A 56,575-nucleotide genomic window follows, 5' to 3' on the forward strand; every position below is an offset into this window, starting at 1 on the left:
TCTTTTTCAGAACTTCCCTAGTAGATCGGGATGTACAGGTTTACTTCAGAGGCTGGGTTATCCGGCCCCTTGAAGTGCTCGTCGTATCGCTCGAAGCTGACAGCTTTCTTCGGTTCCAGGCCACGTTCAGGCAGGACACGGGCATACAGATACTCGTAGGTATCTGGGAGCGTATCTGCCGTTCCGATGTGGGTGAACTGCAGATATTTCTGCGCAGGCACCGTGTAACCGAGCATGCCTTCCGGTACGGGTGTGTTCTCGTCGACCTTTATACCGGCCAGATAGCGCAGCACACCCGGGGGCGGACTGAGTGTCAGACCGAACCACTGTTGCGGGGCGCTAGGCAATTGCAGCTCGGCTAGCCGATGCGTAACGTCATGCCAGAGCTGTGCAATGCTGCCGCCCTGGCCATCGCCCGTGTACTCCAGGCCCACGACGGTAAACGCTGGAAGCTCGGTGATACTGAGCGGCATGGTGGTCTCCTTGTAGATAGAGGCGTCGCGCCCGGACAGGCCCATGAGGAATATTTCCAGTTGAGCCTGTTTCGATTGGTCGAGTTCAACTGCCTTGATAGGTCAGGTTGCTGTATGGCCTAGCCGTAGCGCTTGAAGGCCTCGATGGCAAGACCGCTACCAATGCTGCCGAACTGATCGCCTTCTGCCTTGCGCGCCTGGGGCAGCAATTGGTCAATGCTGTGGCGCAGCGCCGGAATACCACTCGAGCCGCCGGTATAAAAGACCGTATTGATCTGCTCATGGGAAACGCCTGCCGAGGCCAGCAGTTGATTGACGCTTGCCTGAATACGCGCCAGTAGCTGAGCGATCGACTCCTCGAACAATGGGCGGGTCAGTTCAGCAGACAGGTCCTTCTCGATATGCGACAGGTCCAGGTTCAACCGATCGGCATGGGTCAGTTCTATCTTGCTGTTTTCTACCTGAATCGCGAGCCAGTGCCCGGCGCGCTGCTCGATCAGCTTGAACAGCCGATCCATCCCGGCCGTGTCCTGAGCGTCGTAGCGCATGTCCTTGAGGGCAAGCTGTGCCTTCTGACTGTATACGGTATTGATGGTGTGCCAGGTCGCCAGGTTGATGAAGTGGCTGGTAGGCATCAGTGCCTGGCTTTTCATCAGGCTGCCATAGCCGAAAAGCGGCATGACGCCCTGCAGGCTAAGCTGCTTGTCAAAGTCGGTACCACCGATGTGTACCCCGCCGGTGGCGAGAATATCCGATTGGCGATCCGCCAGCTGCCGGCGCTCGGGTGACAGACGTACCAGGGAAAAGTCGGACGTACCGCCGCCAATGTCGACGATCAGCACCAGCTCTTCCTGATTCAGTGTTCGCTCGTAGTCGAATGCTGCCGCGATAGGCTCGAATTGAAAGGAAATGTCCTTGAAGCCTAGCTTTTGCGCTACGGCAACCAAGGTGTCCTGGGCTTCGCGGTCGGCGGTTTCATCATCATCCACAAAGTAGACAGGTCGGCCCAACACTACACTGTCGAACTCACGTCCGGCCGTGGCTTCGGCGCGGCTTTTCAGCGTACCGAGAAACAGGCCAAGCAGGTCCTTGAAGGGCAGGGCGCTGCCTAGGATGCTGGTTTCGCTCTTGAGCAGCTTAGAGCCGAGCAGGCTCTTGAGCGAGCGCATGAGGCGTCCTTCATAGCCTTCCAGGTATTCATGAAGCGCCAGACGGCCGTAGACGGGACGGCGCTCTTCCACATTGAAGAAAATGACCGAGGGAAGCGTCACCTTGCCGTCTTCTAAAGGTATGAGGATATCCGAGTCGGGCCGCAGCCAGCCGACGGTGGAGTTCGACGTGCCAAAGTCGATACCACAGGCACGTGCGGGTAAAGCGATAGTCATGGTGCTGGTCCATCCAGAAGCAGCCGCACAGTTTATCGCGACTTGCCGAACCTGTCCGCTCGGTCAGGCAAAAGGCTCGGTTAGCATGCTGCACGATGTTACGTTGTCATCTTCTGTTTGGGAGTAGCCATGCCGTTTCATCTACAAATGTTGCTTCCCGGACTTTTGCTGGCGCTGGGCTATGGGCTGGGCGATATTGACGAAGCGGGGTTGTTGACCGGAGCACTTTATGTCGGCTGGGTGCTGAGCGAGGGGCGGTTGCCGTCCTGGCTATGGTGGTTTGGGGCATTGGCATCCAGTGTTGCGCTCGCCATTCATGTCGCGCCGGGATTCTCTCCTCATGTGCTCGGCGGGCCGCTGCAATACAGCCCGGACGCCGAGCCAGTGTGGCTAAGGTTAAGCTGGGATAAGGCACTGGTGGGAGTGACGCTACTGGCCTGGTGGCTTGGCAAGGCGGTTCCGTACGATACGCGGCGTATGCTGCAGGTCAGGCCATGCGTGCTGATTGCTGTCGGTACTCTTGCCGTAGTGCCTGCCCTAGCGTTAGGAATGGGATTAGTGGCCTTCCAGCCCAAATGGCCAGCACTGTTCTGGACCTGGTTTTCTCTTAATCTGGGCGTTGCGGTACTGGCGGAGGAGCTGCTGTTTCGAGCCCTGCTGCAGCGCGGGTTGATTGATCGGTTTGGGTTCTGGGCAGGTCTGTTGGTAACGGCAGTCTTGTTTGGCATGGCGCACTGGCCATTCAGTGCCGGTTTTGCCTTGGTTGCTGCCGTGGCGGCTCTGGGGTACGGCGCGATATTCGAGCGGAGTGGACGGCGACTGAGTATGGCCGTGGCCTTGCATTTGGCTGTCAATGTGCTGCATGTTCTGCTGCTCAGCTATCCGCTGCGATTGTCCTAGCTTGCATCGGTAGGCATGTTCATGGCGTCTGAATCTTCAGTCCGGCGTCCCGATGGTTAAGGCAAGGAGTAGACGTACATGGTGGTTGTCCTCGCAATCATGCCCGTATTCGGACTGATTGTGCTGGGTTATGTATTAGGGTGGCGGCAGTGGTTGACGCCAGAGTCTATGGGTGGGCTGACCCAACTGGCGTTCAAGGTGTTCATGCCGGCTGTGCTGCTCACGGGAATTGCCAAGGCAGACTTGCGCCATGGTTTGTCACCTTTACTGCTGCTCGGATATTTCGGCCCGGTCCTGCTGGTGTTTCTACTGGTCAATCTGTTTGTGCATTGGCGCCGGCGTGAGCCTACGGCGTTCGGATTGACGGCCAGTTATTCGAACAATGTCCTGATCGGTATTCCTCTGGTCGTCAATTTGATGGGGGAGGAAAATCTCGTCTATGTGTTCGCTATTCTGGCGCTGCATAGCCTGACGTTGTTTGCCATGCAGAGCTTTTATACGGCCTTTGGCGGCACGGAAAAGGTTAGCATCCCAGAGCTGCTGATGAGTCTGGCAAACCCGTTGATCGTCGGACTTTTGCTGGGGGCTGCCGTGAATGTATCGGGGCTAACTTTGCCGGGCCCGATATGGCAAATCGCGACCTGGCTGGCACAAGCCGGTCTGCCTTGCGCCTTGATTGTGCTAGGCGTGAACCTTTCACGCTACCGGCTAAGGCCGAGCCTTTCCGTTGTCGGGTTGACGGCAATAAAGCTGCTGGTCTTTCCCTTCGTGGTCTGGACGGTATGCCTGTGGCTGCCGAGCTTGAGCGGTGCAGCACGGAGTGTGCTGATGCTGATGGCCGCCTGCCCGAGCGGGGTAAACGTGTTGGCATTTGCCCGGACGCCTGAGGAAAACCGTGTCGTCAGCTCAACGGTGTTTCTTTCAACCGTTCTGGCTGTCGTAACCGTGCCGTTGTGGATGGCACTGGTCGGACTGAATCGGTGACTGGCCGTCCGGTAAGGATCGGACGGCCAGAGCGTGGGATCAGCTGGGCAGGATACGGCAGGTCAGACTCTTGATGTAGCGGGTCTCGGGGATGGCAAGGTGGACCGGATGATCAGGGCCCTGGGCACCACGCTCGATCAGCTGGATATGACGATCCAGGTGACGTGCACTGCTGAGCAGGATTTCCTGCAGGTTCTCTTCAACAAGATGCATCGAGCAGGAGGCGCTGACCAGAATGCCGTCCTTGTTCAAGAGGCGCATGGCCTGCTCGTTGAGACGACGATAGGCGGCCTCGCCGTTTTTCACGTCCTTCTTGCGCTTGATGAAGGCGGGCGGGTCGGCCACGATCACGTCGAAGCGCTCGTCAGCAGCCTTCAGCTCCTTCAGGGCCTCGAACACGTCGCCTTCTACGCAGACCATCTTTTCGGCAACGCCGTTCAAGGCCGCATTGCGCTCTACACCATCCAGGGCAAAGCCGGAGGCATCCACGCACATCACTTCGCTGGCACCGAATACAGCGGCCTGCACGCCCCAGCCACCAATGTAGCTGAACAGGTCCAGAACGCGCTTGCCTTGTACATAAGATGCCAGGCGGGCACGGTTCATGCGATGGTCATAGAACCAGCCGGTCTTCTGGCCCTCAACGATAGGCGCTTCGAATTTCACGCCGTTTTCTTCCAGGGCAGCCCATTCCGGTACGTCACCGTAGGCGGACTCGACATAGCGGGGCAGGCCCTCGGCTTCTCGAGCACTGGAGTCATTTTTCCACAATACGGCCGCTGGCTTGAGCACCTGAAGCAGTGCAGCCAGCACATCATCCTTGTGACGCTCCATGGTGGCCGATGCCAGCTGAGCCACGATGACATCGCCAAAGCGATCCACCACTAGGCCGGGCAACAGGTCCGAGTCGCCGTAGACGAGGCGATAGAACGGTTTATCGAACAGGCGCTCACGCAGGCTCAGGGCGACTTTCAGGCGATGAACAAGCAGGGATTTGTCCAGTACATGCTTGGTATCGCGGGAGATCAGACGGGCGCAGATCAGGTTGTGTGGGGACAGGGCAACGATACCGATCGGCTTGCCGCCAGCAGCTTCGAGAACGGCTTGTTCGCCGGCCTGGAAAGCGGTCAGCGGAGTGGCTGCCACGTCAATTTCGTTACTGTAGACCCAAAGGTGCCCGGCGCGCAGACGGCGCTCGGCATTGGCTTTCAGTCGCAGGCTGGGCAAGGACATTTGAGGGACTCCAAGAAAAAGGGGCGAAGTATACCTGCCCGGGCGGCACGGCGCCTTCACGCTTGAAGATCAGTCTAAAAGATAGAGAGAAACGCGACGTACGGATGAAAAATGGCCCGGCTGATACAGCGCGGGCCATAGATCAGGCAGGTTGGAGATCAGGCAGCGATCATGTTGATCAGCTCGCGATTGAACGCGGGAATGTCATCAGGCTTGCGGCTGCTGACCAGTTTTCCGTCCACGACGACTTCCTTATCCACCCACTGGGCACCGGCATTTTTCAGGTCATCGGTCAGCGAAGGCCAGCTAGTCATGGTCTTGCCATCCACCAGACCGGCGGAAATCAGCAGCCAGGCACCATGGCAGATCACGGCGATCGGCTTGCCGCTGCTGCTGGCCTCTTTGACCAAAGTCTGCGCACGCTCATCGGTGCGAATGGTGTCTGAATTGACGACGCCGCCTGGTAAAACCACCGCGTCATAGTCGCCGATGTTGGCAGCATCGAACGTCAGGTCGACATTGAATGTGTCCGCCGGGTCGGTGTGGTTCCAACCCTGGACGGTGCCAGACTTGGCAGAAATGATATGAGTCTTGGCGCCTACCTTCTCGAGGGCCTCCTTGGGACCGGTCAGCTCGGCCTGCTCGAAACCGTCAGTTACCAGGATTGCTACTTTTTTGCCTTCTAACGATGCCATCATGGAACCTCCGTAAGCTATGTGATCTAGGATTAAGTGGAGATGCGTTTCCACGGCTTCTGTATGAGTCGAACCCGGGAAAGCAGGCAAGTTCCTCCAGTGATCAGTGGTTGCTGAGCGTAGGGTGGGCTAAAATGTGAGGTCATTCACAGGTATCTGATCCATGTCGCTAGAGCTTCAACCCGAGCAGATTCGCCAGGCGCTTCAGGGAATCACCATCCCGCCTCAACCGCAGGTCATGGTTGATCTACAACTTGAGCAGCTTGCCCCGGATCCCAGTCTCAAGGTGATTGCGCAGCTGATCAGCCAGGACCCCGGCTTGGCAGGCGCGCTGCTCAAGCTCGTCAATGCACCCTGTTTCGGGCTGGCCAACCGGATTACGTCTATCCAGCGGGCCGTCAACCTGCTGGGGATCAATTCCGTCGTCAATCTCATCAACGCGCAGTCCATCAAGAGCGAGATGAGTGATGAGACGATCGTGACGCTAAACCGCTTCTGGGACACCGCCCAGGATGTGGCGGAAACCTGCCTGACACTGGCCAAGCGGACAGGCTATCAGGCTCCGGATGAGGCATACGCTCTTGGGCTCTTTCACAACTGCGGCATACCGCTGATGCTAGGGCGGTTTCCTCATTATATGGAAGTGCTGGAGGAGGCCTATGGGCGGGTTGGGCCTGAAAGGCGTGTCGTGGATACGGAAAACCATTACTTCAACACCAACCATGCGGTCGTCGGTTATTACACGGCCCGTTCATGGCGTTTGCCAGCCCATGTCGCCGAGGCCATTTCCAATCATCACAATGCCCACCGGATTTTTGTCGACGGTGACGCCAGCAGTGTGCCGATGAAAAACCTGTTGGCCATTCTGAAAATGGCCGAGCATATCTGTGGCTGTTATCGCGTGCTGGGCAATCAGGCTCAGGACGCCGAGTGGAATCTGGTCAGTAATCAGGTTTTGGATTACATCGGTCTGTCCGAGTATGACTTCGATATGCTCAAGAACAACATCCTTGAAATGGGGCTTGGGCACATCCATTTTTAAGAGCATATTGTTTCTCTGTCGAGGGCTGAATGCCTGAATTACCTGAAGTCGAAACGACCCGGCGTGGAATAGCGCCACACCTGGTAGGGCAGCGTGTATCCCGCGTCATTATTCGTGATGCCCGGCTGCGCTGGCCCATTCCGGAAGACCTGGATGTTCGCCTGTCCGGCCAGAGGATCGAGGCGGTCGAGCGGCGCGCCAAGTACCTGTTGATTCGTGCCGAGGCAGGTACGCTGATTGCTCATTTGGGCATGTCCGGCAGCCTGCGAATGGTGCCGGTCGGGACGCCGCCGGTTAAGCACGAGCATGTGGATATCGAACTCGAGTCAGGATTGTCGCTGCGCTATACCGACCCTCGCCGCTTTGGCGCCATGCTGTGGTCCCATGAGCCTCTGGAGCATGTGCTGCTCAAGTCGCTGGGGCCGGAGCCTCTGACCGAGGCGTTTGACGGGCGGCGTCTCTACGAAATGTCGCGTGGTCGCTCCATGGCGGTAAAACCCTTCATCATGGATAACGCCGTTGTGGTGGGCGTTGGCAATATTTACGCGACGGAGGCCCTGTTTGCGGCCGGTATCGATCCGCGTCGGGCGGCGGGCAGCATTTCCCGAGCGCGCTACGACCGGTTAGCCCAGGAGATCAAGCGCATTCTGGCACTGGCTATCGAGTCCGGGGGCACGACCCTTCGGGATTTTGTGGGTGGCGACGGCAAGCCGGGCTATTTCAAGCAGGAGCTGTTTGTCTATGGCCGGGCAGGTGAGTTCTGCAAGAACTGCGGCTCAGGGCTACGTGAGATACGGCTGGGGCAACGCGCCAGTGTCTATTGCGGCAAATGCCAGCGATAAGTGAACGTGCGTGAGCTATTTCTCTTTTTGTAAGTCAGCCGGTTAACGTACGGGCTGCACAGGGCGGAATCCTGGTCTAGGCTGTGGTCGCTTGCCAAACAGCAGAACTGACCCACAAGATCAAGGATAAGCCATGTCAGTCCGTCGTATCGCTCTTGCCTCCCTGTGCGCTGCGATTTCCTTCGCCAGCGCCGCCCATGCCGCTCCCAACCCTTACAGTCATCTGGTGGTCTTTGGCGATAGCCTGAGCGACTCGGGACAATTTCCCGACCTGAATGGCCCGTTGGGCTCCTCGCTGCGCTTTACCAATCGGGTAGGGCCCACGTACCAACCGGGGAGTGGTGAGCCGGTCGGGCCTACCAGCGTCATGCTGCTGGGCGGCCGGCTAGGCTTTTCCAGCCAGGAGCTTGGGCCATCCACATCGCTTATCAATTCCGTGTTGGGACTTCCCGACGGCAACAACTGGGCGGTAGGCGGTTATCGAACCGACCAGATTCTCGCGTCGATTACCGAGGAGAATGGCTCTGTTGTAGCCACCAATGGTCTGACGCTTCGCCGCCGGGATGGCTATCTGGTCGATCTGGCGGATCAGGGCCAAGGCCTTGATTCCAACGCATTGTATTACCTGACGGGAGGGGGAAATGACTTCCTGCAGGGTGTGGTCACATCGCCTGCAACCGCCCAGACAGCGGCCAATCAACTGGCTGCCAGTGCCAGCGCATTGCAGCAGGCCGGTGCCCGCTACATCATGGTCTGGCTGCTGCCTGATATCGGCCTTACGCCTGCCTTGAGCGGAACCCCGCAGCAAGCGGCTGCGTCCCAGCTCAGTGCTGTGTTCAACAATCAGCTGGTGTCACAGCTTTCCACCATTGATGCGCAAATCATTCCATTGAATGTGCCACGACTTCTGAGTGAAGTGTTGGCCGATCCTGCCCGTTACGGCCTGGCGGCCGACCAGAACCTGACGGCTACCTGTTTCGATGACTGCACGCAGCAGAACGCTGTTTACGGCCTCGACAGCACCAACCCTGATCCGACCCGGTTGCTCTACAACGACCGTGTGCATCCTACGATTACTGGTCAGCGCCTGATCGCCGACTATGCCTATTCAATTCTGGCGGCCCCCTGGGAGCTGACCTTGCTGCCGGAAATGGCCTACGGTTCGCTGACTGCCCATCAGGGACAGCTGTATTCGCAATGGCTGAGTGACCGCAATCACTGGCAGCCAGTAGGCACATGGAATTCCTTCGTATCGCCGGGCGGGTTGCGTCAGAACTTTGATGGACAGTCCAGCAGCGTGAGCGGTGATGGCGACGGCTACAGCCTGGACTTGGGAGGCAGTTTCCGCCTGAATGACTATTGGCGTGTGGGCGTGGCCGCCGGGTTTTACAAGCAGGATCTGAACGTGGGTGCTGCTGATTCTCGCTATGACCTGCGCAGTTATTTCGCTACCGCCTTCGCGCAATATCAGCAGAATCACTGGTGGGCCGACCTGGCCTTGACCGGGGGACACCTGGATTACCACGATCTCAAGCGTACCTTCGCCCTGGGGCCGACTGAGCGTAGCGAAAAAGGCGATACCAACGGTCATCTGTGGGCGGCAAGTGGGCGGCTGGGCTTTGATCTGGCCCAGCCACAAAGCGCCTGGCACCTGTCGCCGTTCATCAGTGCCGACTACGCGCGAATTACCGTGGACAGTTATTCGGAAAACAGTGATCGAGCAACGGCGCTGAACATCGACGAGCAAAAGCGCCGCTCGCGGCGCCTGGGCGCTGGTCTGCAGGGGCAGTTCGAGCTGACCACCAGAACGCAGGTTTTCGCAGAAGTAGCTCGGGAAAAGGAATTCGAGGACAGTACGCAGGACCTTACGATGTCTCAGGTTGACCTGCCAGGACTCAGCTATACGTTGCAGGGCTATACGCCATCGGATCGGTTGGACCGTGCTTCGCTAGGGGTTAGCCAGCAGCTGACCGACGATGTGGCAGTGCGTGCGAGCTATTCCTATCGCAAGAGCCGGGAAGACGATGCCCAGCAGTCTGTAGGCCTCAGCGTGTCGTGGCAGTGGTAATAAAGAGGTCTGAAATGGGAGTCGGCGCATAAAAAGTCGTCGATTCCTTGGACCTATTTGCCGTTTCGACCTACAAAGACAGGTATGCACCCTTAATCATGGGCCGGTCTATGTGTCTCCCAATACCTTCCAGACACGCTTGCCGGTCAGCCTATCAGTGTTCGTTATGCCGAGGTTGTTACTAGATGACGAGAGCCCGTTTTATCTCGCCCAACGAAGTTGCTGCTCTGCGTTCAAACATTCTTTCCAAGCTGACCTATGACGTAGGCAAGGACCCCGAGCACGCCCTGGATCATGACTGGTTCATGGCGACTGCCCTGGCGACGCGTGACTATATCGTCGATCGCTGGATGAGTCGGACGCGTGAGGCTTACCGGGCCAACCAGAAGCGCGTCTATTACCTGTCCCTGGAGTTTCTCATTGGCCGCCTGCTGATCGACAGCCTGTCCAATCTGGGCATACTGGAGGAAACCCGTCGCGCACTGGCAGACCTGGGTGTTGACCTTGAGCGTATCCGCGGACTGGAGCCGGACGCTGCCTTGGGTAATGGTGGTCTGGGCCGTCTGGCGGCATGCTTCATGGAAAGCATGGCGACGCTGGGTATTCCTTCCCATGGGTATGGTATTCGCTACGAGCACGGCCTGTTCCGCCAAGTCATCGCTGATGGCTTCCAGCACGAGCAGCCGGAGAACTGGCTTGATTTCGGTAATCCGTGGGAATTCGAGCGTGCCGAGGTCGTGTACGAGATCGGGTTCGGCGGTCATGTCACGCCCTATGAAGGCAACTCCTTGCGCCAGGTCTGGACGCCGGGTGAGAAAGTTCGTGCGGTTGCCTATGACACGCCCATCATGGGGTGGGGTGGGGAAGGGGCCAATACGCTGCGCCTGTGGCGCTCCCGCCCGCTGGAAAACATCAAGCTGGACACTTTCAACGCAGGTGACCACGTCGGGGCCGTAGCGGATCAGGCCCGGGCTGAAAGCATCTCTCGGGTGCTGTATCCGGCCGACAGCACCGAGGCGGGGCAGGAGCTGCGCCTGCGGCAGGAGTATTTCTTCGTGGCCGCCTCGCTGGCGGATCTTACCCGGCGCCATATCAAGCAGCACGGCGACATCATGAGCCTGCCCGAATACGCGGCCATCCAGCTCAATGATACTCACCCGGCCATTGCCGTAGCCGAGTTGATGCGCTTGCTGGTGGATGTGTACGGTCTGCCATGGGACGCTGCCTGGAGCACCACCGTCAATACGCTGTCCTATACCAACCACACCCTTCTGCCAGAAGCATTGGAAACCTGGTCGGTCTATCTGATGGAGCGCCTCCTGCCGCGCCACATGCAGATCATCTACATGATCAATGCCCAGTTCCTCGACTCGCTCCGTGCACGGGGCGAGACAGATGGCTCCATGCTGTCTTACGTGTCCCTGATCGATGAAAGCCACGGCCGTCGGGTACGTATGGGCAACCTGGCCTTTATTGGTTCGCACAAGGTCAACGGTGTGTCCGGATTGCATACCGAGCTGATGCGCAAGACCGTCTTCCGCTCCATGCACCGGCTCTTCCCGGATCGAATCAACAACAAGACTAACGGCATTACCTTCCGCCGCTGGCTCTATCAGGCCAACCCTGCGTTGACCGATCTTCTGGTGGATGTATTGGGCGAGGATGTCCAGCACGATCCTGAAAAATCGCTCCCCCGGCTCAAGCCCTATGCCAACGATGCCAATTTTCGAGAGCGTTTTGCCCACCAGCGGTTGCATAACAAGAACAGTTTTGCCGAGCTGGTGAAAAAGACGCTGGACGTCTCCCTCAGTACCGACGCCATCTTCGATGTGCAGATCAAGCGCATCCATGAATACAAGCGGCAGCTGATGAACCTGCTGCAGACCATTGCGCTGTATCAGGCCATCAAGGACAACCCCAACGGGCAATGGACGCCTCGTGTAAAGATTTTTGCGGGCAAGGCAGCTGCCAGCTATCACCAGGCCAAGCTCATCATCAAGCTGGCCAACGACGTGGCCAAGGTGGTTAATAATGACCCGTCCATTCGTGACCTGCTCAAGGTGGTGTTCCTGCCTAACTACAATGTGAGCCTGGCTGAAGTCATTATCCCGGCGGCCGACCTTTCCGAGCAGATTTCCACAGCGGGTCTCGAGGCGTCAGGCACCAGCAATATGAAATTTGGCCTGAACGGTGCACTTACCATTGGCACGCTCGATGGCGCCAACGTTGAAATGAGTGAGTTTGTCGGTCAGGAACATATGTTCATCTTTGGCCTCAAGGCGGCCGAGGTTGAAGAGCGCCAGCGCATGGGGGGCAACTCTTCGGACATCATCAACAGCTCGCCACGGCTGTCGGCCGTGCTTTCGGCCATTCGCAGCGGGCAGTTCTCACCGGATGATCCCTCTCGCTATAACGGGCTGCTGGACGTGCTGACCTGGCACGACCGCTTCCTGGTCTGTGCTGATTTTGATGCCTACTGGGATGCTCAGGTGGCAGTCGAGGAGCGTTGGAATCAGCCGGACGAGTGGTGGCGCTCAGCGGTACTCAACACGGCCAGTATGGGTTGGTTCTCCTCCGATCGAACCATTCGTGAATACGCCACGGATATCTGGCAAGTCTTATAAGTCTCAATAGCCGGCACCTTTCGCGTGCCGGCTTTTTTCTGCTTTACGGAGATTTTCTGTGCCCCGCCACGTGACTCATCTCGAAATCGGAAACCCTGCTGAACTGGGCGCGACACTGGTCGGCGATGGCATCAACTTTGCCGTGTGGGCGCCAGAGGCCGAGCGGGTAGAACTCTGCCTGTACGATGCCAAGGGCGAGCATGAAACCCATCGACTCGTTTTCCACGAAAAGACAGGCAGTGTCTGGCATGGGCATTTTCCGGGAGGTAAGGCGGGGCAGCGTTATGGGCTGCGGGCTTATGGCGCCTATCAGCCTTCTCAAGGACTTTACTTCAACCCTCATAAGCTACTGGTCGATCCTTACGCCAAAGCGGTAGACCGCCCGTTCGTGCTGCATCCCAGTGTCTATGGCTTCGATCCAGACCACCATGATCGCCCAGACCATCGCGACAGCGCGGCTCATGTTCCCAAAGCCATTGTTCAGGCACCGCTAACACCGCTTGAGCTGGAAGGCCCGCGTTACAGGGGTAGCCAAAGCCTCATCTATGAGCTGCATGTGCGTGGCATGACCATGCAGCATCCCAAAGTTCCTAAAACCATGCGTGGCAAACTGGCCGGGCTTCGGCAGCCTGCCGTGATCGAGTATCTGCAAAAGCTTGGCGTGACTACGCTGGAGCTGCTCCCTATTGGGGCCTGGGCGGATGATCGGCATTTGCCCAAGCTTGGGCTTGGCAATTATTGGGGCTATAACCCCGTCACCATGATGGCTGTCGACCCCCGTCTGGCAGGACGTGACGCCATTATTGAGTTACGTGAAACCGTGGCAGCGCTGCATGCGGCAGGGTTCGAAGTCATCCTTGATGTGGTGTTCAACCACACCGGTGAAGGTGACGAGCTGGGTCCGACCTTTTGTATGCGAGGACTGGATAACCGAGGCTATTACCGGCTGCATCCGGATGATCCTTCGGTTTACATCAATGATGCAGGTTGCGGTAATTGCCTGGCGCTGCAACGCGAGCCAGGGCTGAGGCTGACAATGGACTCGCTGCGCTACTGGGTGCAGGCGGCAGGTGTAGACGGTTTCCGTTTCGATCTGGCGCCCGCACTTGGACGGCTTGAGACCGGCTTTAGCGTCGACGCGCCACTCATGTTGGCCATTGCCCAAGATCCGATCCTAAAACAGGTCAAGCTGATCGCCGAGCCTTGGGATATTGGCCCGGGCGGCTATCAGGTCGGGCAGTTCCGCAGCCCTTGGGCTGAATGGAATGATGATTTTCGCGACGATGTTCGCAAGTTCTGGCGGGGCGACGACGGCATGCGTGGCGCACTGGCGACCCGATTGTCAGGAAGCGCCGATCTGTATGACCGGCACGGCCGGAACATCGACGCCAGCATCAACTTTGTGACGGCTCATGATGGGTTCACGCTGGCAGACCTTGTGACTTATGCACATAAGCATAATGAAGCCAATGGCGAAGAAAATCGCGACGGGACTCAGGACAATCACAGTTGGAACAACGGTGCCGAGGGCCCGACCGACGATCCCCACATCAATGAGCAGCGTGCAGCTGATCAGCGTGCCCTGCTGGCAACGCTGCTGCTGGCAGGTGGCACGCCGATGTTGACGGCTGGCGACGAATTCGGTCGCACTCAGCATGGCAACAACAATGCCTATGTTCAGGATAATCCGCTGTCATGGTTGGACTGGGCACTTGCCAGCAGCCCAACCGGCAAACGCCAGATCAATTTTGTCGCCCGGCTGGCTGCGCTGCGTCGTCAATACAAGGCGTTGCAAGCCGAGCACTTCATCGGGCGCCCCGCTCACGGTGACTGGGTTAGTGTGCAATGGCTCGATGCAGAGGGTGAACCCCTGGACGAGGCGGGTTGGAATAGGCCTGAATCTGCGCCATTGGCACTGGTGCTCTCGCCCATGAACGGTGCCGGGCACCTCAGGGCAGAGCGGTTATGGCTCTGTTTCCAGCCGCTTAACCATCCTCAGACGTGTCGGTTAGCGCTATCTCGTGACGGCCATCACTGGTCGCTCATTCTAGATAGCGCACGACCTGAACTGGAAGCCGGTCATGCAGTCTACTCCAGCGCCGAAAGCCTAGCGCTCGGCCGCGGTGTTAGCATAGCCGTGGAGTTGCTGCGTCCCTAGCGGCGTGCAGACCTTGTCTCTCGAACAATCAGAACGTTGGGTGGGGGCTTGTAGGCCGCTTCGCTTGAGACGGAGCTTGAGCATCCGCGCTACACTGCGCGAACCTTTTCTACCGGAGCCTCACATGTCCCGTATTACGCTGAGCCGCTATCTGATCGAACAGACCCGTAGTCATAAAACCCCAGCCGATCTGCGTTTTCTGATCGAAGTCGTAGGCCGTGCCTGCAAGCGAATCAGCTATGAGGTATCCAAGGGTGCGCTAGGTGGCGTACTGGGCAGCATGGGCACTGAAAACGTTCAGGGCGAAGTTCAGAAGAAGCTGGACGTCCTGTCCAACGAAATCCTGCTTGAAGCCAACGAGTGGGGCGGCACCCTGGCGGGCATGGCGTCCGAAGAGATGGACCAGGTTCACCAGATCCCCGGTGAGTACCCCAAGGGTGCTTATCTGCTGATGTTCGATCCCTTGGACGGCTCCTCCAACATTGACGTTAACGTGTCGGTTGGCACTATTTTCTCCGTTCTGCGTAAGGATCATGGGGGTGCCACCTACGGTGATACCACTGAAGAAGCCTTCATGCAAAAGGGCACTGAGCAGGTCGCTGCAGGCTATGCCATCTATGGTCCTCAGACCATGTTCATTCTGACCCTGGGTGATGGCGTCAAAGGCTTTACCCTGGACCGTGAGCTGGGCAGCTTCGTATTGACACACGAAAACATCTCCATTCCTGAGACAACTGCCGAGTTCGCTATCAACATGTCCAACCAGCGTCACTGGGAGCCGCCGGTACAGCGTTACGTAAGCGAGCTGCTGGCTGGCAAGGAAGGCCCGCTGGAGAAAAATTACAACATGCGCTGGATTGCCTCCATGGTGGCCGATGTGCATCGTATTCTCACCCGTGGCGGTATCTTCATGTACCCACGTGATGCTCGTGAACCGGAAAAGCCCGGCAAGCTGCGTCTGATGTACGAAGCCAACCCGATGGCTATGCTGGTCGAGCAAGCAGGCGGTGCGGCCACCAATGGTTACCAGCGTATTCTGGAAGTGCAACCGGAAGGCCTGCATCAGCGTGTAGCCGTCTTCCTCGGCTCCAAAGAAGAAGTCGAGCGCGTTACCCGTTACCATCAGGACGCCTGATGACCGACTGGCCAATGGTCATTTACCGTTGGCCAGTTCTCTTCTCTCGCTAATGCAGGCTTTGTTCAGCCTGTATTAAGCCGCAATTCAGACGCTGTTAAGGGCTCTTTTTCTACTCTGACCCTGCTTGCTCATTCATGGCCAGCGAGGACAGCATTATGAATCTCTTTCAGAAAATGGCAGCGTTTGCAGTAATCAATACCGTAAGCTACACCGCCCTGGCAGCAGATCGCGATGCTTCTGTTGAAACCCCGGTCGGCTCTACGAGCGGTGATGTGATGGATACCCGGGACTTACTGCAGACAGCCAAAGAATCCGATACTGGCGATGGGGTTTCTCAGGGTCAGTCATGGAGTCAGCGTCTTGGGCGCTCCGGTCAGCGCTATACAATCGCAACCCAACGCTTCAACGGTGAGGCTATTGAGCCCCATAATCTCTCCGGGCATTACTCCGGTGTCTCGGCCACAAACCCGCCGGGTACTGTAACTTTCGAGGTTCCGTCCCTCGAGCAAAGCACATCGGCTCATCAGCCGACACCGTACTCATCTGGCAAAGGGACAATCTGACGGCGTAAACCTCTGCACGGGAGCGCAGTGCTCCCGGCAGGGCAGGTTCATGGCCGACGGGTTGCCAGAAACTCACCTTTGCCTACCGGCACAAGGCAAGTCGAAAAGTCCGGATCGCTCTCAACCAGAGCTTTGAAGGCCGCCATTTCATCGGCATGGGACAAGGCATTGTCCACGATCAGAAGGCCGCCCGGGCGCAGGACTCTTCTGAGGTCAGGCCACCAGCCACAATATTGGCAGCGCTCGGAATCAAGAAACACAAGGTCCAGTGAGTACTTGTCCTGTGCAGCCAGGATGGCACCGCCGTCACTGTGAAGCTGTGTTATCAGCGCCTCGAGCCCGGAGCGCTTGAAGTTCTGCCGTGCCAGCTCGATTTTGGCTTCGGAAAGCTCCACGGTGCGAATGGTTCCGCCCACTGTATGAGCCGCTTTTGCCAGCCACAAAGTGGAGTAGCCATTAGAAGTCCCGATTTCCAAGACACGCTTGGCATTGGTAGCCTGAACCATGACATAAAGAAACTCACCCGTATCACGTGTGATGTTCAGCATGCGACTTGGCCGCTCATGCGTACGGCTATCGTTAACTTCCCCAAAGGTTTCCAGTTCTTTTAATAAAGTATCCAGATCTGAAGGCATTAATTATCCACTCACTGTTTTTGTTTTAGGGAATTAATACTGCTGGATAATAGTAAGTGTTTGGAGAATAAAAAAGCCCCGCCAATATAATTAGCGGGGCTTTTAGTTAACGCTTTAGGAAGCAACCGAGGGTGTATCGTTACTCGGCTGCTTTGGGTGCTTTTTTAGGAAGTTTAACTTTGGTGCCTGGAACATATAGTCCATATGGAGTTTCAGCATGATTTTGGCAGCAATAATCGGTACGACAATGCCAACAAGGCACGCTGCAAAAATATGCAGATAGACGTTATCGATATGCAGGAACTTGCTCAGGATAACGCGTACGCCGCTCCCGGCCAGGATATGCATGAGGTAGATCGGCATGGACAGCGTGCCGATGGTAATGAACCACTGAACAGGTTTACGGGCCAGCAGCATGGACAGGCTCGTAACCAGCAGAATGGCCGATAGCGCCACCATCAGCGACATCCATCCGCGGTCGGTATAAGTGTGATGCGAGATGATATGGAACTGATACTCCAGTCCCGCTGTAACCAGAAGCGTAAAGGCTGCTATGCGACCTGGCTGCGCTTCGATGGCAGCAGCAATATTGGTAAACCAGACGCCAAAGGCGAAAAACACGAAGTTCTGGATCAGAAAGTCGACCAGCATCTGGCGCGGCGCGTATTGCTGGAGCCCGTAGGCCACGGCGGATAGCAGGAAAATGGGTAGGAAAACCTTCTTCGATTTGCTGCCGTACAGCACGATGGACAAAACAAATACAAAGAACAGCGCATACAGGAACCAGAACTGCGCTCTGGGCCGCCACAAGAGGGAGAACACCTCACCCAGCGTCACATCGCCATTGGTATAGCGAGAGAGAAAGGCTTCAATCACGCCCTGCAGGATTGACCAGACAAGGAAAGGGTAGACAACCGTGTCCAGCTTGTTGACGAATACACCCTTGCCGCCGCGACTCGTTAGCGATTTGAAGAAAAACAGGCCAGACAGGAAGAAGAACAACGGCATGTGGAAGCTGTAGATGATGCTGTCCACAAGCATGTGCGTCTCGACATCGGTCTTGATGATGCCGGCATTTAAAAGCCCGCGGAGCACATGGCCATAGACAACCAGGATTATGCCAATGGCTTTGGCATAATCGACCCACACATTTCGGTTATTCATTGAACTATCCTTGATTCAAAGGTTGAAACTAAGACGATTTTTTAGAGGTAGTAAGTTGGGATCCAACTGCTCATCCCTGTTCCTGAGGAGTTCCGCTTCCTTGATCAGGCTTGGCCGCTTTAATAACAACGCGAGATCGTAAAGCCATCATAAATTAGAATGTGAAACGTATAGTGAAAAGTCTGAAAAAATAATTCCGACAATCGGATTTGCTTTAAAGTCTGGCCAGACCTGCACACGCTTATTGTTATTGGCAAAATTAAATACGCCAATAAAACCCTGAATAAAGAACGGGTTTTATAACAAGATAAAAACGTGTTTATGGAACAATCACAACTCCAGCGACGAGGTCTGACAATGGCGATGTGCTATTGTTCCGTGGCGCTTTGAAAAGATTTCGCTGTTCTGTCTGGCAGATCGCCAAATCAGCATTTGAGGCTGGACATCTGCACGCTGGAGTGCTCACTGGCAGTCTAGAGGTCTGGATTGATGCCCTTGAGCTGCTGTTTGACGAGGATTTTCTCGTAATCGGGTGAGGTGTAGATCAGAAGTGCCTGCCGCTTCATGTCTGCGTTGGTGGAAAACCTATAGAACACCGTATTGTTATCGAACGCCATGAACGCATGACTGTTGGGCTGGCTTTCCAATTTGATGAAGTGATCGGACGGCGATTGCGAGGAGGGTGGCCCGTATTTCTCGGTCAGACCTTGAGCAATGAGAAAGCTCTTTTCAACCGGCGTGACAATCGAAAGGCGCAAGAAGCGGTTGTCGATAAAGAACAGCCCAGCCTCAAGGCTATCCTTGCCCAGCTTAAGATCGGGGCAGCTGTAATACTCCAGCCCCTCGATAGGTGCAGTACGTGGTGTCAGGGCGCAGATCTTGCTTTCCAGTACCGTTTGCTTGCTATCACCAAAGTGCAAATCCTTATAGCCGTCTACGGCTTGGGAAAGGCCTGCATGCAGCGAAGCGATAACGCCTAGCAGATACCCTGACTTGCGCATTACATGACATTCCGACGTAAGGGTGAGTGATGATGACGCGCATCATACCTCATGTCAGCGATGTTGAAAGAAGTGGTGCAGTCGCCGGGTAAGCCGGGAGGGGAACCCAGGCTTACCCGTTCAGAGGTGAATTACCAGACGCCAGGAGGAATGATGTCGTCAGAGTCATATTTGATCTTGTCGATGTTCTCTTTCTTGCTGTGTTCCGGCGTCGTGTCATCCAGGGTTTCAGACTGGGTATCGTCCTTGGGATAGTCATCAGCTTCAGGCATACAGGCGTCCTCCAGTGGATACGGGGTCTCTTGTTTGGGCCGATAAATGCCCGTCAGGTTCCTTGGGAACCTGATTCAGAGGCCATCACGACTCGATTACGGCCCTCATGCTTGGCCTGATAAAGAGCCGCATCAGCGCGTTTCAACAGTGACTCGGCAGGCTCATCGGCATCCCCATTTGCACCGCCAATACTGGTGGTAACCGCAACAGGGCCGTTGACGGTCAAAAAGGGAGTATCGGCAATGGCAAAGCGTATGCGTTCCGCGATGCCATCCAGCTGCTCCGCCTTGTCGATGCGGGTAATCACGGCAAATTCTTCACCTCCCAGTCTGAGTAACAGGTCATGGGGGCGAAGCGTGGTGGCGATCCGGTGGGCGGTTTCGACAAGCACCTGATCGCCTGCGGCATGGCCATGCTGATCGTTGATTGCCTTGAAGTGATCCAGGTCGATGAACAATGCGCCGATTCGCTCGTTGTTGCGCCGCGCGGCAGCTTGCTCGACCGGATAGAAGTGTTCCAGCGCCGCACGATTCCATAATTGTGTCAGCGGATCGAGCATCGCCCTGCGGCGCTCGCGTGAGATAACGGTGCGCAGGTAGCGGGTCTGCTCTGAAAGGCTGCGTAGTTTCAAGTAGCCGTCAGCCATTTGGGCAAGGTCTCTCAGGCGGTCACGCTCCCGAGCCGTCAGCTGCCTGGGCTCGGAATGCATCAGGCACAAGGTGCCAATGGGCAGACCTGATGGCGCCACGAGGGGATGCCCTGCATAAAACCGTATGTACGGGGGCTCGATCACCAGTGGGTTGGATGCAAAACGCTCATCGCTCAAGGCGTCCGGTACGATCAGCGGGCGATGGGTATCGAGCAGGGCATGGGCACAAAAGGCAACACTGCGTGCTGTAGCGCTGAAGGGTGATCCACTGTGGGCCTTGATGCACTGTTGTTCACGGTCGATCAAGCTGATCAGCACTCGGTCGACCTTGAACAGGTCCCGCGCAATCCGCACCAGGGCATTCATATAGGCATCCGCCGGGGTATCCAGTATTTCAAGCGACTCCAGCGCTTTTTGGCGCTCGGCTTCACGAGGGTGTGCAGGCGCAGCGTGCATGGTGAATCCTGTGGCAGGTAGGTGCGATAACCTTGTTCCAGAAGGCGTTCCGCTTGATATGACCCTTGGAAACGCGCGGTGTTGCCAAGGAAAATAGGCGGCGTGTAGGAGGTGAGGGGCGAAGCCCGGCTGTCATCTCTCCGCCGGGCTAGCTGTGCCAACTTTGCTAGGCATCAAGAAGGGTCTTGAGGGTGCTGATCAGGTATCCAGGCGTTGCGTCTGGTCATCTGCCAGGCCTGAAAGCTCTGGACGATACCTCTCAAGGCCATGAAGCCCAGAAACGACAACCACAGCCCATGGTTGCCCAGGTCTTTGAGCGCAATGCCTAGCGGAAGGGCGAGCAGGACGGCAATGACCATCGCATTGCGCATTTCCCGGGCTCGGGTTGCTCCGATGAACAGCCCATCCAGCAGGTAACTGCTCATGGCAATGACTGGCAGTGCGGCCAGATACGGAAGATATGTATAAGCCGCTTCACGTACCGCGGGAAGATCGCTTTGCAAGTCGATGAAGCGTGCACCGAACAAGGCAAACCCCAGGGCAAATAAGAGACTGGCCAGCAGCGACCAGCCGGCGGCAATGACCAGGGTTTGCCGGAGGGCCTTGCGATCACGAGCCCCAATGGCGTGCCCTGCCAACGCCTCCACCGCATGGGCAAGTCCATCCAGGGCGAATGCGGTCACCATCAGGCCATTGAGGAGAAGGGCGTTAGCGGCCACCGTGGCATTACCTAAACGTGCGCCCTGAAATGTGATCAGAAAGAAGACGCCTTGCAAGGCCAGCGAGCGGATAAAGATATCGCGGTTAACCGCCAGCAGGGGGCGCCAGGTGGACCAGCGCTTGAGTCGCGCGATGCGAACCGCGCCTGCCATGTGATGCAGTGTCTGGCGCGCCAGCCATAGGCCAAGCCCCACGCCGAACCACTCAGCCAGGGCGGTTGCTGCTGCAATACCGCGAATGCCCCAGCCAAAGCCGAACACGAACAACACGTCGAGCAGCAGATTGACGATGTTGGTGGTCAGCAGCATCGCCAGCGGCGCACGCGCATTCTGGGTGCCCAGCAGCCAGCCGATCAGGGCATAGCTCGACAGGGCGGCAGGCAGACCCAACAGGCGAATCTGGAAAAAGCGCTCGGTGGCTTCGCTCAACGCTGCCGAGGAGGTCATGCTGTTCAGCAGCAGAGGAAGGCCTAGCAGTGAAAGGCCGATCAACCCCAGCGCCAGCACACAGGCCAGCAACAGACCTTGCAACAGAATTTGCCGAAGCGCACTGCCATCCTTACGGCCGCTGGCTTGCGCAGCGAAGCCGGTCGTTCCCATGCGTAGGAAGCCCAGCACCGCGACCATTGTAGTGTAGAGGCTTCCCCCCACCGCCACGGCGCCCAGATCATGTACATCCGGCAGATGACCGGCGATGGCGCTATCTAGCAGGGTCACGAGGGGTACGGTCAGGTTGGACAGAATCATCGGGCCGGCCAGCAGCCAGACACGACGATGCATTGGACGGTAGCGCCAATCGGCAAGCAGGGTGGACATAAGGGCTCCAGTCAGCAGAACCCCTAGTGTAAAGGCTTACCGATCATCATGTTTCATGGCTGAGAAAACAGTACTGGCCGGGCAGGGGCGGCAGGGCTAGTGTTGAGGGTGCGCCATCGGCATGGCATTACCTGTGTGTAGTGATTTTTCTTTGGGAAAGGAGCTGACATGTATAAGCATTACCCTGCTGCCTATCAAGCAAGTCATGGTTCGGCCCTGTCGGTGGATACGGCCTTCTATGACCGTATTCGGGAGGGCAAGGACAAGCGGACGCTTATTGAGTCCTTTGACGTTCCGATCCGTACCGGTCGTGCGTGGCGGGTGCCGGCCGGGCATGTCTTTCGAGTGACGACGCCTGTAGGGCCGCAAGTGGGCGACTTCAATATCTGGAATGCCCATGATCCACGGGAGCGGCTATGGGCAGCCCGTACCCGTCAGCTACAGGGCGCTCATGTGTCTATCTATGATCGACTGTGGTCGAACCTGCCCTTTCTGCGGCCAATGGTCACCATCACGGACGACACCCTGGCTAGTTATGGCATCGACGAACATGGCGGACGCATTCATGACCTGCTGGGTACCCGCTGCGATCCTTACGTCAACAAGCTCCTGACCGGAGAAGATTTCCATCATCACTGCCATTCGAACCTGACCCGCGCGGTATTGCCCTACGGGCTGACCGAGTTTGATGTACATGATGTGCTGAACATTTTTCAGGTGACCGGGCTTAACGATGAGGACATGTATTTCATGAAGGCCTGCCCGGCGAAGCAAGGAGACTACCTGGAGTTTTTCACGGAGATCGACGTGCTGTGCGCTCTGTCGACCTGCCCGGGTGGTGATCTGTCCGTTGCGCTGTGGGGGCCGGACGCGCAAGACCCGCTGTCCGTCTGCCGCCCTCTGGGCGTTGAGGTTTATTCGCTGGATGACACCCTACTGGCAGGCTGGTCATCCCCGGAGCGGGCGGGTTACAAGGGAAACCACGGCCTGGAACTGGTGAGGCCTGCGTGGGATCGGTGAAGGACTGTCCTTTTGAGCCTTGCACTGCACAGCCGTTGTTCCGCGTAACGGTAAACAGCTAGTTCAGTTGTCCACCGGTTTCCTTGAGGTCGTTGGGCGTCATCATAGCCGCCTTCACGGCTATTCCAAGGCCCGCTACCAGGGTCTCGAGTGCCATGGAGGGCTGGCCTGGATGCCGGGCCGCTTGTTCGGGCAGATAAGGGATATGGATGAAGCCGCCGCGCACATTCGTGCCGGCGAGCCGGTGCATCAGTCCATAAAACACATGGTTGCAGACAAATGTGCCAGCCGTCTGCGATACCGAGGCAGGAATACCGGCATCCCTGAGTGCCCGTACAATGGCTTTAATAGGTAGCGTCGAGAAATAGGCCGCCGGACCGCCTGGCACTACAGGTGTATCGATGGGTTGTTGACCATTATTGTCGGGAATACGGGCATCGTTCACGTTGATGGCTATGCGCTCGAGGGTCAGGTCCGTACGCCCCCCGGCCTGGCCTACACCAATCACCAGGGCGGGCCGATGAGCTGCCAGCATGTGATCCAGCGAGACCAAGGCAGCACCAAAGACGCACGGCAGCTGGCGCGTGATGATGTAGGCATTGCCCAGATTCAGACCATCCAGTTGGCGCACGGCCTCCCAGGAAGGATTCACGGGCTCGTTCTCGAACGGTTCGAATCCGGTCAACAGGATGGTAGTCATGGTGGTCCTCACATCAGGATATATAGCAGCATGATATTAACTGCCAATAGACTCAAGGCGGTGGGGATTTGTGCCTTGATGACACTATTCTTGTCCGGCAGATTCAGCAGGGCGGCTGGCACGATGTTGTAGTTGGCTGCCATAGGTGTCATCAGCGTGCCGCAGTAGCCTGAAAACATGCCTATAGCCGCCATCACTGCGGGGTTGGCATCGTACTGCCCGATCAGAACCGGAACGCCCACACCGCCTGTCATCACCGGGAAAGCCGCAAAGCCGTTACCCATAATGATGGTAAACAGCGCCATCCCCACGACATACACGGCTACCGCCACGAAGCGGAAATCCATATTGATATAAGAGGTGGTGAGGTGTGCGACGGCCTTGCCAATGCCGGCATCGTTGAACAGGAGCCCCAGCATGGCGAGCATCTGCGGCAGTACCAGGGCCCAGCCCAGGGCCTCGGTCAAGCGGCGTGATTCGCGCATGGATTGCACAGGCGTATCGCGCGTCAGCCAGCAGGCGAGGGCCAGAGAAACCAGACAGCCGACACCCAGGGAGACAAAGGTCGTATTTTTAGGATCCAGCAGTGGAAGACCACCGACCTGCACGTCCTTGACCACTACCGAGCCGATAACGGTGACCAGCGGAATGGCCAGGGCGGGAATGAACAATTTGTTCTTGAGGCGCAGCGCACTGGCTTGGCGTTTTTCAGCAGGCAATTCCCCATGCTTGCCCAGTCCGACGCCACCTGTACCTGCAATGACGGCCATGACCAGCACGCCTACGCCTACCCAGGCGGGCGGTAATAGATCGCCTACCAAAAAAACAAGGCTGAACAGCGCCCAGAAAAAACCTGTCGTCCAGCGCTTGGGATGAGCGCGATCGGCAAAGGTCATGATTGCCGTGATTGCCAGGATGATGCCGGCCAGCCAGTAAAGGTATTGAATCGAGAGGATCATGGCATCACTCCTGACGGCCGATAGGCGTATGGTCGGCGTCCGGACGTTTTCCGCCCAGCTCGCGCTCCAGTTGGCTATTGAAGCGCTTGAGGCGAATGGCATGGATAATGAACGCACAAATGGCGGTAGGAATGCCCCAGACCGCAATGTGCAGCGGCTCGACATCGATATTGGAGCCGAGCAGGAAGGTATGCATCAGGGCGATGGCACCAAAGGCGACAAAGATGTCCTCACCAAAAAACAGGCCGACATTATCGGTAGCAGCGCACAAGGCGAGCAGTTTGTAGCGAATTTTCTCCGGCAGCTTGCCGTAGCGGTTTTCCGCAGCCCCTTCGGCCATGGGCGCGAGCAGTGGACGTACCATCTGCGGGTGCCCGCCCAGACTGGTCAGGCCCAGCGCAGCCGTCAGCTCCCGTACAAACAGGTAAAAGATCAGGAGCCGGCCCACCGTGGCGGTGCGGATCTTGGCAATCCAGTTCTGGGCATGTTCACGCAGGCCATGCCGTTCGAGAAGGCCGATTACGGCAAGCGGCAGGAGGATGATGAGGGGCAGGGCACGTGTCTTGACGAACCCGGCGCCAATAGTGGCAAGAATGGTCTCGAACGGCATGGATGCCGCAAAACCGGTTGCCAGGGCTGCCAGGGCCACGGCCAGCATGGGATTGAAGCGCAGCACAAAGCCGATGACGATGACCAGCACACCGATCAGTGGCCACAGGTTGACTGTGGTTTGCATAGGGAGTCTCCCTCGCCGGTTATGCCCAGGCAGGTGGGTTTGACGGCTGTGTGGAGGCGATCGGGAGCGCCTCCTTTGATGTTTACGCCGCCCGAGCCGGCGTCAGTTCTTGTTATGACTGCAACGGGCACGATCGCGCCGAAGGTATCAATCTGCGATACCAGAAACCTGCAGTGGCTCGCTCAAGGCGAAGCGTCCCCATTTTTTGTATGGATAGTGAAGAACGTCCAACAAATAAAAGTGTTCACCGCTGATTGATAAAAGCGTGGCCTTTCAGGGGCGAGGCGACTGACGGCCAGTGGTGAGAGGTCGTTCAAAGGGGGTAGAGTGAAATGCTCTACGGGGATGGTAAGCCAGCATGAACCTTCGCTTTCTCGAAACATTTGTCTGGGTGGCGCGTCTGGGCAGCTTTCGGCTGACAGCTGAAAAACTGTCCAGCACCCAGGCGGCAATTTCCAGCCGTATCGCCGTGCTTGAAGGCGAGCTGGGTGTCCAGCTGTTCCTGCGCGATCCACGAGGCGTCACGCTGACAGCCGATGGCCAGAAGGTCTTGGGGTACGCCGAGCAGATGATCGATACCTGGCACGACCTGCGCAAAGTGCTTGGGCAGGAAACCCGGCTGAGCGGACGGATACGCATCGGCGCCATGGACACGGTCATCCACAGCTGGCTGAGCGCCTTGTTCACCTGTGTAACCGACGCCCATCCAAACGTGGAAATCGAGTTGCTGGCCGATACAGCGCTCAACTTGAGCGACCAGCTGCTCAAGGGACAGCTTGATCTGGTATTCCAGACCGATCTCTTGCGCGCCGAAAGCGTGCGTAACCTGAAGCTGGCCAGTTATCCCATCCGCTGGGTGGTTGCAACCGACTCGCCGCTCAACCGCGCGTACACCAGTCTGGATGAGCTGGCCCGCGAGCGGTTGATTACCTTCTCGCGTAATTCGCGTCCCCATCAGGACCTGCTTAACTTTCTGCATCAGCACAGGATTTCGACGCCCCGGGTCTCTTGCGTCAACTCGGCGGCGGCCATCATCCAGTTGATCAGGGACGGATTTGGCATTGGTGCGTTGCCCCCGGCCCTCGTTAGCGAGGCGCTGAAGCACGGGACTCTGGCGCTTCTGCCTTTCGAGGCGCCGCCGCCGTTTGCCGTGTATGCCAGTTGGCATACGGGCGTGGGACTGACGTTGAACGAGGCCATTGTGGCGCTCAGCCAGCAGGTGGTCGGCGGCTTCTGTGCGCAGGTGGGGCCTGAACAGGCATTACCGGCCTGAAGCAACAAAGCCTTATCGCCGGGGGCCGGAAAGTTTTGTTGGACAGCCGGCATGATTTCCTCAAAGACTGGTTTTTCCGCATCAAGGGAATCCTGATATGAGCACGCGTATCCTTCTGAATTGCGATATGGGCGAAAGCTTCGGGGCCTGGACGATGGGCGACGATGCTCATGCCATGCCACTGGTAGACCAGGCCAATCTCGCGTGTGGCTTCCATGCTTCGGACCCGCTGACGATGCAGAAGACCGTAGCCCTGGCCGTAAGGCATGGTGTTCGAATCGGTGCTCATCCGGCTTATCCAGACCTGGTCGGCTTTGGCCGCCGGCATATGGTGTGCTCGCCGGAGGAGGTGAAGGCGCTGGTGCTCTATCAGATCGGCGCACTGGATGCCCTCTGCCGCGCAGCAGGAACGACCGTGCAATATGTGAAACCTCACGGCGCCCTGTATAACGATCTGGTGCGTGACGATACCTTGCTCACTGCCGTGCTTGAGGCCTGTTTGCAGTTTCGTGAGGGGCTACCGCTTATGGTGCTCGCCAAGACGGACAACACCCGTGAGCAGCAGCTGGCGGAGAAAGTCGGCGTACCCTTGCTGCGTGAAGCCTTCGCCGACCGCGCCTACATGCCCGACGGGCAATTGGCGCCTCGCCGGGAAACGGGCGCGGTCCATCATGATCCTGAACGTATTCTGTCCCAGGCGATCGCCATTTCCCGCGGGGATGCCTTTCCCGGTTTCGATGGCCAACCCATGTGCCTGACGGCAGACAGCCTGTGTGTCCATGGAGACAACGCCGAGTCACTCGCTGTATTACGTCGCCTGCGGGCGGCTCTGGATGCGGCATGATCCGGATTGAGCCCTACGGCGCCGAGGCGCTGATGTTGACCCTGGCGGATACACCCACGCCCGATCTCCCCGGACGTATTGCCCGTCTGGCCGCTCTGATTGAACACACACTGGGCGACGGTGTGATCGATCTGGTGCCGGGCTGGAACACGTTGCTCATTCACTATGACTTGTTGCGCTACGACCTGACGGACATTCAGGCTCGCGTCACGGCGATCGTCGAGCGGTGGCGCAAGGAGCCGGAAACCGTGCAGAGCTCTTCACGCCGGCATGAAGTGCCCGTCTGGTACTGCGGGCCGGACCTGGAGCCGGTGGCCAAGGCCTGCTCGCTGACGGTCGCGGAATTGATTGCTTTGCATAGCGGACGCGATTATCTGGTCGGTGCCATCGGCTTTGCGCCCGGTTTTGCCTATATGGGCGAGCTGGATGAGCGAATTGTCCTGCCTCGACTGGCCTCACCACGGCCTCGGGTGGAGGCTGGCAGCGTGGCGATTGCCGAGCGCATGACTGCCATCTATCCCCAGGCGTCACCCGCGGGCTGGCATATCCTTGGACTAAGTGCCTGGCCGCTCTTTGACGCACAGGCCGAGCCGCCATGTCCGCTTGCTGTGGGCGATCAGGTTCGGTTCGTTGCGGTTGACGAGGCCGCCTATCGCGCCGCGGGAGGTCAGGTATGAAAGGGTTGAAAGTCATAAAACCGGGGCCGCTGAGCCTGCTGCAGGACGTCGGTCGTTATGGGTGGCGTCATCTGGGCGTATCCACATCAGGTCCGATGGACCGTCAGGCGGCGGCCTGGGCCAATCATCTGCTCGAGAATTCCTATGGCAGTCCGGTCCTGGAAATTGCCCTGGGTGGCGTAGAGCTGGAAGCCCAGGTCGATACCTGGCTGGCGCTGACCGGGGCGCCGCTGGGCGCGACGGTAGATGGACAGACGGTTCCTGCCTGGTCGCGCTTCTGCATGAAGGCCGGGCAGCGGCTGCAATTAGGATTTGCCCAGGCCGGGCAACGCGCTTACCTGGGCGTAGTGGGTGGCTTCAGGGGTAAGACCGTGCTGGGTAGCGTGGCCACACATCGTCGCGAAGGTCTGGGCGGCCTGAATGGCGATGGTCAAGCGTTGCAGGCCGATGACATTCTGGTTTGCAGCCCTGGGCTTGAGGCTTTCGACAAGGCACTGGGTGCGGCGAGCCGCTTCATTCCCGACTACCGCGAGTCTCCGGTGTTGCGTCTGGTCATCGGGGGCGATGGAGAAGCCTTTGCGGTCGAGCAGCGGGATCGGTTCTTTGGTTCATCCTGGCGAATCAGTCCTCAGGCCGATCGCATGGGGATTCGTCTACAGGGCGATGCACCGCTTGCAGCGCCAGTCCGTCAGTGGTCTCTGGGGGTTCTGGCCGGAGCGGTGCAGGTTCCGCCGGAAGGCCAGCCCATTGTGCTCATGGCAGACTGTCAGACCATGGGGGGATATCCGGTCCTCGGCTTTGTGCATCCGCTGGATCTCTGCCGGCTGGCGCAATGCCCCGCCCACCATGAAGTGCGCTTCAGGCCGATCGAGCTAGAGGAGGCCCAGGGTGATCTCAAGCGGTTCTATCGGTTTTTCAAGCACCATGAAATGAACTTATGTGCGGACTAGAGGGTGCCGTTTGTGCGAGTGATTTTTGCTGAGCCGTGCGTCATGACGTATAACGTTATGTAGGTATGGCCAGAAGTGATCAACGTACAAACAGATGAAAACACCCAAGCGCATGGAATCTCTGGTCGAGGACGGCCTGATTGATGAGGTGCTGCGCCCGCTGATGAGCGGCAAGGAGGCCTCCGTATATGTAGTTCGGTGCGGCGACGAGATCCGTTGCGCCAAGGTCTACAAGGAAGCAAACAAGCGCAGCTTTCGTCAGGCGTCCGAGTATCAGGAGGGTCGCAAGGTGCGTAATAGCCGTCAGGCACGCGCCATGGCCAAGAGCACTAAATACGGCAGAAAGGAACGGGAGGAAGCCTGGCAGAATGCCGAGGTTGCCGCCCTGTACCGGCTGGCTGGCGCCGGCGTTCGCGTACCGAAACCGCATGACTTCCTGGACGGCGTCCTGCTGATGGATCTGGTGACGGACGAGCGGGGGGATGCCGCTCCGCGTTTGAATGACGTGACCCTGACGCCCGACGAGGCCCGTGAATATCATGAGCTGATGATCCGGCAGGTGGTGCTTATGTTGTGTGCCGGACTGGTACACGGCGACTTGTCCGAATTCAACGTGTTGTTGGCGACCGATGGGCCGATGATCATTGACCTCCCTCAGGCAATCGATGCGGCGGGCAACAACCATGCCTTCCGTATGCTCGCCCGTGATGTGGAAAACATGGCCCAGTATTTTGGGCGTTTTGCGCCTGAGCTGAAGCAGACCCGGTATGCACCGGAGATGTGGGCGCTTTATCAGAAGGGCGAGCTATACCCGCACACCCCGCTTACGGGCATCTATGCTGAACCCGAGGGGCAGACCGATGTTTCATCCGTCATGCGCGAAATCGAAGATGCCCGGCGCGAAGAGGCACGTCGCCAAGCGGCTCGTAAAGAGGCCGAGGCACCGTCGTCCAGCGATGAGCCTCCACCCCCGCCATGGCTGAGCTGAGCCTGATGTTCGGCCCGGTGCGATCATTTTATTAGGTAGTAACCATGAAAGGTCATACGCAAGTCATTGATTATCTAAAGGACCTGCTCCGTGGTGAGCTGGCCGCACGCGATCAGTACTTCATCCATTCCCGTATGTATGAAGACTGGGGGTATCTGCGCCTTTACGAGCGCATCAACCATGAAATGGAAGAGGAAACCCAACATGCAGATGCCCTGCTGCGTCGTATCCTCTTTTTGGAAGGGCAGCCGGACATGCGCCCCAAGGACATCAATGTAGGCCATACAGTGCCGGACATGCTGCGCAGCGATCTGGCGCTGGAATACGAAGTGCGTGAGGCACTGGCCCAAGGCGTTGCGCTGTGTAACAGCGTGGGTGATTTCGTCAGTCGTGAAATCCTGGTGGCACAGCTTGAAGACACCGAGGAAGACCACGCCTATTGGCTGGAGCAACAGCTGCGCCTGATTGACAAGCTGGGGCTGGAAAATTACCTGCAATCCCAAATGAAGGCCGGCGAGCCTTCCGAGGCGGTATAGCGCGCCTGGTTATGAGGCGCAATACAGCGCCTCAGGCCACTTCCTGAATACAGACATCACTCAGCCCAACCTCAACGGCACGTCGCTCGATGCTAGGCTGAGCATGCAGCTCCCAAGGGGCATCCACCACACCGGTGGGCTCGGGGACATGCTTGATCAGTAGCTGCATGATGGCCTGCTCCTGAGTGATGGGTTCAAAACTCTCCATCTGTTCTTCGAGCGGCTCGCCATTAAAGCGGTAGTGAATGGCGTAACGGTGCAGGTTATGCATAACGATCTCCTTGAAGGGCCTGTACCTAGATGGACCGCGGCGGCGCCTTACTCGTTTCAATCATTTCGGCCTCGCGCTTGAGTAGCGTCTCCTTGCGCGCAACGCCCCAGCGATAACCGGTCAACGCTCCGCTGGCGCCGATGACGCGATGACAAGGCACCAGCAGGCCCAGGGTGTTACTGGCACAGGCGCGGGCAATGGCGCGTGGATGACTGTCCAGTTCTACAGCAAGCTCTCCGTAGCGCCGGGTCTCGCCGGGCGGGATCTGCATGAGGGCCTGCCAGACCCGTTGCTGAAAGGCACTACCCTGCATATCCAGCGGCAGGGCATGCACCTGGGTCGGCTTATCGAGCTGAGCATGGACATGGGCAAGCTCATCGGCCAGGGCGGCGTCGTCATGCTCGCAATGGGCGGCGGCAAAGCGCTTGGCCAATTCCCGTTTAAGCGCTGATGCCTCGTCCCCAAACAATACGGCGCAGAGGCCACGGGAGGTCTTGGCGACTAATACCAGCCCAAGTGAACAGACAGCAATGCCATAACGGATGTGTTCTCCCGCACCCTTGCGCCGACGTTGCGCCAGCGCCAGGGCGTTGGGCTGTTCATAGACAGCGCGGCTGCTGCCATACCCACTGGCTAGCGCAGCTTCCAGAACAGTCTCCGCTCGAGGCAGGTTGGCCTGCAGACGCTGCTGGCGACGGGCTTCAGCCCAGGCGCGGGGTGTAAGCCCGGTACGCTGTTTGAACAACCGGGCCAGATGCGAGGGTGAAAGCCCAATGCGCGAGGCCAGTTGATCCAGGGAGAGCGGCTGCTCGGCCTGGTCGAGCAGGGCACATGCGGCCTGAATCAAGGCGTCCTGCTGCTTAACGGGGCTTTCCCGGTCCGGCTGACAGCGTTTACAGGCGCGATACCCGGCTGCTTCTGCCTCGCGTGGCGTTGTGTAGAACGTCACACGTTCCTGACGAGGACGACGGGCAGGGCAGGAGGGGCGGCAATAGATGCCAGTGGTCTGGACCGCAAACACGAATCGGCCGTCATGGGCCGTATCGCGGGTACAGACGGCATTCCAGCAGAGGTCGATGTCGAGCATGGCGGGGATCTCATCTCGTCAGGGTTTGGATGATTGTCGGCTTCCAGGCCGCGGTGGGCAATCCGATTCACGCTTTCAAATCCGTACAGGCACGCTCCGTCCGAGACGAATAAAGATTTGTATCACTCGAGCGATACCCTCTCACAGTTAACACGAAACTAGCCTCTGGGCTTCTGGGACCAGGCAATGAGCCAGATCAAGACCGCACTGTTTTTTCTGACGCTTCTCATGGGCGGTCTGCAACCTGTTCAGGCCCACGAGGTAGCGCTGCGCGTCGTGACTGAAGAGCTGCCGCCTTACAACATGACCATTTCCGGCAAGCTGACCGGCTTTAGTACAGAAGTTGTAGAAGCTGTATTGGTCCAGGCCGGACTCAACGGGGCCTTTCAGTCAATGCCCTGGGCCCGCGCCTACGAGACGGCGCTGCACGATGAAAATGTCCTGATTTATTCGATTGCCCGTACACCCCAGCGGGACGGGCTATTCAAATGGGTTGGCGTCATTGCTCCAGCTCAATGGGGGCTATTCAGTGACCGTACGCGAAATATTTCTCTTAATGCACTTGAGGATGCCAGGCGCTATCAGATCGCTACGGTACATGGTGATGTAGGTGAACAGTATTTGCAGTCCCGCGGCTTTTGCGTGGGACTGAACCTGCAATCCAGCAATACCTATGCGCAAAACTACCAGAAGCTCAAGCGTGGACGGGTGGACCTGTGGGTCGCCAATGCCGTTATGGCCAAGTATCTGGCACGGCAGGCAGGTGAACCGTTTGATGACACCGTGACTCAGGTTTATCCACTGACCGATATCGGACGCAACGAAGGGCTGTATATGGCTTTCAGCACCCGGACGCCCGATGAAGTAGTCGCCCGAGCCCGAGAAGGGTTCGAGCAGATCAAGCGTAACGGTATCTATGAGGCATTGAAAAAGAAATGGCTGTAGATACCGATAATACTCATGCAGAGCTGCCGGAGCACTGGCAGCAGGGACGACACTCGCTGGGCTGGCGTCTGGTAGTTGTCACGCTGGGGTTCTGTTTTTTTTTCACGCTGATCACCGTTGGGGTTCGTACCTGGGCGGTGTGGCACGAGAATGTCCATCAAATGGACATTGAGTTGGGGCTGATCGAGCAGGTCTACCAGCGCACCCTGACCAAGGCCATCTGGGACATGGATCAGGAGTCGGTCGAGGCGCATCTGGACAGTGCCGTTCATATCGCGTCGGTGGCGCGCGTGCAGCTGACCGTCTTTTCCGCTCAGCAAACGCCGATCGTTCAGGTGCGCTCCCGTACCGGATGGATCGAGTCAAACCTGGCTCCGATGCGCCAGGTTCCTCTGGTCTTTTCACCGTACGCCGGGAGTAGGGAGACTGTTGGGGCGCTGAGACTCTATGGCAATGAAGAGCTGCTTTGGTCTGAACTGAAATCGGTCGTGGTGTCAATCGTCGGGTTCCAGCTCCTGCAATCCATGCTGCTGGCCGGCCTGATCATTCTTATGTTCAGCCGTCTGGTCACGGTACATATCCGGCGTATTGCGCTTCACTTGGCTGAGTTGAGCCCCGAGCGGCTTCACCTTCCCTTACGGCTTTTTCGTTCTGCCAGGCGCGAGGACGAATTGACCCTGTTGGTACAGGGGATCAATCAGCTACAGAACAACCTGTCCGGGTATCTGGGGCGGCAACATGTGTACGAAAAGGAGCTGGCCGCGCACCGGGATCAGTTGGCCGAGCGCGTACAGGCCCGTACGGCGGAGTTGCAACGCCTGACCGAGGCGCAGCACATGGTGCTGTTGTTGTCTAATCGGCTTATCCGTGCGCCGTATGAGCGGCTGGAGCTGTATCAGCAGTCCTGCCTGAGCGAAGTGGCCCAGCGCCTGGGGGCCTGTTATGCCCTTTGGTATATCCGTGAGGAGTCGGGCATTTATTTTCGTCTGGCCATGCATTGGTGCTGTGAAACTCACGCCGTCCCGGAAAACCAGATCACCGCAGCGCAGCTGGCGCATCTGGAGGTACTTCTTGATCAGGGCGAGCCGGTTACGTTCACTTCCGGCAAGGCGCTTACCGATGTGCTGTCAGCGTATGGTGCTGTCGCCTTCCAATTATTGAATGCCGAAGCCACTGCATTTGTCCCGGTAGGAGCTGGCGATGAGCAGCTGGGTTTTCTGGTGTTCATTCGCAAGCAGGTTACCGACGTCTGGCAACCCGATGAGCACGCTTTGTTGGCCATGACGGCGCAAATGCTGTTGCACAGCACCCGGCATCGCGTGCAGCTGGGCGACATCATGCAAACCCAGGAGGCGTTGCGGGAAGCCAATGCTCAGTTGAAAGCACTTTCGCGGAGCGACCCGCTGACGGGGTTGCCCAACCGGCGGCATTTCGATGAGGTCAAGGACGTTGAGTTCAGCCGTGCTCAGCGTTCAGGCCAACCCCTGTCCGTGCTGATGTGCGACATCGACTACTTCAAGCGCTACAACGACACCTATGGCCATGCCCAGGGGGATGAGTGTCTGCGCCTGGTGGCGGCGGCCATGAAGACCAGCATTGCGCGGGCGGGTGATCTGGTCGCGCGCCTGGGTGGGGAAGAGTTCGCTGTTCTGCTGCCGGCTACAGACAAGGCTGCGGCGTACCTCTTGGCAGAGCGATTGCGTCAGGCTGTCTGTGACTTGGCTATTCCCCATGACGAATCGTCTGTCGCACCCATCGTCACCCTGAGCATCGGACTGGCCACGTTCGAAGCAGGCATTTCCAGCACCTTTCATGAGCTGCTCGAACTGGCTGATCGATCCTTGTACCAGGCGAAAGGGGATGGTCGTAATCGGGTGGTGAGCGCCACATTCAGGGAGACGTTATGAAAATCGGAAAATGGATGGCACTGCTGGCGGGGATGGTTGTTAATCATGTCATGGCCGAGCCGATTCAGGTGGTTACCGAAGAAAGCCAGTTCATTACAGTCAAAAATGGGCGTATTGGAGGGACGGCAACAGAGGTCGTTGAGCTCACGTTGAGCCGGGCCGGGCAGACGGACTACAGGATTGGTCTTTACCCTTGGGCAAGGGCCTACGATATCGCGACCAACCAGCCAAACGTTCTTATCTATCTGGTTGCCCGAACACCGCAGCGTGAATCCTTATTCAAATGGGTAGGGCATGTAACGAGCATGCAATATTACTTTTACAAGCTGAAGTCCCGTACGGATATTGATCCGCAGAGCCTGGAGGATGCGCGGCAATACAGCGTAGGTGTGATGCGTGATGATTTCCGGCATCAGTATCTACTGCACCATGGGTTTTCCCGGTTGGTGATATCGGCTGGGGTTGAAGAGAACTTTCAAAAGCTCATCAATGGACAGGTGCAGCTGGCACCGCTGACGGAAAGCAGCGCCGCCCACGAGTGCGCCCGAAAGCATTTTGACTGTACCGAACTGGAACAGGTTGCAGCGCTAGGTACCATTGAGGCGGAACTGTACATGGCTTATAGCGTGGCAACGGATGATGCTGTCGTGGAAAGCACCCGCACCGCCTTCGGACAGCTCCAGCAGGAAGGTGTTGTCGACAAGATCATTGGTACGCTCACGAACAACCATTGAGAAACCTGCTCGCTGCATTACGAATTGATGCAGGTCTCGTCTTTACCGTAACGCATTGCCGGTTATTTGCAGGAATACACACCTTGGCAATCCGGTGATCACTTGCGCCGACATGCCGTTATCCTAGGGTGTCTGAGGGTTGTTTTTGTAATTAAGGGATTGAGCAATGCAGGCTTTGACAACCATTACCAATTTTGGTGATTCCTCGGTCATGTTGCCGTGCGCATTCATTATTGCTCTATGGCTGTGGCTTGGCGCTTCACGCCGTACGGCACTGCTCTGGCTGTCGTTGTTTGGTGGGGCATGCCTGCTGGTAGCAATTTCCAAGATGGCTTTCTTTGGCTGGGGTATTGGCATCCGCGCCTACGACTTCACCGGCTTTAGTGGACACTCCATGCTGGCCTGCAGTGTCATACCGGTTCTGTTCTGGCTGTTGGCAGCCAAGGCCCGGTCTGTCGTGCGCTGGGTCTGTGCCGGAGCCGGGGCGCTCTTCGCCCTCGCGATTGCGGTCACCCGAATCAAGTTGGGGTTTCACTCGGTTTCCGAAGTGGTTACCGGGGTGCCGATCGGCTTTGCAGCCAGTGGTGTCTTTCTCTGGCTCATGCGTGATCGAGCGGTGGTGGTGAAATCAAACCTGGCTGTCATTGCCAGCCTGCTGGCCCCCTTGCTGGTGCTCTATGGGCTCAATGCACCAACCCAGCATTTCATGGAGGATGTCGCAACCAAGCTGGCCAACGGTGCGAACCCCTATACGCGTGCTCATCAGCGTGCAGGTGTTAAGCCGATAGGCGATTAGACCTTAGTAGGGTGTATGATGGTGCATCCCGAGGAGTGACAGCTGCCATGGAGCAATCTTCTCCCGTACAGCTGTCATAGAAGCATAGATGGTGCGCTCGTGTGTCATCGGCTTCGAATCCATCAGCCCTGTCCAATGGAGGTCTTATGGCCACACCTTCGCAGCATGAGTTGCGAAAGCAGTTTCGTGCATTGCTTGAATCCAATAAGTGCTATGACGTTGGTTCGGTATTCGATCCGATGTCTGCCCGCATCGCGGCCGATCTAGGCTTCGAAATGGGTATCCTGGGTGGATCTGTCGCATCGCTCCAGGTTCTGGCTGCACCTGACTTTTCCCTTATTACCTTAAGCGAATTCGTTGAGCAGGCGACCCGTATCGGTCGTGTTGCGACACTGCCCATCATTGCCGACGCCGATCATGGCTACGGTAATGCCCTGAACGTCATGCGTACCATCGTCGAGCTTGAGCGCGCCGGTGTGGCAGCCTTGACCATCGAAGACACCCTGCTGCCTGCCCAGTATGGTCGCAAGTCCACCGACCTGATTCCACTGGATGAAGCTGTTGGCAAGATCCAGGCCGCTCTGGCAGCCCGTATCGATCCGGCACTAAGCGTGTTTGCCCGGACCAATGCCGGTGTCTTGAGCGTTGAGAAAACCATCGAGCGCGCCCGCGCCTATCAGGATGCAGGCGCCGATGGTATCTGCATGGTGGGTATCAAGGACTTCGATCATCTGGAGCAGATTTCGCAGCACCTGAGCGTGCCGCTGATGCTGGTTGCCTATGGCAATCCTGAGCTGCGTGATTTCGAGCGTCTGGCCAGCCTGGGCGTGCGTATCGTTCTAAATGGCCATGCGGCCTATTTCGCCGCTATCAAGGCCACCTACGACTGCCTGCGTGAACAGCGCGGCATCCATGCTTCCGACCTGAGTGCTTCCGAACTCTCGACGAAGTATTCCACGCTTGATGAGTACCGTGTCTGGGCACGTGACTACATGAACGTGAAAGAGTAAGGCGCTTCTTCGCGTCCCGACTCCAGTGAGCCCGACTGCCTGCTGAACGGAGAACTTCCACTCAGCAGGCGGGCCGCTTAAACCATCGTATACGCCTTGGGCGATGCCGCATCCTCCTGACTCACCCCCGTACACTGCTCCCGCTGCGCCTTGTGCGCTTCCTCCATGCGGGCCACATCTGCAGCCTTGATGTAGTAGCCGTGATCGTCCTTGAAGCTATGCAGGATGGCAGTGGCAATCATGCCGATAAATCCCAGTATGGCCATCCACCAGATGTACCAGATCAGACCAAAGCCCAGCACAAAGCTGAATCCGGCGATGATCAGCCCGGCGCCGGTGTTGCTCGGCATGTGGATATCCTTGTAATCCGCTTGGTGCTTTTCCCTGACGCCATGCTCTTTCATGTCCAGATAGGCATCGATGCCATGGACTTCCGGCAGCTCGGCAAAGTTATACGGAGCTGGAGGCGAGGCTGTGGACCATTCCAGCGTACGGGCATCCCACGGATCGCCGGTCAGGTCCTTATTGTGGGCGCGCTGGTGAATGCTGACGAGCAGCTGGGCTATCTGGCAGATGATGCCGCACAGGATAGTCAGGGCACCGACAGCTGCCACGATCAGCCAGGGATGCCAGTCTGGATTGGCATAATGGTTGAGGCGGCGCGTCATGCCCATGAAGCCCAGCACATAAAGCGGCATGAAGGCCAGGTAGAAGCCGACCACCCAGAAAAACAAGGCATAGCGGCCAAGCCTTTCGTTCAGGGTGAAGCCAAACATTTTGGGAAACCAGTAGGTGATGCCGGCAAAGTAGCCGAACAAGGCGCCGCCAATGATTACGTTGTGGAAGTGGGCCACCAGGAACAGGCTGTTGTGCAGGACGAAATCAGCCCCCGGGACGGCCAGCAGCACGCCGGTCATGCCACCGATGGTAAAGGTTACGATGAAGGCAACGGTCCACAGCATCGGGGTAGTGAACTGAATCCGCCCCTTGTACATGGTGAAGAGCCAGGTAAAGATCTTTACGCCGGTTGGAATGGCAATGATGCTGGTGGCAATGCCAAAGAATGCGTTGACGTTAGCTCCTGAGCCCATCGTGAAGAAGTGGTGCAGCCACACGAGAAACGAGAGCACTGTGATGGCCACCGTAGCCCAGATCATCATGTTGTAGCTGAACAGGCGCTTGCGGGTAAACGTCGCGGTCACTTCGGAGAACACACCAAACGCCGGCAGAATCAGGATGTACACCTCGGGATGGCCCCAGGCCCAGATGAGGTTCACGTACATCATGGCGTTGCCGCCCAGCTCATTGGTGAAAAAGTGCATTCCCAGATAGCGGTCCAGACTCAGTAGCCCCAGGGTTACGGTCAGGATCGGGAAGGCTGCCAGAATCAGCACGCTGGTACAAAAGGCCGTCCAGGTAAAGATCGGCATTTTCATCAACGTCATGCCGGTGGTACGCATCTTCAGGATCGTGACGAAGAAATTGAGGCCGGTCAGGAGCGTGCCGAGGCCTGAGATCTGTAAGCTCCAGATGTAGTAGTCCACGCCAACGCCAGGGCTGTACTTGATCCCGGAGAGCGGCGGATAGGCGACCCAGCCCGTCTTGGCGAACTCGCCCAGGCCGAGCGACAGGTTGACCAGTACTGCTCCGACAACGAACAGCCAGAAACTGAGCGAGTTGAGGAACGGGAAGGCCACGTCACGTGCACCAATCTGCAGCGGTACCACCACGTTCATCAGGCCGACCACCAACGGCATGGCTACGAAAAAAATCATGATCACGCCATGGGCGGTAAAGATCTGATCGTAGTGATGCGGGGGCAGGTAGCCCTCTGCGCCACCCGCCGCAATGGCCTGCTGGGCGCGCATCATGATTGCATCCGAGAACCCCCGAAGCAGCATTACCATGGCGACGATGATATACATCACGCCGATTCGCTTGTGATCGACCGAGGTCAGCCACTCCGACCACAGCCAGCGCCACTTGCGAAAATAGGTGAGTGCACCCACAGAGGAGAGGGCCACCAGAATAATGAAGCCGATGGCGCCCATGATAATAGGTTCATGAATCGGAATGTCCGATACACTGAATCTTCCGTACATTCGCGTTGCTCCTCCAATGTAACTAGGCGTAATGACCTGAACGCTGGAGATTTCGTTAGTTCCACTCAATACCCTATCAAACTCGCCTCAGGTCTTTTTGCAGGTCTGTGTCTAGGGTGAGGCTCAACGAATATTGGCGGCACGAAGCGAAAAGAGCGCATGCCTTCAGTGCTGGTCCTGGTATCGCTCAAGAACTGCAATGTCGACAGGACGCTTTGCCCAGCGAGTCCAGAATGGCGCATTCAGGATGTTCGTTGCCCGGGCATTGATCCACCAACTGTTGAAGAGTGTCACGCAGGCTCGCCAGTTCAGCGATCTTGCGGTTCAGCTCATCCACATGGGCGCTGGCCAGGGCCTTGACCTCGGCGCTGGAGCGGTGTCGATCACGCCAGAGCCCTAGGAGCCTGCCGACTTCCTCAAGCGAAAATCCCAGGTCTCGTGAGCGCTTGATAAAGGCCAGCGTTTCCAGATCACTGGTGCGGTACTGTCGATAACCACTGGCGCTGCGCCCGGCTGGGTCCAGCAACCCGATGTTTTCGTAGTACCGGAGCATCTTGGGGGTAAGCCCGCTTGCACGGGCGGCTTGGCTGATGTTCATGACTGACTCATCTTCTCTGGTTGCCAACGTTTGAGCAGTAAAGCGTTACTGACAACGCTCACGCTGGAAAAGGCCATAGCAGCCCCGGCGAAGACCGGGTCAAGCAGGCCAAACGCCGCCAGCGGAATACCAATGACGTTGTAAATAAAGGCCCAGAACAGATTCTGGCGGATCTTGCGATACGTACGACGGCAGATATCCAGCGCCCCTGGCACCAATGCCGGGTCGCCACGCAACAGGGTAATCCCGGCGGCATGCATGGCGACATCCGTCCCGCTGCCCATGGCGATACCCACATCGGCGGCCGCCAGGGCGGGTGCGTCGTTTATCCCGTCACCCACCATCGCCACACAGCGGCCTTGCGACCTGAGCTGCTGTACGACCGCGGCCTTGTCGGCTGGCAGCACTTGGGCATGAACGTCTCGAATACCGGTCTGCCGTGCAACAACCCTTGCGCTGCCTTCGGTATCACCTGTGATCAGATGGCTGCTGATATGGTGTTTTTCAAGCGTGGCAATCGCATGACCCGTTCCCGGCTTGAGCTCATCGCCAAAGGCCAGAAGGGCCAGTACTTTTGGCTCGGGCTGCTGCTCAATCAGCCAGGAAAGCGTGCGACCTTCTTCTTCCCAGACGTTGGCCTGAGCGATAAGCGGACCTTTATCAAGCCCCAGCTCATGGAGCAATCGCCCGTTAGCCAACGCCAACTGCCGGTGGTCGATCTGGCCCTGAATACCGCGCCCCGGCAGGGCGCGGATATTCTGCGCAGCAGGTGCGTCCAGCAGGTTCTGCTCGCAGGCAGTGAGAACGGCCTGAGCCAAAGGATGTTCGCTACCGCGTTGCAGGCGGGCCGACAGGGCAAGTGCCTCTTTCTCACTTACGGTATCTGTCGCCAGATGAATCAGGCGAGGCTGCCCTGAGGTCAGTGTACCGGTCTTGTCAAAGGCAGCGGTATCCACGGCATGGGCTATTTCCAGCGTCTGCGCATCCTTGATTAGGATGCCGTGGCGTGCCGCGACGCCTGTTCCTGCCATAATGGCCGTAGGCGTAGCCAACCCCAGGGCGCAGGGGCAGGCAATCACCAGAACGGCGACGGCATTGATGAGCGATGTTTCCCAGCCTGCGCCTGCCAGCAGCCAGCCAACCAGCGTCAACAACGCGATACCCAGCACGACGGGGACGAACACCTCACTGACGCGATCGACCAGTCGTTGAATGGGCGCCTTGGCGGCCTGGGCGTCCTCTACCAGCCGAATGATGCGCGACAGAACGCTTTCATTGCCTAATGCGGTTATGCGAACCGTCAGCATACCCTCGCCATTGATGGAGCCTCCCGTGACACGATCACCCGGTCCTTTGGCCACTGGACGGCTTTCTCCACTGATCAAGGCTTCATCGGCGTAGCTGTCTCCAGACTCCACGAGACCATCGACGGGTATCCGTTCACCGGGACGGATACGTACCCGATCGTCTATCTTGAGCTCCGCCAGACTGACCTCCTGCTCCAGTCCGTCGTTGGATAACCTAAAAGCCCGTTCCGGTCGCAAGGCTTGCAAGGCACGGATGGCATCACCGGTCTGCTGCTTAGCGCGGCTTTCCAGATATTTACCCAAGCGGACCAAGGCGATGACCACGGCAGCCGCCTCGAAATACAGGTGCGGCATGCTGTTGGACGGGGCGCTCCACCACTGGTACAGGCTAAGGCCGTAGGCTGCGCTGGTGCCAAGGGCAACCAACAAGTCCATATTGCCGGAGCGAGCCCGCACAGCTTTCCATGCAGCCACATAAAAGCGCGCGCCCAGCAGAAACTGAACGGGTGTTGCCAATACAAACTGCACCCAAGGCGGCAACATGGCATGAATACCCAGCGGCTGCAGCAGCATCGGCACAATAAGGGGAAGGGCCAATAACAAGGCGAGTATCAGGGCACCGCGTTCCCGGGCCAAACGCGGCCCAGCCGTTTTGTCATCATGGGTGGTAGCAAGTCGGGCCTCATACCCCGCCTTGCCGATGGCGGCCAGGAGCAGGCTCGAATCTGTTCCCGGTATCAGCTCGACATGGGCCTGTTCGGAGGCCAGGTTCACGCTTACGGTATTGACGCCCGGAACCTTGCGCAGCGCGCGCTCGACCCGGTTGACGCAACTGGCGCAGGTCATGCCGGTGATATCAAGTTCGAGCGAGTCGGTAGGAACGCTATATCCTGCGCGCGTAATGGCTTGCTGCAAGATAGGAAGCGATCCCTCTGGTGCGTGGACCCGGACACGCTCATTGGCCAGATTGACGCTGGCGTTTTCCACACCTTCAACTTTTCTGAGCGCACGCTCCACCCGGCCGGCGCAGGCCGCGCATGTCATGCCGTGTACGGGTAGATCGAATTCGGTCATGGTTAATCTCCTCATCACAGGATAGAGGATCAACCTTGACCTCGTGTTAAGGTCAAGCCCTGCCGATCAATCCTTGATCAGGGGCAACATGCCGGGCAATACACGGTCCCGACGCGCCACGTAGTGCCAGATCGCCATGCTGGCATGTCCTAGGATCAACAGGATAAACGCATACTGCACGGTGACATGAACCTGCTTGGCTGCACTGCGAAGCGCTTCAGGCAAGGGCAGGGGGCCAAAGCTGAACAACCAGAAGTAGTTGACAGGGCGAACGCTGAAGATAAGCCCTGTGATGGGCATGAGAAAAAGCAGCGCATACAGCACCGCATGCCCCAGCTTGGCCAGTTTCTGCTGAAGCACGGCATCCGGCGGCAACAGGGCTGGTGAGCCATGTTTGAAGCGAACCAGCAAGCGGATCACGGTCAGAGCCAGAACGGTAATGCCCAGCGATTTATGCAGGGTGAAGACATCGGCTCCGCTGCCCAGTAGCCCACTGAAAAAATCTTCGAAGTAGGGAAGGGAAATGATGAGGATGACCAGAGGGGCCGTTAGCCAATGCAAAAGAATCTGTGCATTCGAATAACGCGGCAGTGTAGCCATGAGCGAGTCCCTATCCGCACGGTGTAGTGGTGATAGGCCGTTCTTCCGAAAGGGCAAGGCGACCTTTCGCAATAATAGGTGACTTACCGTGCTAACAGAAGCTGTCGGACTTGACCTTGACCTCGTGGGAAGGTTGAGAATGAAATTTTCCCGTCAGGAGATACCCCATGCATACCTTTAATGTACAAGGCATGAGCTGTGGCCACTGCGTCAAGGCGGTTACCCAGGCGATCACCGCATTGGACGCATCGGCCAGGGTCGACGTGGATCTGCCAACCGGCAAAGTCACGGTAGACAGTCGCGAAGCTCCCGAGCCGCTGCTGGAGGCGATTCGCGAAGAAGGTTATTCCGCTGAAATCGCCTGATCCCAGTCCCGCACCAGGCCCCGGAAGAGGATATCGAACATTGCGGTCGAATCCTTGACCGGGTCAAACAGGCCGGGGTCGCGCAGCCAGTCGCTGATCAGGCCAATGAACATCGAATGCACGGCAAAGGCAGCCATGCGAGGCGTGACGCCCGGTTGCAGCCGCTTTTCCTGATGCTTCCATAGCTGCTCGCACAAACCTATGAACTGTGAAATAAAGGCGTTATTGCGCTCCTCGGCCTCCCGCAACTCGTCGGTAAATTCACAGCGATGCAGCAGAATGGTCATGACCCGGCGACTGCGCTCATCCTGAGTCAGCCGGTGCATGCCGTTCACACAGACATCTTTCAAGGAAATAATCGGATCTCGTCCCTGACAACCGCAGAGTTGCTGATTAAGCACTTCCATGGGAGTACGAACCTCGTTGAGCATCTCATGGAACAGATGTGCCTTGTTCTGGAAGTGCCAATACACAGCGCCACGTGTGACTCCGCATTCACGAGCTATCATCTCAAGGCTAGTATGCGCCACGCCATTGGCGAGAAAGAGCTGTTCAGCGGCCTCAATGATGTCGCGTCGGGTCTGCTCGGCTTCTTCTTTGGTTCTGCGCATAAGGTTCGTATGAAAATCAAGGATTAAAACGATAGTTTAACGGTTGGCCGTGTATTTACAAACATTGTTGTATGTAACAGCATGGCAGTTCATCGCTTTTGGGCCGCTGGCCCCCTCCGGATCTCCTCAATGACATTTCGCATTTTGTTAATGCTGGGTGCGCTCAGCGCGTTTGCGCCGTTTGCCATCGACATGTACCTGCCGTCTTTCCCGTCACTGGCAAAAGCCTTTTCAACGGATGTGGAACACGTCCAGTTGAGCCTTTCGGCGTATTTCGCAGGCTTGTCCATTGGGCAACTGTTCTACGGACCGCTGGCAGATCGGTTCGGCCGACGTATACCGCTGCTCACAGGTATCGTTCTGTTTACCCTTGCCTCATTGGCCTGTGCTATAGCGCCTACGCTGGAGTGGTTGATTGCGGCGCGTTTCGTTCAGGCATTAGGCGGTTGCGCAGGCATGGTGATTTCGCGTGCCGTAGTGCGTGACTTGTGCGATCCGATTCATGCTGCCAAGGCCTTTTCCCAGATCGTTCTGGTGACCGGGGTTGCGCCGATCCTCGCGCCGATTGGCGGAGGCTTCCTACTCAATCATGTTGGCTGGCAAGCCATTTTCATCAGTTTGGTGGTCTTTGCCCTGCTATGTGGCAGCGCGGTTGCGCGCTGGCTACCAGAAACCCTGCCGCCCGAGGCACCGCGTCCATTGTTGCGCAACGCGCTGCGGCAATACTGGCAAATGTTGAGTGACAGGAACTTCATGGGGTTTGCGCTTATCGGCGGCATCTCCATGGCAGGTATGTTTGCGTATATCGCAGGCTCTCCGTTTGTGTTCATCAACCTGTACGGTGTACCGGCAGAGCATTTTGGTTGGGTGTTTGGCAGCAATGCGGCAGGGTTCATCTTATTTAGTCAGATTAATGCGCGCCTTTTGAGCCGGCACGGCCCATCCTGGCTGCTGACAAGAGTCACGCGGTTTTACGGCGCGGCAAGCCTTGTGCTGCTCGTCATCGCGGCTTTTCAGCCCGCCATGTTGTGGTGGATCTGTGTGCCGCTGTTCTGCTGCATCGCCTCGTTGGGCGGCATCATTCCCAACGCTTCGGCATGCGCAATGGCTGGTCAGGGGAGTAACGCAGGCAGTGCGTCTGCACTGTTGGGATGCCTGCAGTTTTCCATCGCGGCCTTATCGTCCGCGGCGGTAGGAATGCTGCATGACGGTACGGCACGGCCAATGGCGGCAATCATTGCAATCTGTGGCGTGGCAGCAGCGGTGCTGGCCTGGCTGACAACACGTACAAGGCCAGCACCCCACTGATCCGATCAGGCCGGAAGGCTTTCCGGCAGCTTATGAGGGGCTTTCAATCGAGCATTGAGCTTGTCGACGTATGTACGCGCTTCGTCCTCGGTTCTAAAGGTGATGGCTTGATCATCCAGACGAACTTGCCAACTACTTTGAGGCGAGCGCGTCAACGGGCGGACTTCAATTTTCATTGCGTATTCCCCCTTCCCTCGGTTGTCGGTGGGCGCTTAGTGTAGACATTACTTAGGTTACAGAAGCGTGACGTGGGTCAAGTTAGTGACCGGTGGTAATCGTAATACCATTTCTCGAACGCTTCCGGTGGAAGCGGAGGGCTGAACAGATACCCCTGGCATTGCTGACAGCCGAGTTTACGGATCACTTCAAGCTGTTCGTCGGTTTCAACACCTTCTGCCAGAACGTCCAGGTGCAGGCTGTGCCCCAAGGCAATAATGGCGGACGCAATGGCCTGATTGCCATGTTCGCCATTATCGGTACGGATATCGCGCATGAAGCTCTGGTCGATCTTGAGTTTATCCAGTGGGAAACGGCGCAGGTAGGCAAGCGACGAGTAGCCAGTGCCAAAGTCATCGACTGCAATGCGCACCCCAAGCGCTTTTAGAGCCGCAAGGCTGGTCAATGCCATCTCGACATTTTCCATCAGCGTTCCCTCTGTGATTTCCAGCTCCAGCTTATTGGCAGGCAGATGTTGTCTATTCAGGGCTCTGGTAATGCGCTCAGCCAGATCGGCTTGGGCAAACTGCCTTGGAGACAAATTGACCGCGATGATGTCGAGTTCAATACCCTTGTCGAGCCACTCTCGAATTTGGTGGCAGGCTTGCTCTAGAATCCAGAAGCCCAGAGGGACGATCAGCCCGGTTTCCTCGGCCAGAGGAATAAAATCGGCTGGGGAGATCATTCCAAATTCCGGGTCACGCCAGCGCACCAACGCCTCTGCGCCAATGGGTTGGCCCGTTGCGACATCAATCAGGGGTTGGTAATACAAGACAAAATCGCAGCGTTGCAACGCTACGCGCAGGCGCGATTCCAAGCTTAACCGCCGACGAGCCTGCTCTGTCAACGCCTGTGTATAGAAGCGATAGGTGTCGCGGCCCTGGTTCTTAGCCAAGTGCATGGCCGCGTCTGCATTGCGAATCAGCTCGTCGGCAGTGCTACCATCGCTGGGGTAGATACTGATACCCAGGCTCAAGCTAAGAAAGACCTCCTCGCCATCTTCCAGACGTAGCGGGGCTTCTAACAGCTGGCGCAGCGTTTGCGCCAGCGTCGCCACTTCATCGAGCCGTTCGAATTGCTCAAGGATGACCAGAAACTCATCTCCTCCAATGCGGGCCAGCGTATCCTCGGGTCTCAGGCCGGATCTGAGGGTATTGGCTACTGCGTTGATCAAATCATCTCCTGCGGGATGGCCATAACTTTCGTTAACAGTACGAAAATGGTCGAGATCAAGCAGCAGCACGGCCAGTTGACCCTCTCCCTGCAGCCGTTTCAAGGCATGATCCAGTCGGGTCCGGGCGAGCAGGCGGTTGGGCAGATCAGTTAGTGGATCGAAATGGGCCAAATGGGCCAGCCGTGCTTCGCTTTCCTTAAGTTGGCTGGTATCGCTCAGCACCATGACGAACTGACGCTGGTCCCGCTGGCTAATCTGGCTGATGTTGAGCCAGCCGGGGAAGTTCATGCCGTTGGGGCGGCGCCATAAGACCTCGCCTTCCCAGTGGCCTTCCTTCAGTAACGTGCGCCATAGGGTGCGATAGAAGTGATGATCCTGGCGGCCACTGAGCGGCAGCGGCAGTTTCTGACCCTGCAACTCCATGATGGAGCGAGCGCACAAGGCTTGAAAGGTTGGGTTAGCCATGAGGATACGGCGTCGCTGATCAAGCACCACAATACTGTCACGGCTGTTTTCGAAAAGAGCCGCCGCCTGACGCAGCGATTCCTCCTGAATCTTGCGCAGCGTTATATCCTCGATGACCGCAATGAAGTAGTGAGGCTCGCCCTGCGTGCCTCGAATCAGGGTAACGTTCAGATCGACCCAGATGACTTGGCCATCCCGACGCACATAGCGTTTTTCAAGCTCATAGCTATCCATTGTTCCGGCGAGCAGTTCGCGAATCCGCTCGGTACCGGAAGGCAAATCCTCGGAATAGGTAACATCATGAACCGTCAGGTTCCTTAATTCATCGTGCGAATATCCCACCATCTGGCACAGGTATCGATTGGCACGCATCCACTTGTAATCAAGCCCTACCAGAGCGATTCCGATGGCCGCATGTTCGAACGTGGCGCGGAAGCGGTGTTCAATCTCGTCCCGCTCTTGAGTATGACGCTGTTGCCGGATGGCCAGTGCGGCCAGGCGGGTAAATTCATTGACCAGCGCAATGGTGGCCTGCTCGGGTGAAGTGAGCGTGTGGTAATAGATGCCAAATACCCCAACAGCACTTTCGGTCTCATCACGAATCGGTAAGGACCAGCCGGAGCGGATATCGGCCTGTCGGGCAGCCTCGCGCAAACCTTCCCAGTTCGGGTCGTGCTCGATGTCCTGGCTGATGACCAGTCCGTTACGATAGACCGCTGCGCCACAGGTGCCTGAGTCTGGAGCAATAGGCGAGTCTTCCATTGCATTGATATACGCATCCGGCAGGCTTGGTGCTGCGCTGACGCGGAGTTTGTTTTGAGAATAATCCGCTAGCTGAATGATAACGCGCATTTCAGGGAATATATCCTCCAGACGCTTAGCAATACCCGTGAGGATGCTGCGTTTGGAATGCGCCAGCAGGAGCTCGTCGAGCACGGCATTGCGGGCGCGCTGTAAGGCGTCGGCCTGGAACTGATGATGGATATCAGTGAGAGTTCCCTGAAGACCATTATCGATGACCTTATGAATCCTGAACGAGACCCAGCGATGCGAGCCATCTGCCTGACACAGGCGCAGCGTGGCAGAGCAGTCTTGTCGCGTACCGTCACGAAACTCATTGAGCATCTGGCGGATGGGCTGGCTTTCCTGGCTATGGAAACACTGGAAAACCGAAACGCCTATCGTCTGAGCGATGGGTTTGTTGGTCATCCGCTCCCAGGCAGAGCTGAGAAAGCGCCAATGCCCATCTATATCGACCAGAAAGGCCACAATCGGGAGATGATCGATTATGTCCTGATAATGATGTGTTTCAGCGTGCGTCTGAGCAACAGGCTGGGGCGGGGAGGGATCATCGGCAGCCTGAGCAGTGGTATTTAATGTTTGTTGCAGTTGCTCTACGTGCCGCTGTAACTCATCAATCAGCTGTTGGCGCGCGTGGTGTTCTCGACGAACATAGAAGTAGAGCAGGACGGCAATGCCACAGACAAACAGAATGCCTTTGGTCGTTTGCAGGGCGCTAAGCGTACTGGCGTTGAATGACGCATGATCCAGAAGGTAGTCAGTGATCCCTACCCACGCAATCCCGATCAGGGCATACAGACCAGCCAAGCGAAATGGATGAAATGTCCGCATCCGTGTCCCCATCGTTCGCACGAAGCGAAAGCTGATATCCACAGTGGACAGGGTAGCGTGTGACGAGGTTCACTGCCATGCCATTGGCCTGACGCTTGATAGCTCTCTGAAAGCAGCCCGGCAGCTTTTCACTACCGAGCTGCTGGCGATCAGAAGCCTTCCAATACGATCTTGCCCTTGGCCTTGCCGCTTTCCAGCAGAGCATGGGCGCGACGCAGGTTCTCGGCGTTGATCTTTCCGTAATGTTCACCGAACGTAGTGCGCAGTACACCGCTATCGATCAGCTGAGCCACCTCGTTGAGCAGGTTATGCTGCTCCTGCATGTCCGACGTCTCGTACAGCGAGCGGGTATACATCAGTTCCCAGTGCAGCGACAGGCTCTTGCGCTTGAGCGGTACGGCGTCCAGCGACTCGGGATCATCGATCAGGCCAAGTTTGCCCTGAGGCATCAGAGATTCGATGATCTGCTCATAATGACGATCGGTCTGGGTCAGGCTCGCGACATAGGTAACCTGCGGAATGCCGATGCGCTTGAGCTCCTCGCTGAGCGGTTTGCTGTGATCGATCACATGATGCGCGCCGAGTTCGGTTACCCAAGCCTGCGTTTCAGGACGAGAAGCCGTACCGATGACGGTAAGCCCGGTCAACTGGCGAGCCAGTTGCGTCATGATAGAGCCTACGCCACCCGCAGCACCCACGATCAGCAGGGTTTCGCCACGATCAGCCTTATCACGTGTGACACCCAGGCGGTCGAATAGCAGCTCCCATGCTGTAATGGAGGTCAATGGCAGCGCAGCCGCCTGAGCAAACGCCAGCGACTCAGGCATGCGACCTACGATACGCTCGTCAACCAGCTGAAACTCGCTATTGCTGCCCGGGCGCACCAGTGATCCGGCATACCAAACCCTATCGCCCGGCTTGAATAGGGTGACATCGCGGCCTACCGATTTGACGATGCCGGTCGCGTCCCAGCCCAGAATACGCGGTTGCGATTCATCGGCATGGGGTACGTAACCCTGGCGAACCTTGGTGTCTACCGGATTCACCGAGACAGCTTTGACTTCAACCAGCAGATCACGCGGGCCTGGGGTTGGCTCGGGAAGTTCGATGTCCTGCAGACTATCCGGGTTGTCGACAGGCAGGCACTTGTAATGTGCAACGACTTTCATGCTGTTTTCCTCAGGAAATACGGTACATCTTGGTCACACTGAATTTCTCAGCGGTACGCTCGATAACCGGTAATGCGGCCTGGAAGTGTGGTGTTGCCTCGTGCTGGGCCAGGGACGCTTCGTCACGCCATTGTTCGATCATGTGAAACGTGCGTGGCTGCTCGGCATCGCGATGGAAGTCATATTGGATACAGGCATCTTCTGCACGGCTCTGCGGCTGTAGGCCACGTAGGGCTTGTTCCAGTTCAGCTTCGGAACCCTCTTTGGCAACCAGGGTAGCAACCAGTGTCAGGGGAGTAGTCATCGTATTTCTCCTGTGAAATGCAGTAATGGTGTTCTCTTTCGCTGGATGATAAAAGCCGTTATAAAGCAAGGCTCTTTCAATAAAATTTTGAAAATGATCCGTCTGGCTGACTTGCAACTGTTTGTTAGGACTGTGGAATGCGCCAGTCTTTCCGCCGCTGCGCGAGAATTAGGTCTATCGGCAGCGGTAGCGAGCGCGGCGCTGAAGCGTCTAGAGGATGCGCTTGATACCAGGCTTCTGGCGCGCTCGACCCGAAGCCTTCGGCTAACCTCTGAAGGGCAGATGTATCTGGAACACGCCCGACAAGCCTTGCAGAGCCTTGAGGAAGGGCAGCGCCTGCTGGAAAGCGGCAAGGCTGGGATCAAGGGTGTGCTGCATCTGTCGGCACCTTCGGATCTGGGTCGCAATCATCTACTAGAATGGCTGGACGAATTTCAGACGCTGTATCCTGAGGTAAGCTTTCGACTGCTCCTGTCCGATCACCTGAACGATCTGTTTCGTGAGTCTGTGGACATTGCCATCCGGTATGGCGCACCTGAAGATTCTTCTCTGGTGGCCTTGCCCCTCGCTCCGCTCAATCAACGTGTGCTGTGTGCGTCGCCTGCATACTTTCAACGACGAGGCCGTCCTCAGCAGCCGGACGAACTGCGTCAGCATAATTGCCTCTGCTATATGCGTGGTTCCAGGGCTCATGATCGATGGGTATTCGATGATGGCAAGCGACAGGTAACGGTCACCGTTCAGGGAGACCGCATAAGTGATGATGCCGATGTCATTCGACGCTGGGCCGTGGCCGGACAGGGGCTTGTTTATAAGTCGTGGCTGGATGTCGCGAGTGATGTCGAAGCGGGGCTACTGGAGCTAGCGTTACCGGAGTGGCATGGCGAAGTAACGCCGCTTAACCTGCTCTGTCCACACCGCGCCCAACTATCGAGCGCTGTGACGCAATTGAGGGATCTGATCCGGCTGCATTGCCAGAGGCTTCTGGAAAAAGCCCCCTGGCAAGGCCTATAAGCAGAACTCAGGCGTAGGGAGCAAGCTGCTGAATGAGTTCGGCATGCAGCGTCTTGTCACCACAAGCGATGATTGCACCGCCATTCTGCGCGTCGCCACCGTTCCAGCTGGTCATGACACCGCCAGCGCCTTCGATGATCGGAATCAGCGCCTGGACATCATAGGGTTGCAGGCTCGCCTCGATAATGACATCCACAAAGCCCGACGCCAGCATACAGTAGGCGTAACAGTCGCCACCGAAGCGGACCAGCTGAGCCTGTTCGGCAATGCGTTCAAAGGCTGCCAGACGCTCTGGTGTATCAAGGATCTGCGGGCTTGTACACATCACGCGGGCTTTGGAGAGGCTGGCACAGGCGCGGGTCTTTAGCGGGATACCATTGAGCCAGGCGCCTTCTGGTGTTCCGACAAAGCGCTCCCCTGTGAACGGCTGATTCATTACGCCGATGACGGGGCGAGAGCCATCGTTCAGGGCGATCAAGGTACCCCAGAGCGGTAGCCCGGTAATGAAGGCGCGCGTGCCATCGATAGGATCTAGCACCCAGGTCAGCAAACTGCTTCCGGTAACAGCATCTTCTTCTTCACCCAGAATGCCGTGTTCCGGAAATTCGCTCAGGATCAACTCACGCATGGCGCGCTCGGCGGCCTTGTCGGCCAGCGTGACGGGGTCGAATAGGCGACCGCCTTTGTCATCCACCTGAAGCTGCGAGCGGAAATACGGCTTGATAGCCACGGCGGCGGCATCGGCCAGGCGCTCGGCGAACTGTTGATACTGGGTCGTTTCAGCGGCATTCAAAGGCATTGAAGTTCTCGATAGCGATTACGGATAGCACAATGAAAACCGGCCGCACGAGGGCGGCCGGTAGTACCTGTCAGACCAGGCGGGCGTCCAGGCTGTTCTGGGCCAGGCGCTTGGCCTGATCCTGAGTCATGCCCAGGCTTTCGTACAGTGCCATGAAGTTTTCGGTCACGTAGCCGCCGAAATAGGCTGGATCGTCAGAGTTCACGGTCACTTTCAGTCCACGCTCGAGCAGCTTGAGAATGTTGTGCTGGCTCATGTCATCAAACACGCACAGCTTGGTGTTGGACAGCGGGCAGACCGTCAGCGGAATCTGCTGGTCGATCAGGCGGTGCAGCAGGCGCTCATCTTCGGCTGCACGGACGCCATGGTCGATACGGACCACATTCAGCAGATCCAGAGCTTCCCAGATGTACTCGGGCGGGCCTTCCTCGCCAGCATGTGCCACAGCAACAAAGCCTTCGCTGCGCGCGCGGTCGAAAACACGTTTGAACTTACTTGGTGGATGACCCATCTCGGAACTGTCCAGGCCAACCGCAATAAAGGCGTCACGGAAGGGAAGCGCCTGATCCAATGTCTTCTGGGCTTCGTCTTCAGACAGGTGACGCAGGAAGCTCAGGATCAAGCCGCTGGTTACACCCAGCTTCTGCTCGCCATCCTTGAGCGCCTGCTGGATACCGCGCAGGACTACTTCGAACGGAATACCACGGTCCGTATGTGTTTGCGGGTCGAAGAATGGTTCGGTATGAATGACGTTTTGTTCTTTGCACTTGAGCAGATAGGCCCACGTCAGGTCGTAAAAGTCTTCTTCAGTGCGCAGAACATTCGCGCCCTGGTAATACAGGTCCAGGAATTCCTGAAGGTTGTTGAAGGAGTAGGCTTTGCGCAGCGCCTCGACATTCTCGAAAGGCAGCTGGATGCCATGGCGCTCAGCCAGCTTGAACATGAGCTCGGGCTCGAGCGTGCCCTCCAGATGAAGATGAAGTTCGGCTTTGGGGAGGGCATTGAGCCAGTCGTACATGGTGGGATTACTCATTAACAGCGATTTGCCCGGAATTATGTCATGCCCACCGGCGCTGCGCAGGTCTTTACTGCCTGAGCGGGGCATTGAAGCAGGCAAAGCGCTATTAATGCCTGTGCAGAGCGTCAGGCCGACGCCTTGCAGTCTGGCGGTCTCATAACCACCTCTGGTTTCTAGAAGAGGCCCAGGGACACGAGAGCGTTTTAGCGGAGTGCAATGATTTTTTGCAGGCCGATGGCGAAATCACGCGCTGAAACATGTCGTAACCCTATGCCGTCAATTGGCTGGCCTTTCGCCGCATGAGGCGAGTCTTTCAAAGGATACGACTTACATGGTTTCAACATTGAGGGGCGAAGCATTCCTGCTGATCGCCATTGCGGCCGGCGTGCTGGCCTATGTCTTCGAGCATCAATTGGTAGGAAGCGGCCAGACGATTGCCTTGGTCGGGGCGGTGGCCCTGATCGCAGCCATCATCTGCGCTGCCATGCGTGTTGCTCACCATGCAGAGGTGCTTGCTGAAAAAGTGGGTGATCCCTACGGTACGATGATCCTGACGCTTTCGGCGGTGCTGGTAGAAGTGATCATCCTAGCCATTATGATGGGGCACGATCACTCGCCGACCCTGGCGCGAGACACGATCTACGCAGCTGTTATTCTCGATATCAATGGGCTGATCGGCTTGGCCGCTCTTCTTGGAGGGCTCAAGCATGGCGAGCAGCGCTACAATGATGATTCCAGCCGTAGTTATGGGGTAATGATCCTGACCGCAGTGAGTATCTCCATGCTGGTGCCGGAATTCATCCCGGTCGAGCGCTGGCATGTCTACTCCGGCTTTACCATTATCGTAATGGTCTTGATGTATGCCCTGTTTCTGCGGATGCAGACTGGTCCCCATAGTTACTTCTTCAGCTACAACTATCCAGAAAAGAAGAAAAAGAAGCCTGCTGGTGACTCAACTGTCGTAGAGCACGAAGCGCCAGCGAATACAGGGTTATCGGTTGGTCTGCTGATTGTAGGCGTGGTAGTGACAGGCGCATTGGCCGAAGTCATGTCAAAATCACTAGACGCTGGTCTTGAAGGGCTGCCGGTTCCGCCAATGGTATCTGCCTTGGTGGTTGCCGTTATCTCGGCCAGTCCAGAAATTCTTACTGCCTTGCGTGCAGCTATGGCCAACCGCATGCAGTCTGTTATCAACATCGCATTGGGAGCATCGCTTTCCACCGTTATTCTAACGGTGCCGGTTGTTGAGGCCATTGCACTTTATACCGGGCAGCCTATGCAAATGGCTATGACCCCAGTGCAGACGGTCATGATGGGTGTCACCCTCATCATTGCTGCCATCAATCTCAATGACGGTGAAACCAATGCAATTGAAGGCATGACTCACTTTGTACTGTTCCTGACCTTTATTATGCTGACAATCATCGGTCTCTGATCCTGAGGGCGGGCTTGGTAATGCTTGCCCGCTCCATGCATCGTTCAGAAAGTGGCAACTTGAAAATTCAATGCACCTTATTTTCGGCCTGCCATATTCTTGGTAACAATTGGGATTACTAGACTCCTAATAAACGGCTAGGCAAGGGAAGGCCTGTAGGCCATTAGCAGTAGGGTAGGGCTGAAAATCTATAAGGGAGCAAGATAAAGGAGCAATCCTTCATGAGGTGATCAAAAAGTGATCAATTTTCCCTAGGCCGCGCAACGTATGCGTTTGGCACATGTATCCTTGGCTTATCCACAGCCCCATCCACGTTAAGTGTGAGCAAGTCGAGCCTCTCAAAGCGCCTGCTAATCCTATACGCGCTTTGAAATCAAGCACTTATTCTGGATTGGTAGCAGAAATCCTGTGGATGGATAAGTCCGCTCCGTAATACTCTTCCTCTTGCGTCAGACGCAGACCAAGCACTTTTTTGATGACGCCATAAACGATTAGTCCGCCTGCCAGTGCAATCGCTACGCCCATACATGTGCCAATCAGCTGGCTTACAAGGCTTACGCCTCCACGGCCTTCCAGCACGGGTTGCCCGAAGATGCCACATGCGATACCACCCCAGACGCCGCATAGGCCGTGCAAAGGCCAGACGCCCAGAACGTCATCGATTTTCCATTTCACCTGGGTGGCAGTGAATGCCCATACAAAGAGCCCTCCAGCAACCAAGCCTGTTGCCAATGCACCAATAGGATGCATCAAATCCGAACCGGCACAAACTGCAACCAGCCCAGCTAACGGACCGTTGTGTAGAAAACCTGGATCGTTTCGCCCAAAGATAAGCGACGCCACGACACCGCCTACCATGGCCATCAATGAATTTACGGCAACTAGACCGCTTACGCCGTCCAGTGTCTGAGCGCTCATGACATTAAAGCCAAACCAGCCAATAATCAGAATCCATGAGCCAAGTGCGAGGAAAGGAATATTGGAGGGAGGGAACGCCACCAGCCGCCCATCACGATAACGACCGTTACGGCGGCCGAGTAACAGGACGGCTCCCAATGCAAGCCAACCCCCAACGGCGTGCACCACAACCGATCCGGCAAAGTCATGAAACTTCGCGCCAAAAGAGGCTTCAAGCCAAGCTTGTACGCCGTGGTTGTTATTCCAGACGATTCCCTCAAAAAACGGATAGATAAAAGCCACGATTAGAGCCGTTGCGCAGAGCTGTGGTGCAAACCGTGCCCGCTCAGCAATACCGCCAGAAATAATCGCCGGAATAGCGGCTGCAAATGTCAGCAGAAAGAAAAACTTCACCAAGGCGTAGCCGTTATCGGCTATTAGCGCTTCAGCCGGGCCAAAGAAGTTGACGCCATAGGCAATCCAATACCCGATAAAAAAATAAGCCAGGGTAGAAATGGCGAAGTCGGCCAGTATTTTTGATAGCGCATTTACCTGGTTTTTCTGGCGAACCGTGCCTACTTCCAAAAAGGCAAAACCAGCATGCATGGCCAGAACCATGACAGCGCCTACCAGAATGAATAATGTGTTGGATCCGTGGATCAGAATGCTTACGGCGCTTTGCAGTTCGTTCATGATTGGCAATTACACAAGAATGAATAACGGCACCAAAAACAGTCAGTACTCAAGGTCAGTGCACTAGAACGGCGCATTTTGCCTGACGTGATTTACATGCTTTTATGTTAGGTGCAGATGTTAAATGGCAGAGAAGGCGAGCCCACAAGCCTCAATTGCACGCTTGCAGGGCAGGGTCTCTCTCCTGCGCACCATAAGGCAGCAATTCTTGTGCCGTTCGAAGCGGTGAAGAGCGAAGCTATACGCTTCGCTTGGGCAGTCTTATTCCTGGATACGGTGCAACGCTATGCGGCCCCGGCTAACATCTGCCAGAAAGCGCTCTAGAGGAGAAAGATGCTCTTCCGGCAAAGCCAGGTGAATATCGACACCCGAGGCACCGAATGCTTTGTCGTCTAGAAGAGCATCAAACTCATGTAGTCTGGATTCGAGCAGGGGAAGCTCAGAATAAGTGCAGTGGCAGGCCACCAGAACTCGAGGTACTAACTCCACACGCTCAGCCTGTTGAAGGCATTTGGCAGCACAGCCTCCATATGCGCGCACCAA

53 protein-coding genes (1 of these 53 cut by a window edge) are annotated in these 56,575 nt (G+C 57.0%); 25 read left to right on the plus strand and 28 right to left on the minus strand.

Annotated features, from left to right (window positions below; genetic code table 11):
- Positions 1–17: 17 nt before the first annotated feature.
- Together B3729_RS13745 and B3729_RS13750 are read right to left on the minus strand one after the other, a co-directional pair.
- Complete coding sequence (locus B3729_RS13745) at positions 18–473, minus strand: GyrI-like domain-containing protein (RefSeq protein WP_167517210.1); 456 nt, start codon at positions 471–473, stop codon at positions 18–20.
- A gap of 119 nt (positions 474–592) precedes the next feature.
- Entirely contained in the window at positions 593–1,858 is a 1,266-nt protein-coding gene (locus B3729_RS13750; protein WP_286788161.1) for an Hsp70 family protein, read from the minus strand.
- A gap of 129 nt (positions 1,859–1,987) precedes the next feature.
- Here B3729_RS13750 and B3729_RS13755 point away from each other — a divergent pair, with 129 nt between their 5' ends.
- Positions 1,988–2,758: a CPBP family intramembrane glutamic endopeptidase gene (locus B3729_RS13755; protein ID WP_286788162.1), complete on the plus strand. Its 771-nt coding sequence runs from the start codon at positions 1,988–1,990 to the stop codon at positions 2,756–2,758.
- A gap of 78 nt (positions 2,759–2,836) precedes the next feature.
- The gene (locus B3729_RS13760; protein ID WP_286788163.1) at positions 2,837–3,742 is read left to right on the plus strand and encodes an AEC family transporter; all 906 of its coding nucleotides are present in this window, start codon (positions 2,837–2,839) and stop codon (positions 3,740–3,742) included.
- Positions 3,743–3,781: 39 nt separating this feature from the next.
- On the opposite strand, the gene B3729_RS13765 is transcribed toward B3729_RS13760, so the two are convergent.
- Positions 3,782–4,975 carry a class I SAM-dependent rRNA methyltransferase gene (locus B3729_RS13765; protein ID WP_286788164.1) on the minus strand — a complete coding sequence of 398 codons (1,194 nt, stop codon included), beginning with the start codon at positions 4,973–4,975 and terminating at the stop codon, positions 3,782–3,784.
- Between the two features lie 158 nt (positions 4,976–5,133).
- The gene (locus tag B3729_RS13770; RefSeq protein WP_010795549.1) at positions 5,134–5,673 is read right to left on the minus strand and encodes a type 1 glutamine amidotransferase domain-containing protein; all 540 of its coding nucleotides are present in this window, start codon (positions 5,671–5,673) and stop codon (positions 5,134–5,136) included.
- Between the two features lie 214 nt (positions 5,674–5,887).
- Here B3729_RS13770 and B3729_RS13775 point away from each other — a divergent pair, with 214 nt between their 5' ends.
- The 7 genes from B3729_RS13775 to B3729_RS13805 all read left to right on the plus strand — a co-directional run bounded on the left by B3729_RS13775 (position 5,888) and on the right by B3729_RS13805 (position 16,105).
- Positions 5,888–6,712: an HDOD domain-containing protein gene (locus B3729_RS13775; protein ID WP_371106371.1), complete on the plus strand. Its 825-nt coding sequence runs from the start codon at positions 5,888–5,890 to the stop codon at positions 6,710–6,712.
- A 29-nt stretch (positions 6,713–6,741) separates the two neighbouring features.
- Complete coding sequence (mutM, locus tag B3729_RS13780; RefSeq protein WP_010795547.1) at positions 6,742–7,554, plus strand: bifunctional DNA-formamidopyrimidine glycosylase/DNA-(apurinic or apyrimidinic site) lyase; 813 nt, start codon at positions 6,742–6,744, stop codon at positions 7,552–7,554.
- Positions 7,555–7,687: 133 nt separating this feature from the next.
- Entirely contained in the window at positions 7,688–9,622 is a 1,935-nt protein-coding gene (gene estP, locus B3729_RS13785; protein ID WP_286788165.1) for an esterase EstP, read from the plus strand.
- Positions 9,623–9,807: 185 nt separating this feature from the next.
- A complete protein-coding gene (locus tag B3729_RS13790) occupies positions 9,808–12,246 on the plus strand; it encodes a glycogen/starch/alpha-glucan phosphorylase (protein WP_286788166.1) in 2,439 nt (812 codons plus the stop codon).
- Between the two features lie 58 nt (positions 12,247–12,304).
- On the plus strand, positions 12,305–14,404 hold the full coding sequence (glgX, locus tag B3729_RS13795) for a glycogen debranching protein GlgX (RefSeq protein ID WP_286788167.1): 2,100 nt from the start codon (positions 12,305–12,307) through the stop codon (positions 14,402–14,404).
- A 124-nt stretch (positions 14,405–14,528) separates the two neighbouring features.
- Positions 14,529–15,539 carry a class 1 fructose-bisphosphatase gene (locus B3729_RS13800; protein WP_010795543.1) on the plus strand — a complete coding sequence of 337 codons (1,011 nt, stop codon included), beginning with the start codon at positions 14,529–14,531 and terminating at the stop codon, positions 15,537–15,539.
- 158 nt (positions 15,540–15,697) lie between these two features.
- On the plus strand, positions 15,698–16,105 hold the full coding sequence (locus tag B3729_RS13805; RefSeq protein ID WP_286788168.1) for a hypothetical protein: 408 nt from the start codon (positions 15,698–15,700) through the stop codon (positions 16,103–16,105).
- A 47-nt stretch (positions 16,106–16,152) separates the two neighbouring features.
- Here the strand turns inward: B3729_RS13805 and B3729_RS13810 are convergent, their stop codons facing one another.
- The 6 genes from B3729_RS13810 to B3729_RS13835 form a co-directional block, all read right to left on the minus strand.
- The gene (locus B3729_RS13810) at positions 16,153–16,740 is read right to left on the minus strand and encodes an O-methyltransferase (protein WP_286788169.1); all 588 of its coding nucleotides are present in this window, start codon (positions 16,738–16,740) and stop codon (positions 16,153–16,155) included.
- Positions 16,741–16,854: 114 nt separating this feature from the next.
- On the minus strand, positions 16,855–17,904 hold the full coding sequence (locus B3729_RS13815; protein ID WP_286788170.1) for an acyltransferase family protein: 1,050 nt from the start codon (positions 17,902–17,904) through the stop codon (positions 16,855–16,857).
- A 473-nt stretch (positions 17,905–18,377) separates the two neighbouring features.
- Positions 18,378–18,905, minus strand: a complete 528-nt coding sequence (locus B3729_RS13820; protein WP_286788171.1) for a hypothetical protein — start codon at positions 18,903–18,905, stop codon at positions 18,378–18,380.
- A 131-nt stretch (positions 18,906–19,036) separates the two neighbouring features.
- Positions 19,037–19,177, minus strand: coding sequence for a hypothetical protein (locus B3729_RS13825; RefSeq protein ID WP_286788172.1), 141 nt, complete (start codon positions 19,175–19,177; stop codon positions 19,037–19,039).
- 53 nt (positions 19,178–19,230) lie between these two features.
- Positions 19,231–20,283 (minus strand): GGDEF domain-containing protein, encoded by a 1,053-nt coding sequence (locus tag B3729_RS13830; protein ID WP_286788173.1) that lies wholly within the window; start codon positions 20,281–20,283, stop codon positions 19,231–19,233.
- Between the two features lie 173 nt (positions 20,284–20,456).
- Positions 20,457–21,818: an MATE family efflux transporter gene (locus tag B3729_RS13835; protein WP_286788174.1), complete on the minus strand. Its 1,362-nt coding sequence runs from the start codon at positions 21,816–21,818 to the stop codon at positions 20,457–20,459.
- Positions 21,819–21,986: 168 nt separating this feature from the next.
- On the opposite strand from B3729_RS13835, the gene B3729_RS13840 reads away from it, so the two are divergent.
- Positions 21,987–22,838, plus strand: coding sequence for an urea carboxylase-associated family protein (locus tag B3729_RS13840; protein ID WP_010795535.1), 852 nt, complete (start codon positions 21,987–21,989; stop codon positions 22,836–22,838).
- Between the two features lie 58 nt (positions 22,839–22,896).
- Here the strand turns inward: B3729_RS13840 and pcp are convergent, their stop codons facing one another.
- Genes pcp through B3729_RS13855 form a run of 3 tightly spaced genes read right to left on the minus strand, consistent with a single transcriptional unit; the run spans position 22,897 to position 25,233 of the window.
- Positions 22,897–23,538: a pyroglutamyl-peptidase I gene (pcp, locus tag B3729_RS13845; RefSeq protein WP_286788175.1), complete on the minus strand. Its 642-nt coding sequence runs from the start codon at positions 23,536–23,538 to the stop codon at positions 22,897–22,899.
- Between the two features lie 8 nt (positions 23,539–23,546).
- On the minus strand, positions 23,547–24,497 hold the full coding sequence (locus tag B3729_RS13850) for a DUF979 domain-containing protein (protein ID WP_286788176.1): 951 nt from the start codon (positions 24,495–24,497) through the stop codon (positions 23,547–23,549).
- A gap of 4 nt (positions 24,498–24,501) precedes the next feature.
- Positions 24,502–25,233, minus strand: a complete 732-nt coding sequence (locus tag B3729_RS13855) for a DUF969 domain-containing protein (RefSeq protein ID WP_286788177.1) — start codon at positions 25,231–25,233, stop codon at positions 24,502–24,504.
- Between the two features lie 358 nt (positions 25,234–25,591).
- Here B3729_RS13855 and B3729_RS13860 point away from each other — a divergent pair, with 358 nt between their 5' ends.
- The 6 genes from B3729_RS13860 to bfr all read left to right on the plus strand — a co-directional run bounded on the left by B3729_RS13860 (position 25,592) and on the right by bfr (position 30,501).
- The gene (locus B3729_RS13860) at positions 25,592–26,506 is read left to right on the plus strand and encodes a LysR family transcriptional regulator (protein ID WP_286788178.1); all 915 of its coding nucleotides are present in this window, start codon (positions 25,592–25,594) and stop codon (positions 26,504–26,506) included.
- A 97-nt stretch (positions 26,507–26,603) separates the two neighbouring features.
- Positions 26,604–27,350 carry a 5-oxoprolinase subunit PxpA gene (locus tag B3729_RS13865; protein ID WP_286788179.1) on the plus strand — a complete coding sequence of 249 codons (747 nt, stop codon included), beginning with the start codon at positions 26,604–26,606 and terminating at the stop codon, positions 27,348–27,350.
- A complete protein-coding gene (locus B3729_RS13870) occupies positions 27,347–28,027 on the plus strand; it encodes a 5-oxoprolinase subunit B family protein (RefSeq protein ID WP_286788180.1) in 681 nt (226 codons plus the stop codon). Before B3729_RS13865 ends, B3729_RS13870 begins: the two co-directional genes overlap by 4 nt.
- Positions 28,024–28,977 (plus strand): biotin-dependent carboxyltransferase family protein, encoded by a 954-nt coding sequence (locus tag B3729_RS13875; RefSeq protein ID WP_150346748.1) that lies wholly within the window; start codon positions 28,024–28,026, stop codon positions 28,975–28,977. Before B3729_RS13870 ends, B3729_RS13875 begins: the two co-directional genes overlap by 4 nt.
- A gap of 94 nt (positions 28,978–29,071) precedes the next feature.
- Positions 29,072–29,965 carry a PA4780 family RIO1-like protein kinase gene (locus tag B3729_RS13880; RefSeq protein ID WP_010795527.1) on the plus strand — a complete coding sequence of 298 codons (894 nt, stop codon included), beginning with the start codon at positions 29,072–29,074 and terminating at the stop codon, positions 29,963–29,965.
- 44 nt (positions 29,966–30,009) lie between these two features.
- Positions 30,010–30,501, plus strand: coding sequence for a bacterioferritin (bfr, locus tag B3729_RS13885; RefSeq protein ID WP_010795526.1), 492 nt, complete (start codon positions 30,010–30,012; stop codon positions 30,499–30,501).
- 31 nt (positions 30,502–30,532) lie between these two features.
- Here the strand turns inward: bfr and B3729_RS13890 are convergent, their stop codons facing one another.
- Together B3729_RS13890 and ada are read right to left on the minus strand one after the other, a co-directional pair.
- On the minus strand, positions 30,533–30,772 hold the full coding sequence (locus tag B3729_RS13890; protein ID WP_010795525.1) for a hypothetical protein: 240 nt from the start codon (positions 30,770–30,772) through the stop codon (positions 30,533–30,535).
- A gap of 25 nt (positions 30,773–30,797) precedes the next feature.
- Positions 30,798–31,859, minus strand: coding sequence for a bifunctional DNA-binding transcriptional regulator/O6-methylguanine-DNA methyltransferase Ada (ada, locus tag B3729_RS13895; protein WP_286788181.1), 1,062 nt, complete (start codon positions 31,857–31,859; stop codon positions 30,798–30,800).
- A 186-nt stretch (positions 31,860–32,045) separates the two neighbouring features.
- Between ada and B3729_RS13900 the strand changes: the two genes are divergently transcribed.
- The 5 genes from B3729_RS13900 (at position 32,046) to B3729_RS13920 (ending at position 37,251) form a co-directional block, all read left to right on the plus strand.
- Positions 32,046–32,804 (plus strand): substrate-binding periplasmic protein, encoded by a 759-nt coding sequence (locus tag B3729_RS13900; RefSeq protein WP_286788182.1) that lies wholly within the window; start codon positions 32,046–32,048, stop codon positions 32,802–32,804.
- Positions 32,795–34,711, plus strand: coding sequence for a GGDEF domain-containing protein (locus B3729_RS13905; protein ID WP_286788183.1), 1,917 nt, complete (start codon positions 32,795–32,797; stop codon positions 34,709–34,711). Before B3729_RS13900 ends, B3729_RS13905 begins: the two co-directional genes overlap by 10 nt.
- A complete protein-coding gene (locus tag B3729_RS13910; protein WP_286788184.1) occupies positions 34,708–35,445 on the plus strand; it encodes a substrate-binding periplasmic protein in 738 nt (245 codons plus the stop codon). Before B3729_RS13905 ends, B3729_RS13910 begins: the two co-directional genes overlap by 4 nt.
- Positions 35,446–35,611: 166 nt before the next feature.
- The gene (locus tag B3729_RS13915; RefSeq protein ID WP_073449899.1) at positions 35,612–36,241 is read left to right on the plus strand and encodes a phosphatase PAP2 family protein; all 630 of its coding nucleotides are present in this window, start codon (positions 35,612–35,614) and stop codon (positions 36,239–36,241) included.
- 146 nt (positions 36,242–36,387) lie between these two features.
- Positions 36,388–37,251 carry an isocitrate lyase/PEP mutase family protein gene (locus B3729_RS13920; protein WP_019364929.1) on the plus strand — a complete coding sequence of 288 codons (864 nt, stop codon included), beginning with the start codon at positions 36,388–36,390 and terminating at the stop codon, positions 37,249–37,251.
- Positions 37,252–37,328: 77 nt separating this feature from the next.
- On the opposite strand, the gene cyoB is transcribed toward B3729_RS13920, so the two are convergent.
- The 4 genes from cyoB to B3729_RS13940 all read right to left on the minus strand — a co-directional run bounded on the left by cyoB (position 37,329) and on the right by B3729_RS13940 (position 42,932).
- A complete protein-coding gene (cyoB, locus tag B3729_RS13925; protein WP_074822539.1) occupies positions 37,329–39,353 on the minus strand; it encodes a cytochrome o ubiquinol oxidase subunit I in 2,025 nt (674 codons plus the stop codon).
- Between the two features lie 187 nt (positions 39,354–39,540).
- Positions 39,541–39,951: a Cu(I)-responsive transcriptional regulator gene (cueR, locus tag B3729_RS13930; RefSeq protein WP_074822542.1), complete on the minus strand. Its 411-nt coding sequence runs from the start codon at positions 39,949–39,951 to the stop codon at positions 39,541–39,543.
- Complete coding sequence (locus B3729_RS13935; protein ID WP_286788185.1) at positions 39,948–42,347, minus strand: heavy metal translocating P-type ATPase; 2,400 nt, start codon at positions 42,345–42,347, stop codon at positions 39,948–39,950. The genes cueR and B3729_RS13935 overlap by 4 nt, the downstream gene beginning before the upstream one ends.
- A gap of 51 nt (positions 42,348–42,398) precedes the next feature.
- A complete protein-coding gene (locus tag B3729_RS13940) occupies positions 42,399–42,932 on the minus strand; it encodes a cytochrome b (protein WP_286788186.1) in 534 nt (177 codons plus the stop codon).
- A 167-nt stretch (positions 42,933–43,099) separates the two neighbouring features.
- On the opposite strand from B3729_RS13940, the gene B3729_RS13945 reads away from it, so the two are divergent.
- Positions 43,100–43,297 (plus strand): heavy-metal-associated domain-containing protein, encoded by a 198-nt coding sequence (locus B3729_RS13945; protein ID WP_010795514.1) that lies wholly within the window; start codon positions 43,100–43,102, stop codon positions 43,295–43,297.
- On the opposite strand, the gene B3729_RS13950 is transcribed toward B3729_RS13945, so the two are convergent.
- On the minus strand, positions 43,276–43,908 hold the full coding sequence (locus B3729_RS13950; RefSeq protein ID WP_010795513.1) for a TetR family transcriptional regulator: 633 nt from the start codon (positions 43,906–43,908) through the stop codon (positions 43,276–43,278). The genes B3729_RS13945 and B3729_RS13950 overlap by 22 nt on opposite strands.
- A 129-nt stretch (positions 43,909–44,037) precedes the next feature.
- Here B3729_RS13950 and B3729_RS13955 point away from each other — a divergent pair, with 129 nt between their 5' ends.
- Entirely contained in the window at positions 44,038–45,216 is a 1,179-nt protein-coding gene (locus tag B3729_RS13955; RefSeq protein WP_286788187.1) for a Bcr/CflA family multidrug efflux MFS transporter, read from the plus strand.
- A 5-nt stretch (positions 45,217–45,221) separates the two neighbouring features.
- On the opposite strand, the gene B3729_RS13960 is transcribed toward B3729_RS13955, so the two are convergent.
- From B3729_RS13960 to B3729_RS13975, 4 genes are all read right to left on the minus strand, one after another.
- On the minus strand, positions 45,222–45,392 hold the full coding sequence (locus tag B3729_RS13960) for a hypothetical protein (protein WP_010795511.1): 171 nt from the start codon (positions 45,390–45,392) through the stop codon (positions 45,222–45,224).
- 77 nt (positions 45,393–45,469) lie between these two features.
- On the minus strand, positions 45,470–48,703 hold the full coding sequence (locus B3729_RS13965) for a bifunctional diguanylate cyclase/phosphodiesterase (RefSeq protein ID WP_286788188.1): 3,234 nt from the start codon (positions 48,701–48,703) through the stop codon (positions 45,470–45,472).
- A gap of 149 nt (positions 48,704–48,852) precedes the next feature.
- On the minus strand, positions 48,853–49,872 hold the full coding sequence (locus tag B3729_RS13970; protein ID WP_150346757.1) for a zinc-binding alcohol dehydrogenase family protein: 1,020 nt from the start codon (positions 49,870–49,872) through the stop codon (positions 48,853–48,855).
- Positions 49,873–49,882: 10 nt separating this feature from the next.
- The gene (locus B3729_RS13975) at positions 49,883–50,176 is read right to left on the minus strand and encodes a putative quinol monooxygenase (RefSeq protein WP_010795508.1); all 294 of its coding nucleotides are present in this window, start codon (positions 50,174–50,176) and stop codon (positions 49,883–49,885) included.
- Positions 50,177–50,269: 93 nt separating this feature from the next.
- On the opposite strand from B3729_RS13975, the gene B3729_RS13980 reads away from it, so the two are divergent.
- Positions 50,270–51,190, plus strand: a complete 921-nt coding sequence (locus B3729_RS13980) for a LysR family transcriptional regulator (protein ID WP_286788193.1) — start codon at positions 50,270–50,272, stop codon at positions 51,188–51,190.
- A gap of 7 nt (positions 51,191–51,197) precedes the next feature.
- Here B3729_RS13980 and hisN read toward each other — a convergent pair whose 3' ends face one another.
- Together hisN and B3729_RS13990 are read right to left on the minus strand one after the other, a co-directional pair.
- Positions 51,198–51,989: a histidinol-phosphatase gene (hisN, locus tag B3729_RS13985; RefSeq protein ID WP_286788189.1), complete on the minus strand. Its 792-nt coding sequence runs from the start codon at positions 51,987–51,989 to the stop codon at positions 51,198–51,200.
- 70 nt (positions 51,990–52,059) lie between these two features.
- On the minus strand, positions 52,060–53,007 hold the full coding sequence (locus B3729_RS13990; protein ID WP_074822673.1) for an adenosine deaminase: 948 nt from the start codon (positions 53,005–53,007) through the stop codon (positions 52,060–52,062).
- A gap of 331 nt (positions 53,008–53,338) precedes the next feature.
- Between B3729_RS13990 and B3729_RS13995 the strand changes: the two genes are divergently transcribed.
- Positions 53,339–54,442 carry a calcium:proton antiporter gene (locus tag B3729_RS13995; RefSeq protein WP_010795504.1) on the plus strand — a complete coding sequence of 368 codons (1,104 nt, stop codon included), beginning with the start codon at positions 53,339–53,341 and terminating at the stop codon, positions 54,440–54,442.
- 381 nt (positions 54,443–54,823) lie between these two features.
- Here B3729_RS13995 and B3729_RS14000 read toward each other — a convergent pair whose 3' ends face one another.
- Both B3729_RS14000 and B3729_RS14005 read right to left on the minus strand, forming a co-directional pair.
- Positions 54,824–56,032: an ammonium transporter gene (locus B3729_RS14000; protein WP_286788190.1), complete on the minus strand. Its 1,209-nt coding sequence runs from the start codon at positions 56,030–56,032 to the stop codon at positions 54,824–54,826.
- Between the two features lie 261 nt (positions 56,033–56,293).
- Positions 56,294–56,575, minus strand: partial view of an IMPACT family protein gene (locus tag B3729_RS14005; protein ID WP_286788191.1) — the 3' portion only. Its footprint extends 309 nt past the window's final position; only the last 282 of its 591 coding nucleotides appear in the window; its start codon lies beyond the right edge, outside the window — the gene reads right to left on this strand; it ends in the stop codon at positions 56,294–56,296.

This window comes from Pseudomonas sp. UBA3149 (assembly GCF_002364655.1).
Taxonomy (GTDB): Bacteria; Pseudomonadota; Gammaproteobacteria; order Pseudomonadales; family Pseudomonadaceae; genus Chryseomonas; species Chryseomonas luteola.

Bases quoted from the DNA above. Each gene is read 5' to 3' on its own strand.
- B3729_RS13945 (WP_010795514.1), top strand. From the start codon at position 43,100: ATGCATACCTTTAATGTACAAGGCATGAGCTGTGGCCACTGCGTCAAG.
- B3729_RS13880 (WP_010795527.1), top strand. From the start codon at position 29,072: ATGAAAACACCCAAGCGCATGGAATCTCTGGTCGAGGACGGCCTGATT.
- B3729_RS13825 (WP_286788172.1), bottom strand. From the start codon at position 19,177: ATGCCTGAAGCTGATGACTATCCCAAGGACGATACCCAGTCTGAAACC.
- B3729_RS13865 (WP_286788179.1), top strand. From the start codon at position 26,604: ATGAGCACGCGTATCCTTCTGAATTGCGATATGGGCGAAAGCTTCGGG.
- bfr (WP_010795526.1), top strand. From the start codon at position 30,010: ATGAAAGGTCATACGCAAGTCATTGATTATCTAAAGGACCTGCTCCGT.
- B3729_RS13920 (WP_019364929.1), top strand. From the start codon at position 36,388: ATGGCCACACCTTCGCAGCATGAGTTGCGAAAGCAGTTTCGTGCATTG.
- B3729_RS13840 (WP_010795535.1), top strand. From the start codon at position 21,987: ATGTATAAGCATTACCCTGCTGCCTATCAAGCAAGTCATGGTTCGGCC.
- B3729_RS13905 (WP_286788183.1), top strand. From the start codon at position 32,795: ATGGCTGTAGATACCGATAATACTCATGCAGAGCTGCCGGAGCACTGG.
- B3729_RS13855 (WP_286788177.1), bottom strand. From the start codon at position 25,233: ATGCAAACCACAGTCAACCTGTGGCCACTGATCGGTGTGCTGGTCATC.
- B3729_RS13820 (WP_286788171.1), bottom strand. From the start codon at position 18,905: ATGCGCAAGTCAGGGTATCTGCTAGGCGTTATCGCTTCGCTGCATGCA.
- B3729_RS13760 (WP_286788163.1), top strand. From the start codon at position 2,837: ATGGTGGTTGTCCTCGCAATCATGCCCGTATTCGGACTGATTGTGCTG.
- B3729_RS13940 (WP_286788186.1), bottom strand. From the start codon at position 42,932: ATGGCTACACTGCCGCGTTATTCGAATGCACAGATTCTTTTGCATTGG.
- B3729_RS13965 (WP_286788188.1), bottom strand. From the start codon at position 48,703: ATGCGGACATTTCATCCATTTCGCTTGGCTGGTCTGTATGCCCTGATC.
- B3729_RS13850 (WP_286788176.1), bottom strand. From the start codon at position 24,497: ATGATCCTCTCGATTCAATACCTTTACTGGCTGGCCGGCATCATCCTG.
- B3729_RS13875 (WP_150346748.1), top strand. From the start codon at position 28,024: ATGAAAGGGTTGAAAGTCATAAAACCGGGGCCGCTGAGCCTGCTGCAG.
- B3729_RS13790 (WP_286788166.1), top strand. From the start codon at position 9,808: ATGACGAGAGCCCGTTTTATCTCGCCCAACGAAGTTGCTGCTCTGCGT.
- B3729_RS13955 (WP_286788187.1), top strand. From the start codon at position 44,038: ATGACATTTCGCATTTTGTTAATGCTGGGTGCGCTCAGCGCGTTTGCG.
- hisN (WP_286788189.1), bottom strand. From the start codon at position 51,989: ATGCCTTTGAATGCCGCTGAAACGACCCAGTATCAACAGTTCGCCGAG.
- B3729_RS13830 (WP_286788173.1), bottom strand. From the start codon at position 20,283: ATGCACGCTGCGCCTGCACACCCTCGTGAAGCCGAGCGCCAAAAAGCG.
- mutM (WP_010795547.1), top strand. From the start codon at position 6,742: ATGCCTGAATTACCTGAAGTCGAAACGACCCGGCGTGGAATAGCGCCA.
- B3729_RS13860 (WP_286788178.1), top strand. From the start codon at position 25,592: ATGAACCTTCGCTTTCTCGAAACATTTGTCTGGGTGGCGCGTCTGGGC.
- B3729_RS13935 (WP_286788185.1), bottom strand. From the start codon at position 42,347: ATGAGGAGATTAACCATGACCGAATTCGATCTACCCGTACACGGCATG.
- B3729_RS13815 (WP_286788170.1), bottom strand. From the start codon at position 17,904: ATGAATAACCGAAATGTGTGGGTCGATTATGCCAAAGCCATTGGCATA.
- B3729_RS13915 (WP_073449899.1), top strand. From the start codon at position 35,612: ATGCAGGCTTTGACAACCATTACCAATTTTGGTGATTCCTCGGTCATG.
- B3729_RS13975 (WP_010795508.1), bottom strand. From the start codon at position 50,176: ATGACTACTCCCCTGACACTGGTTGCTACCCTGGTTGCCAAAGAGGGT.
- B3729_RS13770 (WP_010795549.1), bottom strand. From the start codon at position 5,673: ATGATGGCATCGTTAGAAGGCAAAAAAGTAGCAATCCTGGTAACTGAC.
- B3729_RS13755 (WP_286788162.1), top strand. From the start codon at position 1,988: ATGCCGTTTCATCTACAAATGTTGCTTCCCGGACTTTTGCTGGCGCTG.
- estP (WP_286788165.1), top strand. From the start codon at position 7,688: ATGTCAGTCCGTCGTATCGCTCTTGCCTCCCTGTGCGCTGCGATTTCC.
- B3729_RS14000 (WP_286788190.1), bottom strand. From the start codon at position 56,032: ATGAACGAACTGCAAAGCGCCGTAAGCATTCTGATCCACGGATCCAAC.
- B3729_RS13765 (WP_286788164.1), bottom strand. From the start codon at position 4,975: ATGTCCTTGCCCAGCCTGCGACTGAAAGCCAATGCCGAGCGCCGTCTG.
- B3729_RS13835 (WP_286788174.1), bottom strand. From the start codon at position 21,818: ATGTCCACCCTGCTTGCCGATTGGCGCTACCGTCCAATGCATCGTCGT.
- B3729_RS13750 (WP_286788161.1), bottom strand. From the start codon at position 1,858: ATGACTATCGCTTTACCCGCACGTGCCTGTGGTATCGACTTTGGCACG.
- B3729_RS13980 (WP_286788193.1), top strand. From the start codon at position 50,270: ATGATCCGTCTGGCTGACTTGCAACTGTTTGTTAGGACTGTGGAATGC.
- cueR (WP_074822542.1), bottom strand. From the start codon at position 39,951: ATGAACATCAGCCAAGCCGCCCGTGCAAGCGGGCTTACCCCCAAGATG.
- B3729_RS13805 (WP_286788168.1), top strand. From the start codon at position 15,698: ATGAATCTCTTTCAGAAAATGGCAGCGTTTGCAGTAATCAATACCGTA.
- B3729_RS13745 (WP_167517210.1), bottom strand. From the start codon at position 473: ATGCCGCTCAGTATCACCGAGCTTCCAGCGTTTACCGTCGTGGGCCTG.
- B3729_RS13970 (WP_150346757.1), bottom strand. From the start codon at position 49,872: ATGAAAGTCGTTGCACATTACAAGTGCCTGCCTGTCGACAACCCGGAT.
- B3729_RS13960 (WP_010795511.1), bottom strand. From the start codon at position 45,392: ATGAAAATTGAAGTCCGCCCGTTGACGCGCTCGCCTCAAAGTAGTTGG.
- ada (WP_286788181.1), bottom strand. From the start codon at position 31,859: ATGCTCGACATCGACCTCTGCTGGAATGCCGTCTGTACCCGCGATACG.
- B3729_RS13990 (WP_074822673.1), bottom strand. From the start codon at position 53,007: ATGTACGACTGGCTCAATGCCCTCCCCAAAGCCGAACTTCATCTTCAT.
- B3729_RS13800 (WP_010795543.1), top strand. From the start codon at position 14,529: ATGTCCCGTATTACGCTGAGCCGCTATCTGATCGAACAGACCCGTAGT.
- B3729_RS13900 (WP_286788182.1), top strand. From the start codon at position 32,046: ATGAGCCAGATCAAGACCGCACTGTTTTTTCTGACGCTTCTCATGGGC.
- B3729_RS13910 (WP_286788184.1), top strand. From the start codon at position 34,708: ATGAAAATCGGAAAATGGATGGCACTGCTGGCGGGGATGGTTGTTAAT.
- B3729_RS13950 (WP_010795513.1), bottom strand. From the start codon at position 43,908: ATGCGCAGAACCAAAGAAGAAGCCGAGCAGACCCGACGCGACATCATT.
- pcp (WP_286788175.1), bottom strand. From the start codon at position 23,538: ATGACTACCATCCTGTTGACCGGATTCGAACCGTTCGAGAACGAGCCC.
- B3729_RS13890 (WP_010795525.1), bottom strand. From the start codon at position 30,772: ATGCATAACCTGCACCGTTACGCCATTCACTACCGCTTTAATGGCGAG.
- B3729_RS13995 (WP_010795504.1), top strand. From the start codon at position 53,339: ATGGTTTCAACATTGAGGGGCGAAGCATTCCTGCTGATCGCCATTGCG.
- cyoB (WP_074822539.1), bottom strand. From the start codon at position 39,353: ATGTACGGAAGATTCAGTGTATCGGACATTCCGATTCATGAACCTATT.
- B3729_RS13810 (WP_286788169.1), bottom strand. From the start codon at position 16,740: ATGCCTTCAGATCTGGATACTTTATTAAAAGAACTGGAAACCTTTGGG.
- B3729_RS13870 (WP_286788180.1), top strand. From the start codon at position 27,347: ATGATCCGGATTGAGCCCTACGGCGCCGAGGCGCTGATGTTGACCCTG.